General features: G+C 33.8%; 56 protein-coding genes and 1 other annotated feature (1 of these 57 only partly in view). Of the genes, 10 read left to right on the forward strand and 46 right to left on the reverse strand.

Annotated elements, in window-relative coordinates:
* Positions 1–215: 215 nt before the first annotated feature.
* Positions 216–447 (reverse strand) — a binding site (T-box leader).
* A gap of 235 nt (positions 448–682) precedes the next feature.
* Entirely contained in the window at positions 683–1,321 is a 639-nt protein-coding gene (locus AC3WVA_RS14005; protein WP_098345644.1) for a pyridoxamine 5'-phosphate oxidase family protein, read from the reverse strand.
* 81 nt (positions 1,322–1,402) lie between these two features.
* Between AC3WVA_RS14005 and AC3WVA_RS14010 the strand changes: the two genes are divergently transcribed.
* Entirely contained in the window at positions 1,403–2,011 is a 609-nt protein-coding gene (locus tag AC3WVA_RS14010; protein WP_098880763.1) for an NUDIX hydrolase, read from the forward strand.
* Between the two features lie 47 nt (positions 2,012–2,058).
* Here AC3WVA_RS14010 and AC3WVA_RS14015 read toward each other — a convergent pair whose 3' ends face one another.
* The 4 genes from AC3WVA_RS14015 to AC3WVA_RS14030 all read right to left on the reverse strand — a co-directional run bounded on the left by AC3WVA_RS14015 (position 2,059) and on the right by AC3WVA_RS14030 (position 5,329).
* Positions 2,059–2,397 (reverse strand): SdpI family protein, encoded by a 339-nt coding sequence (locus AC3WVA_RS14015; RefSeq protein WP_128974902.1) that lies wholly within the window; start codon positions 2,395–2,397, stop codon positions 2,059–2,061.
* 72 nt (positions 2,398–2,469) lie between these two features.
* Positions 2,470–3,297: a peptidoglycan-N-acetylglucosamine deacetylase gene (locus AC3WVA_RS14020; RefSeq protein ID WP_098345641.1), complete on the reverse strand. Its 828-nt coding sequence runs from the start codon at positions 3,295–3,297 to the stop codon at positions 2,470–2,472.
* Positions 3,298–3,414: 117 nt separating this feature from the next.
* The gene (locus AC3WVA_RS14025) at positions 3,415–4,287 is read right to left on the reverse strand and encodes an aminoglycoside 6-adenylyltransferase (protein WP_492322005.1); all 873 of its coding nucleotides are present in this window, start codon (positions 4,285–4,287) and stop codon (positions 3,415–3,417) included.
* Between the two features lie 322 nt (positions 4,288–4,609).
* Positions 4,610–5,329, reverse strand: coding sequence for a 3-ketoacyl-ACP reductase (locus tag AC3WVA_RS14030; protein WP_000818985.1), 720 nt, complete (start codon positions 5,327–5,329; stop codon positions 4,610–4,612).
* Positions 5,330–5,523: 194 nt separating this feature from the next.
* Here AC3WVA_RS14030 and AC3WVA_RS14035 point away from each other — a divergent pair, with 194 nt between their 5' ends.
* Positions 5,524–6,111 carry a DUF3139 domain-containing protein gene (locus AC3WVA_RS14035; protein WP_141539454.1) on the forward strand — a complete coding sequence of 196 codons (588 nt, stop codon included), beginning with the start codon at positions 5,524–5,526 and terminating at the stop codon, positions 6,109–6,111.
* A gap of 36 nt (positions 6,112–6,147) precedes the next feature.
* Here AC3WVA_RS14035 and hitS read toward each other — a convergent pair whose 3' ends face one another.
* From hitS to AC3WVA_RS14050, 3 genes are all read right to left on the reverse strand, one after another.
* The gene (gene hitS, locus AC3WVA_RS14040; protein ID WP_142341989.1) at positions 6,148–7,209 is read right to left on the reverse strand and encodes an envelope stress sensor histidine kinase HitS; all 1,062 of its coding nucleotides are present in this window, start codon (positions 7,207–7,209) and stop codon (positions 6,148–6,150) included.
* Positions 7,206–7,883: an envelope stress response regulator transcription factor HitR gene (gene hitR / locus AC3WVA_RS14045; protein WP_048527360.1), complete on the reverse strand. Its 678-nt coding sequence runs from the start codon at positions 7,881–7,883 to the stop codon at positions 7,206–7,208. The genes hitS and hitR overlap by 4 nt, the downstream gene beginning before the upstream one ends.
* An 88-nt stretch (positions 7,884–7,971) precedes the next feature.
* Complete coding sequence (locus AC3WVA_RS14050; RefSeq protein WP_048527359.1) at positions 7,972–9,732, reverse strand: ABC transporter ATP-binding protein; 1,761 nt, start codon at positions 9,730–9,732, stop codon at positions 7,972–7,974.
* A 240-nt stretch (positions 9,733–9,972) separates the two neighbouring features.
* On the opposite strand from AC3WVA_RS14050, the gene AC3WVA_RS14055 reads away from it, so the two are divergent.
* Positions 9,973–10,737, forward strand: coding sequence for an alpha/beta fold hydrolase (locus AC3WVA_RS14055; protein ID WP_001194308.1), 765 nt, complete (start codon positions 9,973–9,975; stop codon positions 10,735–10,737).
* 99 nt (positions 10,738–10,836) lie between these two features.
* On the opposite strand, the gene entFM is transcribed toward AC3WVA_RS14055, so the two are convergent.
* Complete coding sequence (entFM, locus tag AC3WVA_RS14060) at positions 10,837–12,108, reverse strand: enterotoxin EntFM (RefSeq protein WP_048527358.1); 1,272 nt, start codon at positions 12,106–12,108, stop codon at positions 10,837–10,839.
* Positions 12,109–12,818: 710 nt separating this feature from the next.
* Between entFM and AC3WVA_RS14065 the strand changes: the two genes are divergently transcribed.
* Complete coding sequence (locus AC3WVA_RS14065; RefSeq protein WP_098520180.1) at positions 12,819–12,989, forward strand: DNA mismatch repair protein MutT; 171 nt, start codon at positions 12,819–12,821, stop codon at positions 12,987–12,989.
* A gap of 44 nt (positions 12,990–13,033) precedes the next feature.
* Here the strand turns inward: AC3WVA_RS14065 and AC3WVA_RS14070 are convergent, their stop codons facing one another.
* Both AC3WVA_RS14070 and AC3WVA_RS14075 read right to left on the reverse strand, forming a co-directional pair.
* Entirely contained in the window at positions 13,034–13,636 is a 603-nt protein-coding gene (locus AC3WVA_RS14070) for a nitroreductase family protein (protein ID WP_180235627.1), read from the reverse strand.
* Between the two features lie 243 nt (positions 13,637–13,879).
* Entirely contained in the window at positions 13,880–14,833 is a 954-nt protein-coding gene (locus tag AC3WVA_RS14075; protein WP_048527355.1) for a D-alanyl-D-alanine carboxypeptidase family protein, read from the reverse strand.
* A 188-nt stretch (positions 14,834–15,021) separates the two neighbouring features.
* Here AC3WVA_RS14075 and AC3WVA_RS14080 point away from each other — a divergent pair, with 188 nt between their 5' ends.
* Positions 15,022–16,023 carry a S66 family peptidase gene (locus tag AC3WVA_RS14080; RefSeq protein WP_098345635.1) on the forward strand — a complete coding sequence of 334 codons (1,002 nt, stop codon included), beginning with the start codon at positions 15,022–15,024 and terminating at the stop codon, positions 16,021–16,023.
* A 241-nt stretch (positions 16,024–16,264) separates the two neighbouring features.
* Here AC3WVA_RS14080 and AC3WVA_RS14085 read toward each other — a convergent pair whose 3' ends face one another.
* The 15 genes from AC3WVA_RS14085 to AC3WVA_RS14155 all read right to left on the reverse strand — a co-directional run bounded on the left by AC3WVA_RS14085 (position 16,265) and on the right by AC3WVA_RS14155 (position 32,357).
* The gene (locus AC3WVA_RS14085) at positions 16,265–16,711 is read right to left on the reverse strand and encodes a DUF6376 family protein (protein WP_098345634.1); all 447 of its coding nucleotides are present in this window, start codon (positions 16,709–16,711) and stop codon (positions 16,265–16,267) included.
* An 88-nt stretch (positions 16,712–16,799) separates the two neighbouring features.
* Positions 16,800–17,021 (reverse strand): hypothetical protein, encoded by a 222-nt coding sequence (locus AC3WVA_RS14090; RefSeq protein WP_048527352.1) that lies wholly within the window; start codon positions 17,019–17,021, stop codon positions 16,800–16,802.
* A gap of 127 nt (positions 17,022–17,148) precedes the next feature.
* Positions 17,149–17,715: an acyltransferase gene (locus AC3WVA_RS14095; protein WP_098345633.1), complete on the reverse strand. Its 567-nt coding sequence runs from the start codon at positions 17,713–17,715 to the stop codon at positions 17,149–17,151.
* Positions 17,708–18,838: an aminotransferase class I/II-fold pyridoxal phosphate-dependent enzyme gene (locus AC3WVA_RS14100; protein WP_098345632.1), complete on the reverse strand. Its 1,131-nt coding sequence runs from the start codon at positions 18,836–18,838 to the stop codon at positions 17,708–17,710. Before AC3WVA_RS14100 ends, AC3WVA_RS14095 begins: the two co-directional genes overlap by 8 nt.
* Before the next feature lie 19 nt (positions 18,839–18,857).
* On the reverse strand, positions 18,858–21,419 hold the full coding sequence (locus tag AC3WVA_RS14105; RefSeq protein WP_492322006.1) for a glycosyltransferase: 2,562 nt from the start codon (positions 21,417–21,419) through the stop codon (positions 18,858–18,860).
* A 120-nt stretch (positions 21,420–21,539) separates the two neighbouring features.
* The gene (locus AC3WVA_RS14110) at positions 21,540–22,673 is read right to left on the reverse strand and encodes a hypothetical protein (protein WP_098345630.1); all 1,134 of its coding nucleotides are present in this window, start codon (positions 22,671–22,673) and stop codon (positions 21,540–21,542) included.
* Between the two features lie 160 nt (positions 22,674–22,833).
* Complete coding sequence (gene cydC, locus AC3WVA_RS14115) at positions 22,834–24,558, reverse strand: thiol reductant ABC exporter subunit CydC (RefSeq protein WP_098345629.1); 1,725 nt, start codon at positions 24,556–24,558, stop codon at positions 22,834–22,836.
* Positions 24,559–24,560: 2 nt separating this feature from the next.
* Positions 24,561–26,276, reverse strand: coding sequence for a thiol reductant ABC exporter subunit CydD (gene cydD, locus AC3WVA_RS14120; RefSeq protein WP_492322007.1), 1,716 nt, complete (start codon positions 26,274–26,276; stop codon positions 24,561–24,563).
* The gene (cydB, locus tag AC3WVA_RS14125) at positions 26,276–27,292 is read right to left on the reverse strand and encodes a cytochrome d ubiquinol oxidase subunit II (protein ID WP_071757894.1); all 1,017 of its coding nucleotides are present in this window, start codon (positions 27,290–27,292) and stop codon (positions 26,276–26,278) included. The genes cydD and cydB overlap by 1 nt, the downstream gene beginning before the upstream one ends.
* A complete protein-coding gene (gene cydA, locus AC3WVA_RS14130; RefSeq protein WP_071757893.1) occupies positions 27,279–28,682 on the reverse strand; it encodes a cytochrome ubiquinol oxidase subunit I in 1,404 nt (467 codons plus the stop codon). Before cydA ends, cydB begins: the two co-directional genes overlap by 14 nt.
* A gap of 616 nt (positions 28,683–29,298) precedes the next feature.
* Positions 29,299–30,354 (reverse strand): LLM class flavin-dependent oxidoreductase, encoded by a 1,056-nt coding sequence (locus tag AC3WVA_RS14135; protein ID WP_071757892.1) that lies wholly within the window; start codon positions 30,352–30,354, stop codon positions 29,299–29,301.
* Between the two features lie 83 nt (positions 30,355–30,437).
* Positions 30,438–30,881 carry a MarR family winged helix-turn-helix transcriptional regulator gene (locus AC3WVA_RS14140; RefSeq protein WP_076875033.1) on the reverse strand — a complete coding sequence of 148 codons (444 nt, stop codon included), beginning with the start codon at positions 30,879–30,881 and terminating at the stop codon, positions 30,438–30,440.
* 153 nt (positions 30,882–31,034) lie between these two features.
* Complete coding sequence (locus tag AC3WVA_RS14145; RefSeq protein WP_088316320.1) at positions 31,035–31,355, reverse strand: carboxymuconolactone decarboxylase family protein; 321 nt, start codon at positions 31,353–31,355, stop codon at positions 31,035–31,037.
* A gap of 4 nt (positions 31,356–31,359) precedes the next feature.
* Complete coding sequence (locus AC3WVA_RS14150) at positions 31,360–31,767, reverse strand: tautomerase family protein (RefSeq protein WP_098520185.1); 408 nt, start codon at positions 31,765–31,767, stop codon at positions 31,360–31,362.
* Positions 31,768–31,808: 41 nt separating this feature from the next.
* On the reverse strand, positions 31,809–32,357 hold the full coding sequence (locus AC3WVA_RS14155) for a DUF4865 family protein (RefSeq protein ID WP_098520186.1): 549 nt from the start codon (positions 32,355–32,357) through the stop codon (positions 31,809–31,811).
* Between the two features lie 120 nt (positions 32,358–32,477).
* Between AC3WVA_RS14155 and AC3WVA_RS14160 the strand changes: the two genes are divergently transcribed.
* Positions 32,478–33,266 (forward strand): LysR family transcriptional regulator, encoded by a 789-nt coding sequence (locus AC3WVA_RS14160; RefSeq protein ID WP_098520187.1) that lies wholly within the window; start codon positions 32,478–32,480, stop codon positions 33,264–33,266.
* A gap of 96 nt (positions 33,267–33,362) precedes the next feature.
* Here the strand turns inward: AC3WVA_RS14160 and AC3WVA_RS14165 are convergent, their stop codons facing one another.
* The 7 genes from AC3WVA_RS14165 to AC3WVA_RS14195 all read right to left on the reverse strand — a co-directional run bounded on the left by AC3WVA_RS14165 (position 33,363) and on the right by AC3WVA_RS14195 (position 40,750).
* Complete coding sequence (locus AC3WVA_RS14165; protein WP_071757916.1) at positions 33,363–34,316, reverse strand: branched-chain amino acid ABC transporter permease; 954 nt, start codon at positions 34,314–34,316, stop codon at positions 33,363–33,365.
* 49 nt (positions 34,317–34,365) lie between these two features.
* Positions 34,366–35,226, reverse strand: coding sequence for a branched-chain amino acid ABC transporter permease (locus tag AC3WVA_RS14170; protein WP_000382792.1), 861 nt, complete (start codon positions 35,224–35,226; stop codon positions 34,366–34,368).
* A gap of 21 nt (positions 35,227–35,247) precedes the next feature.
* Positions 35,248–35,949 (reverse strand): branched-chain amino acid ABC transporter ATP-binding protein, encoded by a 702-nt coding sequence (locus tag AC3WVA_RS14175; protein WP_098345622.1) that lies wholly within the window; start codon positions 35,947–35,949, stop codon positions 35,248–35,250.
* On the reverse strand, positions 35,927–36,700 hold the full coding sequence (locus AC3WVA_RS14180) for an ABC transporter ATP-binding protein (protein WP_098520188.1): 774 nt from the start codon (positions 36,698–36,700) through the stop codon (positions 35,927–35,929). The genes AC3WVA_RS14175 and AC3WVA_RS14180 overlap by 23 nt, the downstream gene beginning before the upstream one ends.
* An 89-nt stretch (positions 36,701–36,789) precedes the next feature.
* The gene (locus AC3WVA_RS14185; protein WP_098520189.1) at positions 36,790–38,007 is read right to left on the reverse strand and encodes a substrate-binding domain-containing protein; all 1,218 of its coding nucleotides are present in this window, start codon (positions 38,005–38,007) and stop codon (positions 36,790–36,792) included.
* A 285-nt stretch (positions 38,008–38,292) separates the two neighbouring features.
* A complete protein-coding gene (locus AC3WVA_RS14190; protein WP_098345619.1) occupies positions 38,293–39,210 on the reverse strand; it encodes a CobW family GTP-binding protein in 918 nt (305 codons plus the stop codon).
* Between the two features lie 103 nt (positions 39,211–39,313).
* Positions 39,314–40,750, reverse strand: coding sequence for a flavin monoamine oxidase family protein (locus AC3WVA_RS14195; RefSeq protein WP_098345618.1), 1,437 nt, complete (start codon positions 40,748–40,750; stop codon positions 39,314–39,316).
* 201 nt (positions 40,751–40,951) lie between these two features.
* Between AC3WVA_RS14195 and AC3WVA_RS14200 the strand changes: the two genes are divergently transcribed.
* Positions 40,952–41,896: an L-lactate dehydrogenase gene (locus tag AC3WVA_RS14200; protein ID WP_016088332.1), complete on the forward strand. Its 945-nt coding sequence runs from the start codon at positions 40,952–40,954 to the stop codon at positions 41,894–41,896.
* A 56-nt stretch (positions 41,897–41,952) separates the two neighbouring features.
* Here the strand turns inward: AC3WVA_RS14200 and AC3WVA_RS14205 are convergent, their stop codons facing one another.
* A complete protein-coding gene (locus AC3WVA_RS14205) occupies positions 41,953–42,966 on the reverse strand; it encodes an AI-2E family transporter (protein ID WP_098345617.1) in 1,014 nt (337 codons plus the stop codon).
* 296 nt (positions 42,967–43,262) lie between these two features.
* Positions 43,263–43,394, reverse strand: a complete 132-nt coding sequence (locus AC3WVA_RS14210; RefSeq protein WP_048527332.1) for a hypothetical protein — start codon at positions 43,392–43,394, stop codon at positions 43,263–43,265.
* A 178-nt stretch (positions 43,395–43,572) separates the two neighbouring features.
* On the opposite strand from AC3WVA_RS14210, the gene AC3WVA_RS14215 reads away from it, so the two are divergent.
* Positions 43,573–43,989 (forward strand): GNAT family N-acetyltransferase, encoded by a 417-nt coding sequence (locus AC3WVA_RS14215; RefSeq protein ID WP_098345616.1) that lies wholly within the window; start codon positions 43,573–43,575, stop codon positions 43,987–43,989.
* Positions 43,990–44,135: 146 nt separating this feature from the next.
* On the opposite strand, the gene AC3WVA_RS14220 is transcribed toward AC3WVA_RS14215, so the two are convergent.
* From AC3WVA_RS14220 to AC3WVA_RS14235, 4 genes are all read right to left on the reverse strand, one after another.
* Complete coding sequence (locus AC3WVA_RS14220) at positions 44,136–44,738, reverse strand: nitroreductase family protein (protein ID WP_492322008.1); 603 nt, start codon at positions 44,736–44,738, stop codon at positions 44,136–44,138.
* A gap of 57 nt (positions 44,739–44,795) precedes the next feature.
* Positions 44,796–45,446, reverse strand: coding sequence for a DsbA family oxidoreductase (locus AC3WVA_RS14225; protein WP_098345615.1), 651 nt, complete (start codon positions 45,444–45,446; stop codon positions 44,796–44,798).
* A 71-nt stretch (positions 45,447–45,517) separates the two neighbouring features.
* Complete coding sequence (locus AC3WVA_RS14230) at positions 45,518–45,949, reverse strand: Rrf2 family transcriptional regulator (RefSeq protein ID WP_098345614.1); 432 nt, start codon at positions 45,947–45,949, stop codon at positions 45,518–45,520.
* A 120-nt stretch (positions 45,950–46,069) separates the two neighbouring features.
* A complete protein-coding gene (locus AC3WVA_RS14235) occupies positions 46,070–46,939 on the reverse strand; it encodes a LysR family transcriptional regulator (protein WP_098345613.1) in 870 nt (289 codons plus the stop codon).
* 97 nt (positions 46,940–47,036) lie between these two features.
* Between AC3WVA_RS14235 and AC3WVA_RS14240 the strand changes: the two genes are divergently transcribed.
* Positions 47,037–47,942, forward strand: a complete 906-nt coding sequence (locus tag AC3WVA_RS14240; RefSeq protein WP_048527326.1) for a DMT family transporter — start codon at positions 47,037–47,039, stop codon at positions 47,940–47,942.
* A 42-nt stretch (positions 47,943–47,984) separates the two neighbouring features.
* Here AC3WVA_RS14240 and AC3WVA_RS14245 read toward each other — a convergent pair whose 3' ends face one another.
* The 5 genes from AC3WVA_RS14245 to AC3WVA_RS14265 all read right to left on the reverse strand — a co-directional run bounded on the left by AC3WVA_RS14245 (position 47,985) and on the right by AC3WVA_RS14265 (position 53,407).
* Positions 47,985–48,605 carry a YcnI family copper-binding membrane protein gene (locus tag AC3WVA_RS14245; protein ID WP_098345611.1) on the reverse strand — a complete coding sequence of 207 codons (621 nt, stop codon included), beginning with the start codon at positions 48,603–48,605 and terminating at the stop codon, positions 47,985–47,987.
* Between the two features lie 34 nt (positions 48,606–48,639).
* A complete protein-coding gene (locus AC3WVA_RS14250; RefSeq protein ID WP_141539457.1) occupies positions 48,640–50,289 on the reverse strand; it encodes a copper resistance CopC/CopD family protein in 1,650 nt (549 codons plus the stop codon).
* Between the two features lie 331 nt (positions 50,290–50,620).
* A complete protein-coding gene (locus AC3WVA_RS14255) occupies positions 50,621–51,040 on the reverse strand; it encodes a VOC family protein (RefSeq protein WP_000750833.1) in 420 nt (139 codons plus the stop codon).
* Between the two features lie 83 nt (positions 51,041–51,123).
* Positions 51,124–52,479 carry a branched-chain amino acid transport system II carrier protein gene (gene brnQ, locus AC3WVA_RS14260; RefSeq protein ID WP_048527322.1) on the reverse strand — a complete coding sequence of 452 codons (1,356 nt, stop codon included), beginning with the start codon at positions 52,477–52,479 and terminating at the stop codon, positions 51,124–51,126.
* Between the two features lie 235 nt (positions 52,480–52,714).
* Positions 52,715–53,407: an FMN-dependent NADH-azoreductase gene (locus AC3WVA_RS14265; RefSeq protein ID WP_048527321.1), complete on the reverse strand. Its 693-nt coding sequence runs from the start codon at positions 53,405–53,407 to the stop codon at positions 52,715–52,717.
* A 295-nt stretch (positions 53,408–53,702) separates the two neighbouring features.
* On the opposite strand from AC3WVA_RS14265, the gene AC3WVA_RS14270 reads away from it, so the two are divergent.
* On the forward strand, positions 53,703–54,668 hold the full coding sequence (locus tag AC3WVA_RS14270) for an arsenic resistance protein (protein WP_098520192.1): 966 nt from the start codon (positions 53,703–53,705) through the stop codon (positions 54,666–54,668).
* A gap of 125 nt (positions 54,669–54,793) precedes the next feature.
* Here AC3WVA_RS14270 and AC3WVA_RS14275 read toward each other — a convergent pair whose 3' ends face one another.
* Positions 54,794–56,041, reverse strand: a complete 1,248-nt coding sequence (locus AC3WVA_RS14275; protein ID WP_492322009.1) for a DUF4153 domain-containing protein — start codon at positions 56,039–56,041, stop codon at positions 54,794–54,796.
* A 269-nt stretch (positions 56,042–56,310) separates the two neighbouring features.
* A protein-coding gene (gene topB, locus AC3WVA_RS14280; protein ID WP_098520193.1) for a DNA topoisomerase III crosses the window boundary here: on the reverse strand, positions 56,311–57,671 show its 3' portion. Its footprint extends 784 nt past the window's final position; the window shows 1,361 of its 2,145 coding nt (coding positions 785–2,145); the start codon falls outside the window, past its right edge; it ends in the stop codon at positions 56,311–56,313.

The raw sequence follows: 57,671 nt of genomic DNA on the forward strand, positions 1-57,671 counted from the left end.
CAAAGGTGGTAAAATCATTTCTCGTGTTAGGAAGCTCACACCCTTGACTTCCCTCTCTGTAAACCGTAAAAATGATTCCATGTCCTTATCGTTACTTTTCGTTCATGTTTATTTGTTAACTCATTATACTCGCATAAAAAACAAAATCAATACTACTTTTTAATTATTTTTAATTTTCAATCTTGTAATTCATAAAAAAACACACTCATCCCTAGGAAAGGGACGAATGTGTTTTCGTGGTTCCACCCTTGTTCCAACCTAGACGTACTTCTTTCTAGATTGCTCAAGTTCAGATAACGGCTGATTCCGTCAATAATTACTAGATTACTCGTTCACTATTGAAGTTCAAAGGTGGTAAAATCATTTCTCGTGTTAGGAAGCTCACACCCTTGACTTCCCTCTCTGTAAACCGTAAAAATGATTTCGTGTCCTTATCGTTACTTTTTCGTTCATGTCTATTTGTTAACTTATTATAATTATCAACTTTTTAAAAAGCAAGCCTATTTTTACTAACTATTTTCAAAATCAATTTTTATTATATTTCACAATAACATTATGTAACGGCCGCTCGATTTACCTATTTTGTTATTTCTCCACTTTGTAAATCAACACTTCATATATAAATATTCTATTCTAAACCACGTATATACCCACCTTATAAAACTATATTAATAAAATTTCATTAATACAATCTTTTCGTATAACTTTCTTCTAAAGAACGTGCAACATCTTCTTCAGAAGTATTTACTTTCGCATGTTCCAGTAACATTTTTGCTGCTGAAGGTAACTCTTTTTTATGTAACCAAGATTCTGGATTCCACATATTAGAACGAATAAAAGCTTTTGCACAATGAATATAACACTCTTCTATTTCAACAACAATTCCAAGTAACGGATTGCGCCCATTCGCCTGCATTTCTTGCAAAATGGCTTCGTCGTTAGTAATATACGCTCGGCCGTTTATTCGGAGCGTCTCCCCAAGACCTGGAATAAAAAAGAGTAACCCTACACGTGGATTTGAAATAATATTCAAAATGGAGTCTATACGACGGTTGCCTGGTCTTTCCGGAATGATAATTTTATTATTATTTAATACGTATACAAATCCAGGTGCATCTCCTCTCGGCGAAGCATCACACTCTCCTACTTTATTTGCAGTAGATAATACTAGAAAAGGAGATTTGGACAAAAAATCTATGCAATGGTGGTCTAGTGATGAAATAACTTTCTTTAATGCTCTCTCACTTGGTTCCCCTAATATTTTCCGTAATTCTTCCTCTGTTGAAATAATCGATTTTATTTCCGCGCTCTCTATCCCCACTTATACCCTCTCCTTTTTCTTTATTTTCCCAAAATTCAATACAAATATTGTATAATAAAATTTGCAGAAAGGGGAATTTAAATGACAGAGTGGTTAACAATATTTGATGCTGATAGAAAGATACTTGGGAAGAAATTACGTGATGAAGTGCATCGTGACGGTGATTGGCACGAAACATTCCATTGTTGGTTTGTAGAAAAAGATGATGAAGATATGTTTTTATATTTCCAATTACGCTCTCAAAACAAAAAAGAAGCTCCGGGTATATGGGATATTACTTCAGCCGGACATATTATGCATGATGAAGATGTACAAAGTGGCGGTCTTCGTGAAATTGAAGAGGAATTAGGGCTTTCTTTCCAAACGACTGATTTAGCCTACAAGGGCATCTTTAAAATAGATTATGACATTTCAAATCTTACGGATCGCGAGTTCTGTCATATGTATTTCCACAATGTCATCAATCCACTTCCATTCGCACCAGGTGAAGAAGTAGACGATGTAATGAAAATACATGCAACTTCTTTTCTACAACTATTAAAAAGAGAGGTTTCATCTTTTACAGCTACTTCTGTTTTGAGCAATAAACCGATAACGATAACTTTTGATGATATTTATCCATATAATCTTGCATACTATGAATTTGTTGTTGAACAAGGAAAAGACTTACTAAAAAATAATGATTTGTAATTAGACTAGGACCCCCTATCTATATCGGCTGGGAGTCCTATTTTTCATTATTGCTCAAGTGCCTTCAATCTTTTCTCTACTCGTATGAATAAGCGTATGATTAGTACTAGCATAAAGATCATTATCGCTAACGTTGTATGGGGGTATCTAAACAGTATACTAATAACACTTCCAATTAACATTATGATGAATCCGTTTTGCCTCATCACTTCCGCGCTATACTTATTACCTGCATCCCATAATTCCTTATTTTTCATAGATCGTTTCGTACGATAACCATATGCCGCATTAATATCGGTCGGTGGATTTTTTTGAAGAATAATTGCCGCAAGTATAAATATAATCCCTATTAAAATACTCATTCCTATGTTTATTAGTGCATACATCAATTATATCCCCTCCTAACCTACAGCTTTATTATACGACACAATCCTGTTTTCCCCAATTTAACACCACATTCACTTCCGCTCTTTCGATGTTTGGAACATACTTGGCAACGTTACAAAGCGTGCCCCTTTCGTTTTTAACTGCGGAATAATTTTGTCTAGTGCCTCTACAGATCCTTGCAAATGCCCACCTGGAGTTGAATGCTGAAGTATAACACTGCCAGGAAATGAATTCCCTAACACATTATTTGTAATCGTATCAGCGCTTACGCCTTTCCAATCAACCGTATCAACACTCCACTGTACAATCATAAAATTTTGCTCTGTCGCCCACTTCAATTGATTTTCAAGTATTTCACCGTACGGCGGACGAATAAATTTTGGTGCATAACCAGCTAAACGATTTAATATTTCTTCGGTTTTTATAATTTGATTACGGTACTCAGCATTATTTACTTTCGCTAAATTTGGATGGCTATACGTATGATTGCCAATTACATGCCCTTCATTCGCAATACGTTTTACTACATTCGGAAACTTTTCTGCATTTTCACCAAGCAAGAAGAAAGTCGCCTTCACATTATGTTGTTTTAACTTATCTAAAATTTTCGGCGTAAATTCTAAATCTGGTCCATCATCAAATGTAAGAGCGACTTCCGCTTTATTGTACGGTCCGGAAAATGCGTATGCATATTTTTCGACCCACGAAAATGGTGTCCACGATCCACGCTCATATGCTTTCATTTGTACTGTATAGTTTTGAGGGATATATGTGTATGGCAATGAGCTCATATAGTCTCCATAATAAAATGAGTGATATGGCATATAGGCGTACGAAACATCTCGTTCTAGTCCCCATTCATATGGGGCAAGCATTTCTGATGAATAAAAATAATACATGATAAAAACCTCCCTAAAATTTCATATGTGATTCATCTGCACTTTGTTAGAGAAATTCCTATTCATGAACAAAAATAAGACTGTCCGTCATTTGGACAGTCTTACTGCTTACTATTATTAATAAATTGATGTACTATCTTTTGGCAAAGCTTTCACATGTTTTAAATAGCTTGTCACTCTGTCATCATCACCTTGCGGGTACTGATATCCATAAGCGTTAGCAATTTCATTCGCTACTTCCCTAAATAAATTACCCATGATAAAGAATGATTCCCATATGTTTTCATATTCTGCATTAGAAAATGTCCTTTTAAATTGCTCCCACATATCTTCTTCAAAATATTGCTCAAAATGCTTTCCAAATTTACCTGTATTAACTGTAAAATCTGTTTTCATACCAATATGCCATTCTAGCATTACGATGAACATATCTCGCACCGGACCATCAAGTATTCCTTTCGCATAAGAAAGCTCTTCTCTCCATAGTCCTTTTGCCACTTTCGTACTACACCACCAAAATTCATTACAGCAATCTAAAAACTCTTTTTCTGTAGGCTTTTTTATTAAGTAATCCCTATCGCTTGCTGGTGGAAATTCGTCAATACAATTATCTTTATTCAGAAGCAGTTCACTTAAACTATCTTGTCCAATGAACTTATTTATCAAATCAAAGGGAACGAGCGTTAAATCAATTCGGTTCCCATCCATAAACTGCATTAAATACGGAAATTTCCCGTCTTCATCTGCTGGAACTAATGACATTTCTTCCGGCATTTGTACAATCATTATTTCTCCAAATCTATGAATCCAATTATGATTAGACGTAAAAGAGCTTATATCTTTTACAACATAAATAATATCATAGTCTTGAAAACAGTCTCTTTTCACATTTGGATTCACACGTGATCCATTCATGATGACAGCTCGAATTCTTTCATCCTCTTTTGCTGTATTCATAATTGAGTCTAACATTTCTTTTTCAGTTTTCATCTATTCCTAACCTCCAATTTTTAATATAAACTTATATTTTCAAGTACGCTGGAGGTCCACGAGCTAACTGTGTTGCACACGATATATGTTATAATTTTTGAAATTTCTTTTTCATCCCTTTTACCTCCTCACATCACTCACATATTGATCAACAGCCGTCCATTTCTCAATCGTACTCATGTAAATACCATCCTTTTCAATACTTTTCTACTATCTATATTTGATTATACCGAAAATTCTGTCTCATAAACAGAAAAATAAAGAAGGGACATCTACTCCATTACAGAATAAATATCCCTTCTTTTGTTTATACATTTATCCCTTACGGATTAGTAGACCAAAGTCCCGCTGATTTAATAAATGTACGTTTATTTAATTTCAGCTGCGCTACGATAAACTCTGCAATATCTTCTGCTTGCATTACTTTATCAGGATTTCCATCAGTTAATCCTAAATCTACAGCCATGTCAGTTGCTACTGTACTTGGAGTTAAAGCTGTTACACGAATGTTATGTTTGCGAACTTCCATCGCTAACGATTCTGTTAAGCCAAGAACCCCAAATTTAGAAGCACTATATGCACTTGTTACAGGCGCACCCTTTTGTCCTGCTGTTGATGAAATGTTAATAATATCACCAGATTGTTGTTCAATCATGCTTGGTAAAGCTGCGCGAGTTGCATAGTATACACCCATTAAGTTTACTTGAATGATTTTTTCCCAATCAGCAACGTCTAATTCTAAAAACTTACCGAACTTAGAAATACCAGCGTTATTAATTAAAATATCGATAGATCCTAAACCATTTTTTAACGTCTCAATCGCAGTAGTCACTTCTTCGTATGAAGAAACATCAGCAGTCGCAATAACAGCTTTTACGCCTTCTGCTTCTACTTCTTTTGCTACAGCTTTTAAGTTTTCTTCTGAACGAGCTAAAAGACCGACATTTACGCCCTCTTTCGCTAATGCGATCGCTACAGCACGACCAATCCCTCTACCTGCTCCTGTAATTAAAGCATTTTTGCCTTGTAATAATTCTGCCAAGTATAACACTCCTTAATCATCTCAGTTATGTATTATATTAAAATTGTATCTATGTTTATGTAAAAAGGCAATGATGCACTTTCATGTGCGTAGGTTACTTGTAGGTAACTATAGGGATTTTTTATTTATAATTATCATTTTTTCCATAATTCGCGTAAAATAGAAATAAAACCCACATAGAAGGGTGTATGTATATGAAAAGAAAAAAGTGGTTCTTGTCACTAACTGCAGTCGGACTATGCATCATATTTTTGGCTATGTACTTTATATTTGGTAATCCACTACATTATAAAGTAGTAGAAAAAGATACTAACGAATATCTCCATACTATAAAAGGATATAAGCAAAAAGAAATACAAAGCATAACCGGAAAATATACTCCTCTTTATAATATCGGCTATTATGCAAAAGTCGTATATAAAGACGAACCTTATTTTACATACTCTTATACATACGATAATAATAAAAAAATAATACAAGACAACGGCATTCTAGGAAGACATACTGAATCATATGAAAATCTTAATTTAAACTGGTCATTGTTTGACGAGTTAGTAGACGGTATTCATACAAACTTGCAAGAAAGAGGTTTAAGTAAAAAGAAAGATTATTCTATACGCCATGTTCAATTCGTTGATATCAATGATGATAAAAACGGTGCAGAGGCATATGTTGACTTTAAGAAAGATATAGCATCAGACTACTCATACCGTATGAATAACGAAGGAAAAGCTTATCAATATAGTTGCAGTAACGGGAAATGTGTTTTTAAAGAGAAATAGTGTTAGAAGGGTTTCCTCCTAACACTATTTCTCTTCCTAATTCGGAATACAAACAATAAATTCCGTCCCATTCCCTTCCTCACTCTCGACTTTTATTTCTCCTTGATGCAGATCGACTACTTTTTTTACTATCGCTAATCCTAAACCGCTTCCTCCGTATGCTCGATTCCGTGAAGAATCAGCTTTAAAAAACCGCTCAAAAATATGTTGTTTCTGTTCTTCAGATATTCCAATTCCCGAATCACGAATACGCACTTCCACTAATGTCTCATATTCTTTTAACTTGATTGAAATCGTACCGCTACTTGGAGTAAATTTAATACTATTATGAATTAAATTAATCCAAACTTGACTCATACTTTCTTGGTCAGCAGTTATATGCACTTTTTCTAAATCAAGGTCTAATTCAATTTCTTTCTCAGCCCAAAGCGGTTCACTATTTAATACAACTTGTTTTAACTGTTGATCTAATTGATAAGTTACTCTTTCTGGTGTATACTCTTCCGACTCTAAAAGAGTTAATTTCAGTAAATTTTGACTTAATTTAGATAATCTTGTCGTTTCTGTTTCAATAATAGTAAGATAATGCTTTCTTTTTTCCTCGGAAAGATTATCATCTTGTAGTGCTCTAGCAAATCCTTTTATAGAAGTTAATGGTGACTGTATTTCATGAGAAACATTCGATACAAATTCCTGGCGCATTTTCTCCATTGCGTTTAGTTCATCTGTCATATCATTTATACTTTTTACGAGTACACCAATTTCCCCATCATACTTTTCTTCATTTCGTATTTTTACGGAGAAGTCCCCTTTTGCAATTTTTTGTATCGGTTCAATAATTGTCCAAATCATTGCCTGTCGCTTCGGTCTCATTAATACTGCAATTAATATCCAAAGAAGAATCATAAATACAAAACTGAGTATGTCACTAATGAGATACGTAACAAAAGGTGATAGATTTATTTCGAGCACATCTATTATACTGGATGATACATAAAATGCTGTAGACCAAATTATCGTGAGAAAAGAAAAGAGCGCTATGATCGCTCCCGTTACTTTCAACATCTTCAACTTACTCATGTGTTTTCTTTTTCTCATTTACTTACCTCTAAGCGATATCCTAAACCTCTTATTGTTTTAATACTAAATTTCGACTTCTCTTCTTGAAACTTCTCACGTAGCCGATTAATATGAACGTCTAGTGTACGTTCATTCCCTTCAAAATCATATCCCCATACATCTTCAATTAATTGCTCTCTCGAACAAGTTCTTCCTGCTTTAGAACCTAAAGTAAAGAGCAATTCGAATTCTTTCAGCGGTAACATAACCGTTTGTTCTCCAATTGTCACTTCAAATGTTTTCCGATTTAACAGTACATTTCCAACTTGAATCGATTGCGACACTGTAATTTGGTAACGTTTCAATAAAGCCTTAACTCTCACTACTAATTCTATCGGATCAAATGGTTTTACAAGATAATCATCCGTGCCAAGGTGAAATCCTTTTACTTTTTGAGACGTCTCTCCTTTAGCCGTTAGCATTAAAATTGGGATATCATAGTACTTCCTTAATTCAAAACATAAATTAAATCCATCCATATTTGGCATCATAATATCGAGAATAACCATATCGACTTTCACTTCGTCTATTTTCTGAAGTGCATCTAGTCCATCAATTGCCTCATATGTTTGAAAGCCTTCCCGCTCTAAAAAAACAGAAACAAGTTCTCTAATATGCGGATCATCGTCTACAATTAATATCTTAGGTATCAAAAGAACCATTTCCTTTCTATTCAGCATCTATTTTATTAATGTTAAAAACAAATAACCAGTGAAGCAAATTCTCCACTGATTATTCATTTTATAATGCCGCCTCTTTAATTTTCAATTGTTGCGTTGCAAATTCACGATACATGTCATGTGTGCGTAACAATTCATCATGTGTACCGCTTCCTGTAAGATTCCCTTTTTCTATAAAGATAATTTTATCTGCATCTACAACAGTAGAAAGTCTATGTGCAATAACTAACGTTGTTCTGCCTTTCATTAAGTTATTTAATGCCTTTTGAACGACAGACTCAGATTTACTATCTAGACTGGAAGTTGCTTCATCTAACATAAGAATTTGTGGATTTCGAAGTAACGCTCGGGCAATCGCAATTCGCTGTCTTTGTCCCCCAGAAAGCTTCACACCACGTTCTCCAACTTCTGTTGCATATCCATTTGGCAAATCATGAATAAATGCATCAACATATGCCATCGCTGCTACTTTTTCAATCTCTTCATCTGTCACTTCGCCCTCAACACCGTAACAAATGTTATCACGAATTGTTCCATCGATTAATGGACTATCTTGTGAAACGTAACCAATTTGACGTCGCCATGATTGTAGTGAATAACTCGTAATTGATTCTTTTCCTAATTTAATGGCACCACTAGTCGGCTCATAAAAACGCTCTAATAATGAGAATAACGTCGTTTTCCCGCTACCACTTGGTCCTACGATCGCTGTTACTTTGCCTGATTCAATTGTGAAATCAATATTCTTTAACACTTGCTCTTCTTCGTTATATTCGAAATGTACATTTTCAAGAACGATTGGCTGCTTAGCATTTGTAACTTTCACACCAGTTTCATGATCTTCTACTTCATATTCTAAAATTGTATTAATTCTTTCCGTTGCACCAATTGCCTTTTGGAATTGTGTAAAGAACATAGATAGTTGACTCATTGGCATTATAATTTGAACTAAATATAAAATAAACGCTACAAGTTCTCCTGTAGTTAATGCGCCACTAGAAACTCGCATTCCACCATACCCTACGATAATAACAAGCAATGCCATTAAAACAAACGACATAACTGGTGAAATTAACGCTTGCACTTTTCCTTCTTTCAAACCAAATTGCAATAACTTTTCAATACCTTTGTTTCCAGTTTCATATTCTCTTTTTTCTGTGTTCGAAGATTTCACTAAACGAATTTCTGATAACACTTGTGTTAATACACTAGTAAAAGAAGCCGTTTCATCTTGAAGTGCTTTTGAAATCTTATACATTTTTCGTCCAAGTGGAACTAAAATAAGTACTGATAATGGAATAACAGTTAAAAGTAAAAGTGTCATTTTCCAATCTAAAACAAATAATACAATTAAAGATCCGACAATTGAAATACCACCTGTTAATAAGTTTGACAAATGCTCAGAAATTAATGTTTTCACAACTCCTGTATCATTTGTCATACGGCTAATTGTATCGCCTGTTCTATTTTGATCATAATAAGTTACTGGTAAAATAAGCACCTTTTTCCACAAGCGTTCTCTCAGTCCAGCTACAATCTTCTGTCCTATATAATTTAATAAATATATAGATAATCCCGCTGCTATAGTTTGCATAATAAAGAATGCAACTAGCCCAACAATTTGCCCTGTACTAATTGACGAAAGTGAGAAATTATCTACTAGCCCCTTCGTTAACATCGGTATAAATAAACTTGCTCCTGTAGAAAGCAAACTCATTAATAACGCAAAAGCAAGAATCCCTTTTGGAGGATTTGTATCTTGAATAAGGCGTAAAAACTGCCTCCAGCTCCCTTTTTTCTTCATTTCATTTTTAACTTCCATTCCTGTTCATCTCCTCGTGTTAAACCAAACTGTTCTTTCTAAAAATAGAATACAATACAAATGTAAACTGAATGTAAACACGCTTTTTCTATTTTTACAAAATATACATAAAAACGCATCTTTACAACAGATATAAACATCTGATATTATTACCTGGTACTTAATATTATTCTATGTGAATTATAAATAACTAATTTACAATACTATATTAATCTCCCGTTATTGAAAGGAGTATCCTTTTTGCAAACAAATATACATTCTGAAAAGGAAACAATTATTTTTATTCATGGATTAGTTGGCAATCGTCGCGCCTTCAAAAAGGAGCAAAAACGATTTTCTGCCTCCTACAACATTATAACTTATGACTTATTAGGTCACGGTGATGATAAAGGAGAAGCAATCGACTTTTCATTACAGCGCCTCGTAGATCAATTATTAAACTTATATGAACAAGAAAATATTAAAAAAGCTCATATTTGTGCGCTAAGTTACGGCTGTTACATCTCTACAATTTTTGCACAAATGCATCCAGAAAAAGTATTAAGTATTTGTCATATTGGAGGACACTACAATAACCCTTCTCGTTTATATAACGTATTTCAAAATTTTTGGGAGAAGCGAGGAGATGAATACTCTAAATGGCTCTCTCAATACGCAAATACTATTTTTCCAAGTGGTATACTAAAAGCAAATCCGTTCGCAGTCATTTCAAGAAATATTTACTATCGTTTCGGATTACAATTACATTCATCCATAATTGCCCAATCATTACGACATCGGTTAGAATTCGATTTAAAATCTAAATTAAAATCACTTCCTCACCCTATACTATGGGTAATGGGTGAGCATGATCATCTCTATAAATCTTGTTTATTTGATTTGAAATCTATTTTGCCTAACGTTCTATATAAGGAAATACCGTTAGCGGGACATGCAGCGAACTTATTTCGTCCTAACTATTTCCATGACTTATATGATCGATTTTTAAATGGAAAGTTAAAATAAAAACTACTAAACTTCCAATTCATTCAACTATAAAAAGGCTTCCCAAGTTTCCCTGGAAAGCCTTTTCTCTATACGAAAAGTATAATAAACTACTTTTTCTTAGTATGCTTTTGTGTAACCTAATAGGTGCTTGCTCCAGTAAGAGTTGCTTACAGAACTAATACGTACACCAGTTGCATCAGTTTCTGCACTAATGAACTGACCGTTTCCTAAGTAAACGCCCATGTGAGAAGGACCTGATTTATAAGTATTTTGGAAGTATACTAAATCACCTGGTTGTGGATTGCTAGTTTTTGTTTTAGAGCTCCAGTATCCAGCAACTGTTTGACGAGCGCCTTTATGACCAGTTTGATTTAATACGTAGTGAATGAATCCACTGCAGTCAAAACCAGCAGGTGTTGTACCAGCAGTTCTGTATGGTGAACCATTTAAAGATCTAGCGAATCCAGCGATTGAAGATGTGTTTCCACCTGTTGTTGGTTTTTGAACATCTTTAACTGGTTGTTGAACGTTATTTGTAACATTGTTTACTCCGCCTTTTACAAACTTAACGAAGTCTGCACTTACGTAACCTGTACGGCCGTTATGGTTAATTTTGTACCAACCATTTTCAGCGCCAGTAACGTTTAATACTTTACCTTGTGTTACGCCACCGATTACAGCGTTGTATGTAGCTGGGCCTGTACGTACTTTTAAAGCTCCAGTGTTAACAACATAAGAACCACCAGTTTGAACTGTAGTAGTATTATTGTTGTTTGTAGTTGGTTTTTGTGTTTGGTTAGATACAGCAGAACCACCTTTTGTTACGAAGTCTTTGCTTACGTATCCAGTTCCACCATTGAAGTTGATTTTAAACCAATCTTGTACTTCACCAACAACTTGTACTGTTTTACCTTTATTTACAGAGCCTAATACTGTATGAGATGTACTTGGGCCTGTACGTACGTTTAGTGAAGAAACGTTTACTGTGTAAGTACCAGTTCCTTGTTGAACAGTAGTTCCTGTTTTACCACCAGTCGTTACGAAGTCACCACTTACATAACCAGTCTGACCGTTTACAGTTACTTTGAACCAACCATTTTCTTGTCCAATTACTTGTAGTACTTGACCTGATTTCACTTTAGAAATAACGCTATGTCCTGTACCAGCACCTGAACGAACATTTAATACATCAGCAGTTACTGTGTATTTTAAATCAGATTTTGTTTCTACAGTTTTTGTTTCAGTTACAGTCGTTTGATTTTGAGTTTGATTTTGTCCATTAATTTCTTTTAGCGCTTCGTTTGAAACTTGTGCTTGAGCAGAATCCATACCTGGAACTGCAACACCCACTACAGAAGCTGCTGCTAAACCTGCAATTACTTTTTTCATAAGTTGTCTTTACTTCCTTTCCCTACTATCCTCTTAAAAAAACGTATAAACTTAATACATTACAATATTATCAAAGTAAAATATTCATTAAGTTCCATTTTTTAACAAGAGTTTTATTTTTCACACAGAGTTCATTTTAAACGAATGAAGTGAATTCCGTGTGAACTTCATGTGAACTTTACCATTAAACTTACTGTTTTTGCAATGATTTTTTCAAATCCCTTATGTATTTCATTGAAAATTCGACATTTCATTCATTATTTTAATATATATTTTCCTATCCACTCGGAAAAACTCAATTAATCTAATACAAAGCAAAGAATGTATTTACTAGTAAATCCCCTCCCATGAAGTATACTCTTATCATGACAAAAAATGCTTTTTTTATCAATAGTATAATATTTTCAGAAAACTATTTTTGATACTATCTTTCACTCTCAAAAGATTTGACGATTTGTAAGATTTAACCTCAAAAATTCTGTTCTAATTTGACGAAAATAAACACTCCACTACCCATTTTTCATCATCTATGGAATTTGCAGAATATTTATATTATAATATTTATATTATCATATATAGTAGTATTTTAATTCATTCATTTTTTTTACCCTGTACTAAAACCTACGGAACTTTTAAAGGTCCGATACATTGAATTTTTAGATGGAACTCTTATTGGCCGCAAATAGCAGAATCAAAAAGGAGGTATATTTATGAAAAATATAATAGATGATCCTATAAATAAAAATATAGAACTGTACTATGCTTTTTTTCAATTCGTTTCCATTATCACCTTACAAAAAATATCAACTATTGAAACACGTAAAAAAGAATTAAAAAATCAGATGAAAAATTCCTATCAAAAAAATCCTTATTACTTATAAAAGGTGAACAGGTTGTATCCCTGTTCACCTTTTATATTTTCACATTATTTGTAAATTTTCACGCGGTTTTCTAAAGGTTGATATTCTTTTTCACCTGCAGGTACCATTGGTTTGCCAAACGGCATTTGCGCAGTAAGTTTCCAGTTTTCTGGAACTTCCCATTCTTTTCTCACTTCTTCATCAATTAATGGATTGTAATGCTGCAATGTAGCACCAAACCCTTCAATTTCTAAAGCTGTCCAAATTGCAAATTGTAACATTCCTGACGATTGTTGAGACCAAATTGGAAAATTATCTTTATATAACGCAAAGTTTTCTTGTAGTTGTTCCACTACTTGATTATCTTCGAAGTATAAAACCGTTCCATAACCACTTTTAAATGTATTCATTTTTTCTTCAGTAGATGCAAAATTATTTTCAGGTACAATTTTTCGTAACGTCTCTTTCGTAATATCCCATAACTTATCATGTTGTTCTCCTAGTAAGACGACAACGCGGGCGCTCTGAGAGTTAAAAGCTGAAGGTGTATGTTTTACAGCATGATAAATCACTTCTTGAATTTTCTCATCAGAAACTACTTGCTCTTTACTAATCGCATAAATAGATCTTCTGTCTTCAATTGCTGAGTAAAAATCTTTTGCCATCATAATTCCCTCCAATTTTCATTTGAGGCTTTTTCATATGTACACATCATATGCCCCTCAAAACTTATCATTAATAAGTTTCTAACTTTATAATATAAACAAACAATAATAAACTCAAATAATAACACTCATATTTTTTACCTCTTTACTTTCTTAGTGCTAAAAATTAAAAGGCAATTTATTGTTACCGATAGTAAGTAACAATAAATTGCCTTTCTTATATGATGATACAACTCAATATTTTACTTAATTAACTAAGCCAAACGCATAAGACATTAGCTTATTCGTCTCTGTAAAACGCTTCGTTTTACCTTTCGTTCCCATAACAACTGTAATAATACGAGTATCACCTTGTTTTGCTGTACCCGTGAAACAATACCCCGCGCTATCTGTAAATCCTGTTTTTAATCCGTCTATTCCTTCTATATATAAAGCTTTATTATTTTTATTTAACATATCATTTGTACTTATAACATTAATATTGTTAAATGCTAACTGACTTTGACGCAAGTGAGTCACTTCTAATATTTCTGGATAATTTTTTATAAGATTATACGCCAATTTTGCTACATCAGCAGCTGTCATCTTCGTCTCACTTCCATCAGGTTCTTGTAGTCCTGATGCATTTGCGAATTTAGCATACTCCGACATTTTTAACTGCTTTGCTTTTTCATTCATAAGCTGAACGAAATCTTTCTCTGTTTTTGCCATATGTTCTGCTAAAGCCACAGCCGAATTATTTGCTGATTCAATCATTAATGCATGGTACAAATCTTTAACAGTTAATATGTCATTAACTTGGACCGGGATTCTCGCACCCTCTGTTTGTGCCGCTTTCGCACTCATTTTCACCGGATCTTCCCAGCGAACTTTCCCATTGTGTACATTTTCTAATAGAAGATAAGCTGTCATCATCTTAGACATACTTGCTGGTGCAAAAGCTTCATTCTCATTATGTTGATAAATAACATCTCCATTACTCGCATCAATAATCATAGCTGCTTTTGCATCAATTTCCGGTGGTATGTACTTTGGTGGAACTACTTTTTCAGCTAATTCTGTTTTAGGTAGTTCTGCCACCTGTAAAGGTTGTCCCTCTATTTTTGTTGCACTCTTTTGAGTTCCTTGGAATAAGAACCAACATATCCCTAAAATAATGACTACTAGGATCGTCAGCCTTCCCCATTTTAACCGCTTCATTTCAAAACTCCTTTAGCAAACCTTTTATACACTCACGTTTAACCATAACAATAATTACTTTATACCGTCAAGGCAAAAAGCATATTTATTCATATAATACAGTTATGTTACAATGAAAATATCTAAATATAAGAATATTAAATGATGAATTATCGTAAATTAACTATATAATAGAAAGGATTCTTACAATGCTACTTCCAAAAACATTAAAATACGGGGACACAATCGGCATTTATTCACCCTCTTCACCAGCAACTTATACTTCTCCAAAAAGATTTGAACGAGCGAAATCTTACTTACAACAGAAAGGATTTCATATATTAGAAGGTTCACTAACAGGTCGATATGATGATTACCGTTCTGGCAGTATACAAGAGCGTGCTGAGGAACTGAATGCTTTAATAAGAAATCCTAATATAGCTTGTATTATGTCAACAATTGGCGGTATGAATTCTAATTCAATATTACCTTATATTGATTATGGCGCTTTTCAAAATAACCCTAAAATAATGATTGGTTATTCAGATGCAACAGCTTTATTATTAGGGATTTATGCAAAAACAGGAATCCCTACATTTTACGGTCCAGCACTCATTCCCTCCTTTGGAGAATTTGAGCCTTTTGTAGATTATACATACAACTATTTTGCAGAAACATTATTAAATGATCAATCACTTCCTTATAGCATAAAACAACCTTTATTTTGGTCAGATGAATTTATTAATTGGGAAGAGAAGACGAAAGAAAAAGAACGTAGACCAAACAATTGGATTTCTGTAACAAATGGACAAGCTACTGGACGTATTATTGGTGGGAACTTAAATACAATAGAAGGAATATGGGGTAGCCCTTATATGCCAAGCATTCAAGAAGGCGATATTTTATTTATTGAAGATAGCTCAAAAGATGCAGCTACTATCGAAAGAAGCTTTTCATTGCTTAAAATTAACGGTGTATTTGATAAAGTTTCAGGTATACTTCTTGGAAAACATGAGCAATTTGATGATTGTGGTACAAATCGCAAACCTTACGAAATATTATTAGAAGTACTGCAAAATCAAAGAATTCCTTTACTTGCTGACTTTGATTGTTGTCATACCCATCCGATGATTACTATGCCTATAGGTGTTCAAGTAAACATGGATGCAACTAATAAAACAATACATATTTTAGAAAAATGGAAGATATAGACGACGCTTATATTATAGGAAGAAAATATTATAAAGTGAAACTTTAATCAGTGGGGGTTTTCTTCATCCCCCACTGATTATTAGTTGAACCAATCGGACTTTTATCGGCAGTTGATCCCCCACCTAAATTCTTTGCTTTCACTGAATTTTGAGGTGGGGGTCTTACTGCCCATTAAAGCGGGATAAACTTTTCCATTAGGAAACATAAAAAAAGGCTCCGTTCTCACGGAACCTTTTTTTATTATTGCCCTAAATTTTGAACCTTGTCTTTCAATTCACGAACTTGATCTATCGTCTGCATAAGCTCAGAGTTTTTAAACTCTTCTACATTCATTTTTCCTTCTTCTATCTTCGTCATCGCCGTATCAATTAATGTATTTAACTTTTCATTATATCCGACGATTTGCTGATGAAGATCCTTTGCTACATCAGGTGGCGTTAATTCATTGAATGCAGGTATGTCTTGTTTAATTTCACTAAGCTTCGTTTCTAATTCTTTTCGAGCCTCGCTATCATTAACAGCCTTTTCTGCTAATGCTGGTGCTTCATTTGCAAATGCACTTATTTCATTTACATAGTCTGTCGCTTTTTGCGCATAATCTATGGAGTTCTTTCCTTCCTCTACTAGTGAACATCCCATTAAACCAATTGAAACTATACATACTAATAAAATTGATTTGATTTTCATTTTAGACTCCCTTCGCCTCATACTTGTTTGTAATCTTCTTTATCATAACTTCTAGCTAAATCACCCACAACCTTTTTCAAATAGCTATTTAACCTCTTACATGCCCTATTATCGTTACAACATCTATTTCTATATGTACGCTAATAATATCTTCAATTATATCCATATATCCTTGTCCTATAGCTGCCCCATATTGTAATATAAGCCCTTTTTTTTCATATACTGACTTCGGTACTGAAAAAATAAATCGCCTCAAGTTTCTTTCATCAGCAGGCTCCATAATTAAAACAATTCCATCCTCTTCAAACATATACACTCGCCCTCCAACTTTACATTCACTATGGCTCAGTATTGCCTTTGTCAGCAAAATTTAAAACATAATAAGTTAAGATACACCCTGCTCTTTCATAAAAATAAAAAACATTAATTCTTTTCTGTTAAGAATTAATGTTTTTAAAAAAATCAATTTCTAACTCTAGCATCTTTTTTTGTCGAGATTTTACTTTTCTTGCGGGAATTCCAGCATAAGTATACCAATCATCTAAACTTTTTTTTACCATACTCATCGCGCCGACTGCCGCGCCTTCGCCAACAGTTACATTTGGAAAAACAATAGAATTAGCACCAATAATCGCATGTTTTTTTAAAATAACTTTTCCTGTTTTCACATTCCTATATTGATTCGGGACAGTTGGCCCCATTAATGCATTTCCACTAAAATCATCCAGTACTGCATATACGATTGTTTTAGCTGAGATGTTTGCAAAGTCATGCATTTCAATCCCAACTTCTCCTCCATATAACGCTACATAAGCTGATATATGCGAATAACTTCCAATTGTGATTTTGCCACTTAAAATACAAAAATCGTCAATTCTTACATTATTACCAACTGACATAGTGCCCGGATTATATATACTCGCTTTTTTACTGATCAATACATTTTTCCCAACAGATAAAAATCCAATTTTCTTTAGTTCTTCTTGACTATAAAAACTATTCATCTGCCGATACCACCTTCTCCCCTAAACAGATTACAATTTGTTCTACTATTTCTTTCGTCATTCCTTCCCATAAGGGTAAACTTACTATTCTTTTAGCTATTTTATTTGTTTTTATTAAATCTGTAGACTTATAGTTTCTAAAAAGAACTTGTTGGTGGCAAGATGGTGAAAAGTATAATCTAGCTTCTATTTTCTGTTTTTTTAGTTCTTCTATTACTTGTATGTTACAAACTTCTTCTGGACAAAGAATAGGCATAAATTGTTGAATAACCGCTTCTGTCTTTTGGACTTGCCATCCTTTTTTCATTAATCCATTACTTTGTAACAATTGTTTATACCATTCAGAAATACGGTTGCGTTCTTGTAATTTTTGATCCCATTTTTTCATAGTCGCAATCCCAATAGCTGCTGCATATTCAGACATTTTACAATTAAACCCCATCATCGTACATTCACGATTTTTATCAAATCCGAAATTACTCATTCTTTTAATACGTTGTATATCATCTTCCTTTTTACTATATATGAGCCCTCCTTCACCAATTCCGAACGGCTTTGTTGCATGAAGGCTATATACGATTATACCACTAAAATCCTGACCATAATGCATACCTCCATTCATTAATCCAAACCCAGGTGCCGCATCTACGACAACCGGAACACCCTTTTTCTCCAATTCTTCATATTCTTCTAAGTCCATCCATGATCCAAAAGTTGCGTACGGGACGACAATCGCAACCTCTTCTTTTAATTCTTCAATCTTATCCAAAAGTATTGTTTTATCCATATACCAATCATCTATTGAAATATCAATAAAATAAGGTTCCAATCCACACCAAATAGCCGCTAATGGAGTCGCAGGAAATGTAAAACTAGGCATGAGGGCATATTTTCCTTTTCTTCTTTTCTTAAGTTGAATAGCCGCCATTAACCCTAACGTTGCGTTTGCTACTGTTGTAACAGCTCCTCTGTTCTGAAAAAATTCCGACATAATTGTTTCTTCAAAACGTTGATTTATAGGTCCATAATTCGTATATATGTGTGATGTATCAATTTCCTTCAATTCATCCAAATACTCAATTACTGGTACAGTTGAAGCACGCAAAAAAGGAATATTCTCCATATCTATCTATTCCTTCCTATCATTTTCGGACAATATAGAGCATATCTGTTTCGGATAATCCAAATTTCCTAGCATTTTTCATTCCTTGTCTTTCAGCTATGTTATATAATTCCACCTTAAATCCTGCATGCATTAATCGTTGAATGAATCCCGATTGATTATAAATTCTCACATGATCCTCTTGACCAAAAGCTAATTTCCTCAATTGTGGTGTTACAATTAATTCATTCTCTATAATAGAATCTACATTCATTACGATTGGTACTTGAATAATTCCCCATCCATTTGGCTTTAAAACTCTATATAACTCTCGCATTGCTTTGTCATCATCAAGAACGTGTTCTAATACATGGCTACATAAAATTACATCAAAAGTATTACTATCATATGTAATACTTGTAACATCAATTTCCTTCATTAATGGGTCCTTTGGTTCTAAATCACCACATACATAAGTAATATTTCTATACTCGTTAAACCAATCTCTTACCTTTGCTTCAGGTGCAATATGAAGCATTGTATATTTTTTACTTAACAAGTCCGTTTCCGCTTCAATGTACGCACGATACAACCTTTCACGATCCATTGAACTACAAACTGGACATATCCCTGTATCTTTATTCCACATTTCAAATTTATATTTTGGAAAATCGTAATGTGCTGGCCAAGGTGAAAATTTTTCAAATTGTTGATTGCAATATTGACAATAACAAGATTCTTTTTCAAACATATGAGCAATTAGCTTGTTTAACCCTTTTTTTATCTTTTCATTATAAATTTGATCTAATTCGCCATTTCTTACTGCATCCTTAACTATAAATCCCGCATTTTCTAAACAATAAGATAAGCTCTCTTTATAATCTCTTTCAGAACTTAAAAATCCACTATTATACGCATCTATAATTAATTCAATCCATTCTTCAATTGTCATTAAAATAAAATGCATTTGTTTTTGATTTTGTCCACTATGTTGTCTAAAATAACTAAGAGGTTCTTGTATATAAACTACTTTTCCTTTCCTCATCATATCTAGCCAAGTTGCAATGTCATTAATAGCAGAATAAGCCTTTCCTTTAAAATATCCAAACTTCCCTTCAAACAAATCTCGATTAAATAGAACAGTTGTCGGCTCACCAACTATATTTTTTAAATTTTTTAATATGTAATTCCCTAATTCTTTCCCTTCAAAAAGTGTAGTTTCTTTCGCAATTTTCATATTCAATGTTGAAGGTGGTAATATCTCTCCATTCTCATCAATTAGTTCACGATATGACGTCACAAATGAAATATTTTCTAACGTCAAAAAGTATTTCATCATTCTCTCGATCTTTTCATGATGAAATAAATCATCATCTAATAAAAAGTTTATATAGTCCCCGTTCGCAAGTTCTACACACTTATTAAAGTTTTCAGCAACTAACGGTGTTTCATTTTTAACATATGTAATACACTCATATTCACGTAAATACGGTTGAATCATAGCATTAACTTCATTATTTGTACTGTCATCAGAAATAACAATTTCAATATTTTCATATGTTTGATTTAGAGCGCTGTTGAGTGCCAATTCCAAGTAATAAGGTCTATTGTACGCAGGAATAAGTATGCTTACTTTCGGTAAAGGAGAATTATTATTTATATGTTGTTTTTTCTTTTCTATGTTTATTTTCTTTTCTTTAATTTTTTGATAATAGTCTAATGTATATAATATCGATGATGGAACTATCCTTCTTGCGTAATCTAGAAAATTAGTTATCGCTTTGTCTAACTCTTTTTCGGTGGATAAGAAACCATATTTTTCTCCTGCTAGAATACTATGTGAAAAATCTTCTAATCCATCCATCATTTTATTAGATTCATTTAACTGTTGATCTTGATGTAATCGAAAGTAACTAAGTGTCTCTGCTATATATACTGCTTTTCCTTTACTTAATAAAGATAACCATGAAGCTATATCTACGTTACATTGATACCTCCTCTTATCAAAAATTCCATACGGTTCTTGTAAATCATTTTTACGAAATAAAACTGTTGTCGGTTCTCCAATATAATTTTTTTGATCGACAATTACCCTATTCCCTAATTCTGTTCCCTCTATAATCTTATCCTCTTCAAATAAACGAACAGTTGAATAAATATGACGTAGTTCTTCTCCTTTATCATCAATTACTTGACGATGAGATGTTACAAGCTTAATTTCATTATCTAGATCATTGAAAAAATACTTCATCATTCTTTCAATTTTATTCACATGAAATAAATCATCATCCATTAAAAAATTTATATACTCACCGTTCGCTTCATGAAATAACATTAGAGCATTTTCAAACTGTCCGAGAGTTGACCTGTTTTTTATATAAATAATATTTGAATGATCACATAAGTATTTTTGTAACACCTTTTCTGTTTCGTCATTCGTGCTATCATCTCCAACTATAATTTCTATATTAGGGTACGTTTGTTCTAATACACTACATAATGCCTCTTCAAAGTAGTGAGGACGATTATATGTAGGAATTAAAACACTTACCAATGGAAGTTGATCTACCACCTCTTCAGTTCTTTCCATTCGAGTTCTCATTTTCTCTCTCACCTCTTCGCATATTATTTATATACACGACACAAAAATCACATTACTTTAACTGTATGGAGCCTATATACTTTTATGCAAACATGAAACAAAATATCATACCTTTCGTTCCTAAATAAACATATTTAATAACGCAGACATTTTATTAGCACCTTTTTTATTCATATGATCGCTATCATAAAAATCATCATCGCAAAATAATGGTGAATCAAATAGGTCAATAATCCGAAAAGAATAGTGAGTTTGAAAATCATTTATAACTTTATAAAAATCTTCTTTTAATTTCTTACTACTACAATTGAAATAATGTGAAGTAACAGGGAATACAACAATTAGTGGTTTTATATCATGTTTTAACAGTAGTTCTAAATATTTTTTGAAAATCGTTTTATATTCAACTAAAGTATGAGGATATGATAATTTAGCATGCGACGCTGCTCTTATTTTTCCGTGTTCTTCAAAAGAAATGTGAAGAGGCGAGGTATTCCATTCAGCATTTATCCAGGGCAATATCAATGATTCATCTTTTAGTTCGTCTAATAAAATATATTCAAAATGCAAATTAAAAATAGAAAAAAGTGGTTTCGGAGTATCTAGAAGTGAGAATCCATCAGTGGGTAGAGGAGAATGAACTACAGTATGATGACCGTCTTGAAACAATGGATAATATACTTTGTGAATTCTATATGCTTCGGATGATAACGACATGTCAAAGTAAAAAGAGAAATAGGCTACTCCTATCAAACAATATTGAAATGAATGATCGTTTGATAGCAGTTGTAACGCTATTAAATAATCATAGTATAGATCTTGCGATGGAAGTGTTAATTTAATTGATTTTTTTGAGAGGAGCTCCGTACTTATGCCACAATGCGGATAAGACAAACCGGTAGCAAACAATTCATACGTCGGATCACCCTTTGCTTTTTTCATAGAAATGTATAAAGACATAAGATCCGGATTTATTTGATAGATAGAAATTAATTTATGTTTCCATTCATACATGTATTTTGTTAAATTTATAATTTTTGTACTTTGCACGCCCCTATTTATCAATTCATTTGCAAGTTTTTCTGCGTCCACTCTCCAAATGATTATATATTGAAAAGCATTTTCTATACGAACAATATCTGAAACGTCTACAACATGAACTATTGTTTTACATTTATTTTTGTCTAATGCATTTCGAATCCTACCCACTGATAATTCATCACTTAAAACAATAATTTTATACTGCTCATTCATGTACATCCCCTCCATTATATGTATAATATGAAGTTCACTTTTCATTCGTAACGATCATATATATTTAATTCAATACAAAAAATAATATAATGTTTGTTTCAAAACAAAAAAATAGCTGCACCATTAGGCGTAGCTATTTTACAATTATTACTTATTCAAACTATATTCCTTTATCTAACTCATAAAGCTTTCGATACTTCTCATTTTCTTTCAGAAGTTGTTCATGACTCCCTTGCATCACAATTTTACCACGATCTAGGAATATAACTTCATCTACATGTTCAATTCCTACAAGATGGTGCGTAATCCAAATTACTGTCTTTTCTTCCGTTGCAGAAAACACTGTTTCTATTAAAGATAATTCTGTCTTTGGATCTAAGCCGATTGTAGGTTCATCCAGTACAATAATTGGTGCTTCTTGCATGAGCGTTCTAGCAAAAGCAACCCGTTGTCTTTCACCACCAGAAAACCTTTTTCCCATTTCATGCATTTTTGTTTGCAATCCCTCTGGAAGGGTAGCAATATGTGAAGCTAATTGTGCTTTCTCTAAAGCTGTCCATATCTCTTCATCCGTAGCCTCTGGTTTACCGATTCGTACATTATTTCCAATTGTCGTATCGAATAAATGCGGCTTTTGATTCAATACAGAAATATATTTTGATAAAAGATTCGTATGAGCATGTTCACTATTTAATAAAACTTCACCATGTAACGGGCTTAGCGCACCTGTTAACAATTTCAACAAAGTAGATTTCCCTGTTCCACTTCTTCCTAAAATGGCGATTTTCTTTCCTGCCTTTATTTGTAGTGATACTTCTTTCAATACGAATTCATTACTATCTGGGTAACTATACGATACATGATTTAATTCAATGTCTATATGTTTTGATGCAGCATAATCTTTATCTCCATGTAATTCCTTTTCATCGTGTAAAACATCATTACCTTCTATTTGATTTAGACGATGAGCAGATTCTACATATGATGGAATGCGATCGATAGCATCTGAAAGAGGAATAAGCGCGTTTGTGACAGATAACGTCATTAAGACGAAAGCCGCAATAACAGTAGGTGCAATTTGTTCACTTGCCGCCTCATTTCCAGTCCATATGATCATTGAAATAACTACAATACCCACTACTAATTGAATGATACTGTCCCGGATGTGATTCCAGCGTTTCATTCTTTTTTCCGTTTGTAACAACTGCGCATTTTGTTCTACATACTTATGAATGAATTCATCTTTTCTACCACTTGCTTGCCAATCAGATAATCCAAAAACTGCGTCTGTTAGCTGTTGATACAAACGGTTTCTTCCTTGTTTTAAAGTAACATGATGTCGCTTCATTAAAAGGAATGATACAAATGGAAGAAGAAAGACGATAATCGCTAATATACACCCTGCAATAAGTGCAAACACTACGTCAAATGCACCGATAACAAGTACGAATATGCTATATACAACTAATGCTAATATGCTAGGAAATATTGTACGTAAATATAGGTTTTGCAAATGCTCTATATCTTCGGATAACACCCCTAACATATCGCCCGTTTGAAAGCGCGAACGGAAAAATAACGCCTGCGGTTCTACTATTCTATATAGTTTCGTTCTCATTTTTTCTAAAATGCGTAATACGACATCGTGTCCAACTAAACGCTCTAAATAATGAAATACCGCTTGCCCTATACTAAACGCACGTGTTGCAACGATAGGAACATATACAGCCATTACATTTTCTGGCCGAAGAGCAGATTTAGAGATTAAATAACCTGAAATAAAAAGTAACATCGCACCTGAACTAACTCCAAGAAGACCAAGGAAAATAGTTACAGTCATTCTACCTTTATTTTGCTGTATATAAGGTTTAATCCAGTTACTCATCTCTATCCCCTCTCTTTCCTATGAAAATGTAATGCCTCATTCTTTAAAAGCTCTTCATACGTTCCACTTTCTATCATTTTCCCTTTATTTAAAATAAGAATATGATCCATCTGTTTCATCCAGTGAAGACGATGCGTTGCAAGAAATACTAACTTACCTTCAAACAGACGTAACATCGCTTGCTTTATTTCAAATTCAGTTTCTATATCAAGATGTGCCGTAGGCTCGTCTAATAAAATAATTGGCTTTTTACTTAAAAGTGCACGCGCCATAGCAACACGTTGTTCTTGCCCGCCACTAAGCATACGTCCACCTTCTCCAATTTTTTCGTACATCCCGTTCGGAAGCGATGTAACAAGTGAACGTAGACCAACTTCATTAATAACTCTTTCCACTTCTTCATCTGTTGTATTTGTTTCGTAAAAACAAATGTTATCTTTTAATGAAAGCGGGAAAATATAAGGTTGCTGCGGAATATAAGCAATATTCTTTTGCCACTCTTCACGAGTAGCCCCGTCAATTTCCACACCATGTACGATCATCTTTCCAGCTGAAGGAGTTAAAAATCCTGCTAATACGTCGATTAACGTTGATTTCCCTGCCCCACTTTCACCAATTACACCTATAGCGCCAGTGCCTTTCCAAGTAAAATCAATTCCCTCTAATATAGCTTTTTCAGATTCCTCACTCTTTACTTTTACATCTTGTAATTTCAAGTTACTAGTTGAATTCCATATTAAGTCTACTTTAGATTCTTTCTTTCCTATTTCTTTTTGTTGCTGTAAAATCTCTTCTATTTGCTCCATTGCAAGTTGTCCATCTAACGTAGCATGATAATTTGCTCCAACTTGTTTAATTGGCAGAAAATATTCCGGAGCTAAAATTAAAATTGTAAGGGCTGGCAGTAGTACAATTGTCCCATCTATTAAACGGATCCCTAATCCGACTGCCACAAATGCGATTGATAAACTCGTAAAGAAATCTAATGCAAAAGAAGAAAGAAAAGCAACTCGCAAAGTACGCATCGTTGCTTTTCTATATCTTTTACTTACTTTTTCAATCTTTCCTTCGTGCTGTTTACTTTTCCCTAAATACTTTAATGTTTCTAACCCTTTTAACGTATCTACAAAATGATTAGAAAGTACACGATATGTCTCATATTGACTATCCGCCATTTTCTGCGCTGCTAATCCGAGTAGAATCATAAATATAATTACGATAGGAATCGTTACAACTAAAATGATTCCAGACTCAATATCTAGCGTAAAAACATATAGTACAATTAGTCCTGGTACGATACTACTTCTTATCATTTTAGGAATTGTTAATTCAATATATGTTTTAAATTTCTCAATACCTTCTATCGATAAGGTAACCAGATGACCTGTTCCAGCAGTTTGAACATACCGTGGACCTAATGTGAAATACGCCTCTATTAATTGTTTTCGCAGTAGCGATCCTGTTTTTTCAGCGAAACGTTCCACCAATATTTGCGATACTCGAACTAGCATGTGACGTACTGCAAACGCGATTCCAAAATAAACCGTTTCATTTAACACAGATTGCACTGTTTCTCCTTGAAATAAAAACGTAATAGCCCTCGCTAAAAACACTGTTTGTGCAATAATACTAAAAGCTTCTAAAATGCTAATGATTGTTAACACTACATATAAAACTCGGCTACCAGGATACGACGGAAGTCCTCTTTTTCTTTTCATTAGTACTCCAAATCTTTATCTGACTTAACAGGTTGTCTAAACACATAGAAACTCCATATTTGACTTCCCAAAACAAATGGCAATATAGCAATCGAAAAATACGTCATCAGTTTTAGTGCATAATCTCCCGATGCTGCATTATAAATTGTTAAATCGTATATTGACCCTAATGAGCTAATTAAGACACGTGGGAACATGCCGGCAAACACACTCGCACTAAGTAAAACGATTGTTAAACTCGTCATAACGAAAGCCCAACCATCTCTTCTTCTTTTATTTAATAATGTTGACGCACATAATGCTACAAAAGCTCCGATCGGAACCATGATCCACTCTGTACCATGACCAGTGAATATATCTGTTTTCCATAACCCTACACCGGCAAAAATTAGAAGTGCTATAATTGCAAGCGGTGCAATTTTCAACGCAGCAATACGTGCACGTTCTCTTAACTTACCAGTTGTACGTATAGTAAGGAATTGCAATCCGTGAACAATACATAGCAGAAGGAACATAACTCCTCCAAGTAATGCAAATGGATGTAGTAATTGTAAGAATCCACCTACAGCATTTTTCGTCTCATCAATTGGAATACCTACCATAAAGTTAGCAATGGCAACTCCCCAAAGGATAGGCGGTAGTAAACTTCCTAAAAACATACCCCAATCCCAAAAACCTTTCCATTTATGATTATCTATTTTCGCACGGAATTTAAAGGAAACACCTCTAATAATTAAAGCGAGAAGCATAAATACAAACGGAATGTAAAACCCGCTAAATAAAGTTGCATACCAGTGCGGGAATGCTGCGAACATAGCCCCACCTGCACAAACAAGCCATACTTCATTCGCATGCCAAAATGGACCGATTGTATTTAAGTAAATTCTTTTCTCTAAATCGTTTTCCCCTAAAAACCTTGAAACTATACCTACACCGAAATCGAAACCTTCAAGTACAAAGAAGCCTACGAATAAAACTGCAATAATGATAAACCACAACTCATTAAGAGATAACATACTCATCCTCCTTATCAAATGGATCATGGCTTTGAGAATCCTGTTTCGCTTTCTTATTCTCATGTCCTTTAATAGTACGAACGAATAAGTAAATAGTAATTCCACCTATAATTAAATATAGTGATGTGAACGAAACTAAAGAGAATAATACTTCTCCGAATGTAACATTTGGAGATACAGCATCTTCCGTTTTCATAACACCGAAAACTACCCAAGGCTGACGTCCCATTTCAGTCATAATCCATCCTACTGTATTACCGATAAACGGTAATGCGATTGCATACACCATTAATTTTAAATACCAAGTTTTTTCAGCTAATCGATCTTTTCTTGATAAGAACCATCCGTACGCTCCTAGAAGAAGCATAAATGTTCCACTCATTACCATCGCTCTAAAACTCCAGAACATAGTGTGTACTGGTGGGATATAGTCTCCAGGCCCATATTTTTCTTCATATTGCTTTTGAATTTGATTCATCCCTTCTACTTGACCGCTAAATTTATCAAATGATAATAGACTTAGCATATAAGGGATTTGAATTTCAAACGAGTTTTCTTGCTTCTCAGCATCAATTTTCGCAAATACTGTAAATGGCGCTGGATCTTCACTCGTATTCCATAACGCTTCAGCTGCTGCCATTTTCATTGGATGTGTCTTAATTAATTGTTGCGCTTGCGCATGACCGAAGAATAATACTAGCGCAGTTGTAAGTGTTCCAACAATGATAGAAATGCGGAACGATTTTTTAAACACTTCAGTTTCTTGAGCTTTCGTTATTTTCCATGCACTCACACCTGCAATAAAGAATGCACCAGTTGCAATCGCCGCTGTAATTGTATGCGGGAATTGTACCCATAATTGTGGGTTTTGAATGATCGCTAAGAAATCATTCATTTGTGCACGTCCATCTGCTGCCATTTCATACCCTACCGGTGATTGCATAAATGCACTTGCAGTTAAAATCCAAAATGCTGATAACATTGTTCCAATTGAAAGGAGCCAAATACATAAAAGGTGAATGCGCTTCGGTAATTTATCCTCACCGAATACCCATAAACCTAAAAATGTAGACTCAATGAAAAACGCTAATAAACCTTCAATCGCAAGTGATGGACCAAACACATCACCTACAAAGCGTGAATAGGTTGACCAGTTCATACCAAACTGGAATTCTTGTAAAATACCAGTTACTACACCTACCGCAAAGTTAACAAGGAATATTTGTGTCCAAAACTTCGTCATCTTCTTATAAATTTCTTGTCCCTTTACTACATATAACGTTTGCATTAAAGCAATGATAAAAGCTAAACCAATAGACAGCGGAACAAAAAAGTAATGGAAAATCGTTGTTGATGCGAATTGTATTCGTGCCAATTCGAGCGTTTCCATACTACAATCACTTCCTTCATAATTTTTTATATCGTAATTTCAATTGAGTTGTATGAATAAAACAACTCAAATCTTAGAAATATAGAAAGATAAATTTGTTTATGTACTTTTAGAAAATATAAATTTTCAGTTTTCAAGATAATTACAAAAGAACTTTCTCATAAAATTTACCTTTTCACTATTTCAGTAGTGTTTTATCCGTTAATCGAATTGTATAATATACCTGCATAGTAAATTCAGCTGATTTTTGACGTATTATTGACATCATTTTGTCTGAAATATGTCTTTTGTCATTTTCTTGAATTAGATTTTTCTCATTAATAAAATGTGCTTTTTTAATATAAGACTTACTTTCATATCAATAAAATAATCATTTCCCTCTTCATACACTTGACTTTCACGCGAAAAAATGTCCTCTGAACCAACGGAGAAATCAGTGAGTTTTTTGTCAAGAGGAAAATGTATTTTTAAAATTCAAACACAAAATAATATTATTCAAAAATAGAAAGTCTACTCCCACTTTCTAGACTAAAAATTCATTTTATTGTCATTTTTTCAAACTAAATTCATACATAAAAAATACCGAGAATCGATTAGACTCTCGGTATTTTTTAAATTATTTTGCTGTATGTTTTCTAATAGCCGGTAAAATCTCAGTAGCAATTAGTTCGATATTTTTCTCAATTTTATTAAGTGGTACACCACCAAAATCAATTTGTGCCATAAAACGTTGTTGTCCAAATAATTCATATTGATAAAGCATTTTTTCAATAATTTGTTGCGGGCTACCAACCATTAATGCATCACGATAATCTACTGCATTTGTAAACTGTTGTTTTGGATATCCACCACCGCGTAGTGTAAGCATACCAGCATTAATATGAGGATAGTATTCATTAAATGCATCTTGTGAATTTTTTGCTGTATAAAATAAACTCGTCGTTGCAACTGGTAAGCTTGCTGGATTAAATCCACTTTGCTCAGCAGCCTCACGATAAGCATCTACTGATCCTTTAAAGTTAATAGCTGGACCACCTAGTGTTGTTATCATCATTGGCACACCCGCACGTCCTGCTTTAATCGCACTAGCTGGTGGGCCACCAACTGCACGCCAAATTGGTAAGTTATTATTTTTTGCTCTTGGAATAACCGATGCATGTGCAAGCGGTGCTCTGAACTGTCCGTTCCAAGTTACATGTTCCTCTTTATTAATTTTCAATAAAAGTTCCATCTTCTCTTCAAATAATTCTTCATAATCATTCACGTCATAACCAAGTAAACTATATCCCCCAATACGAGATCCACGACCAGCCACGATTTCTGCACGTCCATTAGAAATCAAGTCAATTGTAGCAAAATCCTCATATACTCGTACCGGATCAGATGTACTTATTATCGTTGCTGAACTTGCAATTTTTATATTTTTCGTAGCTTGTGCAATAGCCCCTAAAATGACTGTATGAGCTTGCGTTGTAAAATGCGTTTGATGACTTTCACCGACAGCAAATACATCAAGTCCAGCTTCATCTGCTAACTTAGCTGTTTCAATTAATTCATGAATTCTTTGTCCCGCACTAATCTTCTCTCCGTTATGTGGATTTAAAACATGATCCCCAATTGAATATAATCCAAACTCCATTCCTTTACTTGTATCCATACGGTATTTTTCCATAGTTGCTCTCTCCTTTAATTAAGTCGTATTAATTTTATTCAACTAACCATCACTTGATTAGTCAATTGATGTTGTAAAAAAAATTACTCTTGCGGTAATTCTTTTTTTTCACTGTGCTTATGCACTTTCGTCATTAGCTCGTATAATATTTTCTGCTCTTCTTCATTTAATACATCATCAAAAAACGAAGATTGAAATGCAAGCTGCTCTGGCAATGCTTTTTCTAAAACTGCTTCTCCTTGCTCTGTAAGACTAATTGTTTTCGTTTTCCAATCTTGTTTTCGTACTATATATCCTTCTTTTTCAAGACGAGTTAACATTCGAGAAATACCACCTTGTGTAACAGTTACCTTTTCAGCTAACTCCATTTGCGTTAGTGGTTGATACGTACGTATTTGTAAAAGCACATCAAATTGAGCAGTCGTTAAATCAAAACGTTTTAAAAACTCATTTGACATCTGATTACTTTGGTTCGTAAATCGTATTAAACGTAACCATATTAATGATCCTATCGTATTATCACGCATGTTTGATCACTTCCTATCGTGAATCTTACTATCACTTTACTACGCAAGTGATAAAAAAGCAAGAGAAAAAGTGAAAAATATCTCATTAGAGTATTGCATAAATAACGATAAGAAAGAATTCATATTTAAATGAATTCTTTCTTATCGTTATTCTTAACTTTCCATTTCATTCATTACTATATTTAAAACTGCTACCGCTTTTGGCCAGCCAACATAAAAAGCCATATGTGTTATTAATGCAATCATTTCATGTTCTGCAATTCCATTTTGTTTGGCCAACTGCAAATGAAATGGTAATTGTTCTGTATTACCAAGACTGATTAATACCGAAACTGTACATAAACTTCTTTCTCTTAATGTTAAAGTGTCATCCCGCCACACTTCCTCAAACAATATCTCTTCACTATAATGAGCAAATGCAGGTGCCTTTTCTCTCATTTTCTCTTGAATACAATATTCAATGGATTCATTCATCGTTTCACTCCCCCTTCACTTTTACCAATTGTGCCATTCCTTGACCAAATGACCAATTTTCTGCAGATGTCTCATTTAGCGTAATAAAAATATCTGTACTTTTTATACTAGAACATTCAGAAACCTTCGAGGATATCGACTGATACAGATCACTTTTCTGTTTTATCGTTCTTCCCGGTCCACATGTAATAGAAACATACATCATATTATTTGTTCTCTTTTCTCCTCTTTCCAACAAATAATATGGATTATATAAAAAGTGATTTTGTTGATAAGGTAAAAACATTTGAAAAAAATCATTTTCAGGGATGTTAAAATGTTCAATTAATGAAAGATGAATACATTCACCTATCTTTTTGACCTCTTCTTTATTTAATTTATTTTCATGATAATAAACGTTCACAAAAGGCATACAGTTTCATTCCTTTTCTTAATTTAACATTCAACAAATTTTCATCGTGAAATGTGCAAAATCTCATATACTGTAACATCTTTATTCGTTACCATATTAGGCTTATCATTATAAAATCTGAATTGGCTATATCCCCATTTATCTGGATTATAAATGATTACATTTCCTAAACTCTTTTCTATGTTTTGTACATTCTCATTCATAGTGTTTAATTGAGTCCCTCTCAGTGAATTACTTTGAGAAATACTCCCTGTATACTCAACAGCATATCTACTTTTTTTAAAATCATCACTTAAATTAACAACTAATGGAACACCTATATTTATTTGTTGCCATCCAAAAGATTGTAAAATATTATCATAATACCCTTCAAAGATAAATTTGTTCATTCCTTCATGGCCATTCCAAACATATAAAGGTGCATAACAGTTATAGAAATTCCCGTCCTTACCTTCCTCATTAATTAAATACGCTTTAAAATTTAGTTCTTGAAAACCATCAGTTTTATGCCCATTATCCTTTACTCTTTTTTTAATAATCTCCATGTCATAATCCTTTGGCAAAATGACTTTATATTGCATTCCAATCATATTTATCACTCACTTTCTAACTTATATACACAATGATAAACCGATGATTGACTACCGTAAAATAGGTATAAATTATGTTTGATATCATTTATAATGATACCGTATAAGGGGCTGTGATACATGGAAATAAATGATCTTATTATATTCAAAACTGTAGTTAGTGAAGGTTCTATTAGTAAAGCTGCTAAGGAGTTAGGATATGTTCAGCCGAACGTAACTGAGCGAATAAAAAAATTAGAACAAGAATTAGAAACTCCTTTACTACATAGAGATAACAAAGGCGTTTCCTTATTACCTTCTGGTGACATTTTATTAAACTATACGAATCAAATATTAACTTTAGTAGAAGAAGCGAAAGATAAAATTAAAACGAGTGGTTCTTCTTATGTAATAGCGACGTCACAATCTATTTTGACCAATTATGTAAGTAAGCGTATTAAAGAAAATTTCAGGAATTATCAAATATATGTAGAAAATAGTAGTCATTTGCATAAATTACTGCAACAACAAAAAGTTGATATGGTCATTACTTATGAGGATGATCCCAATGCTGCTTTTAAAAAAGTATTTACTACTTCCATTTCTGTAGGCTTATTACAAGCGAAAGGAACGCCTATCATTGACTATTCAAAGGAACTCTTCTTCGTTAGTAATGACAAAAAGTGTCCTTTTAGAAATAAGACGATACAATTTCTAACAGAAAATAATTTATCTCAACGTCAACTTCAACAATTAGATTCTTATTCGCTTATGGAAGAGTTCATTCAGGATGGTAAAGGAATAGCCTTTTTACCGATTAAAAATGATAACTTAGTGCCCGTTGAAGTTGTTCCAATTGAGAAATTAGCTATTCATTTTTTTACAAATCAAAACTCTTTAAAACAAATACCTAATGAATTATTTGAGTAGGATAATATCTTTAAACTAACTAATTACATACAACAATAAAAATCCCTCCTTTACGAATCTAAAAGAGGGATTTTTATATTTTATACAATTGATTTTTCACACATTTTGCTCCACTTTTGCACTTTTTTCCTTCTTATTCCGTTTCATATCCTTCAAACTTTTTACCGTTCCAACTAATCCTTTCGGGAAAACTAGCAATACGATAATGTATAATAACCCAAGAATAATCGTCCATCTTTCAAAAATTGGATACACTGTAGCTAATTCTGATAAATAGTATTTCAGTGATTCAATAATTCCTGCTCCAGCAATTGCTCCAATTAACGTTCCAACGCCTCCAATCATCGTCATCAATAATGCATTTAATGTCATTTCAATTGAAAATACAGTCGTATTTACAAAGCGTAGTGTGACAACAAATAAACCACCACTAATCGCAGCTACTACTCCTGCCACAATACTAGCAATAATTTTATAATGAAGAACTTTATATCCTAATGCTTCAACACGTTGTTCATTTTGTGAAATTGCCTTTAATACTTTTCCGATAGAAGATTTAGTAAAAAGACGTAACAGAATAAAAATAACGATTAAACATATAAGTGTTACATAATAAAAGGTAAAACGATCACGGAATAAGTCTGGTACACCAAATGTAAAACCATCCCCTCCGTGAGTAAGCCCACGCCATTTTTCAGCAAGTACGAAAAACAACTGTGAAATAGCAAGTGTTAACATTGCATAAAAATGGCTTTTCAGCCGTAAAGAAAGCAAACCAATTATATAACTAACAATTGCTGAAATGATAATTGCAGCTACTAGCCCTATTAAAAAGTTCGTTATAGATACTCCTTGCCGATCAAATAAAAGCGCTACGCCATATGCTCCTATTCCAAAGAACATACAATGACCGAACGATACAATTCCTGTATATCCAAGCAATACATCAAAACTCATTGCAAAAATAGCAAAGATGAAGATTTGAGTGAACAAAATTAACAAGCTCCGTGAGTCATTTACGAATGGAAATACACTTAAACAAATGAGCATACATACTCCGAAGTATACTTTAATTCGATTTGATGTGCTGTTCACCATTTCACCCCTTTTCACCAACAAGTCCATTTGGCTTCACGATTAAGAAAAATAGTAACATTAACATATTGATTGCAAGTGATAAATCTGGTATAAAATACGCTGTAAAAGCACCAGCTAATCCGACAATTAATGAAGCGATTGCTGAACCTTGTACGCTTCCTAACCCTCCAATGATTACTACTATGAAAGCTAAAATTGCATATTGCATACCCATTTCAGCGAAAATAACTCCTGAATACGGTGCTAATAAGAATCCTCCCAACGCTGCCATCCCTGCTCCTAATAAAAAGACGAAAGAAAATATCGCTTTTACGTTAATACCTAGCGCTTGAACCATCTCTTTATCCATTACACCTGCACGTATCATAAGACCTATCTTTGTTTTTTTGAGCAATAATAGTAAAGCAATGTAAATGATGATCCCAATTAAAATAACGAATAAACGATATTTAATTAATATAACGCCTCCAAATGTAAAACTTCCTTGTAGCCATAACGGTAATTTTGCACCAATTGGATTAGGTCCCCAAAATACTTTAATACATTCACTAAGTACAAGCATCCCTCCAAGCGTCACAAGAAGCTGGCGAACATGATTTCCATATACCGGTCTAATAAGGAATCTTTCTAAAATGAATCCAAGGAACATCCCCATAGCTATTGCCCCAATTAAAGCTAATACATAACTACCTGTCATATTAAATAGCCATACACCTGTAAACGCTCCCCACGCAAATAATCCACCATGTGCAAAGTTTAGAACGCTCATTAAACCGAAAATAAGTGAAAGACCTGACGCTAATAAAAAAATGAGCATCCCTGTTGAAATCCCATTTACAAATAAATTAATTAACACATCCATCCTTCTCACCTCGGATTCATGTTAAGAGATTCCTAAATATTTATGACACATTTCCTTATCCTCTTTTAATTCATGCATAAAACCGTTATGAACAATTTTTCCGTTATCCATAATATAAAAGTAATCACCAATTTGGCTAGCCATCATAAAGTTTTGTTCAACGAGTAAAACTGTTGTTTTCTCCTTCATTTTCAAAATGGCTATCATTAACTTTTCTATCATAATAGGGGACAACCCTTTACTCGGTTCATCAATAAGTAATAAACCATCACTATTAATAAATGCTCTTGAAATTGCTAGCATTTGCTTTTGTCCTCCACTTAAGAGCCCACTTTTTTTGTGCCAAAACTGCTTTAGATCCGGAAATAATTCAAGCATCCATTCGACTTTCTCTTCCGCTTCTTCTCCCTTCTCTCTAGCAAGAGCGAATGTTTCTTCTACTGTCAGATCGTGAAAAATACCTTGATTTTCTGGTACATACCCTATTCCTTTTCTAGAAATTAAATGTGTAGATAGTCCATTTACTTGTGTATGATCATAATAAATTTCGCCATGTGCGATATGGTGAAATCCCATAACCGAACGTAATGTCGTAGTCTTTCCTGCACCATTTCTCCCAAACAGTACAGTAATCGTCCCTTTCTCAACAGCAAAAGATACCCCTTGTAAAATATGAAACTGATCTAAATACGTCTCTATATTATTCACTTGTAATAGTGCCACTATATAATCCCCCTAAATAAGCACTTTGTACACGCTCATCTTTCATTATTTCTTCAGGCAAACCTTCAGCCAATAGCTCTCCATGAAATAAAACGATAAGATGGTCTGACAAATCTAGTACCATATCCATTTTGTGTTCAATCAGTACAATTGTACTCTCTGGATGTTTTTTTATATTTTCAATCACTTGCAAAATAGCCGGTACCTCTTCAACTGATATACCTGCCGTTGGCTCATCAAGTAGCAACACATCTGTTTTTAAAGCTAATAACATCGCAAGCTCTAATTTTCGTTTTTCCCCATGTGCTAAATCTTTCGCTAATACATGTTCTTTCTCCTGAAGTAATACTGTTTTTAAGAAACGTCTCGCCTCTCCAACTTGTTGCTTAAATTTTGCTGAACTCGGAAAAAAACTATAGTAATCTTGCACGAATGATTGAACACTTAATCGAACATTTTCAAGTACCGTTAACTCTGGGAATATATTTGTAAGTTGAAAAGAACGACCAATTCCTAATCGAGTTCGATCCGCAATTGATAACTTTGTAATCTCTTGTCCTTTAAAATATACTTCACCCTTTGTTGGAGAAATTTGCCCACTTAGTAAATTAAATAACGTTGTCTTTCCTGCACCGTTTGGTCCAATAATGGAAATGAGCTTCCCTTTTTGTACTGTTACATTCACATCCTTAATAACATGATGTTCACCAAAAGATACGCTTAGATTTTTCGTTTCAAGCAAATGTGTCACGAAATCCCTCCCTTTAAAGCTTTAAGTATGAAAGAAATACGTATAAAGAGGGTTTCCCCTCTTTATACAAAAACAACAGAAAATTCAGTCTATTTATTTTGAACTGGTGGTTCTGTCTCTTTCATCGTTAATTCACGCTCTAATACTGGCACCGGATAGTCTACACCATCTTGCTTTTTCAATGTGATAGAATACAATGTCTGCATCGCTTGATGATCCTTTTCTCTAAAATTCATCTTTCCTTTCGGTGTATCAAATTCCATTCCTTCCATTTTCTTAATTAATGTATCTACATCTGTATCACCTTTTGTTTTCTTTAAAGCTTCTACAATTGAAATTGCCGCTGACATTCCTCCTGCTGTAAATAAATCTGGCACCGCACCATTAAATCGTTTTTTATGTTCTTCCACTAACCAATCATTCACCTTATTTTTCGGGAGTGTATGATAATAAACAGAAAAACCTTGCATTCCTACTAACGCATCCATCGTTTTTAATGCCGGTATATCTGGTGCACCGGTAGAAATTTTAATACCTTGTGCTTCCACATTCATATCTTTTAACTGTTTCCAAGGTGAGTTTGCCCCTGCCCAAACGATAAATAAATAATCTGGTTTTGAGCTAATGATATTTTGAATATTTGCAGTGAAGTCAGTCGAATTTGTATCTGCGTATTGCTCGTTTACAATATTTGCCCCTAATTTCTTCGCTCCAGCTTTAAATGCCGCAATTCCTTCACGGCCAAATGCATTATCCGGGGCAAACGTCGCAATCTTTACATCTTTTTTTGCAATTGCAGCTGCTCCTGCAATCGCATCTTGCGAAGAGCTTCTTCCTGTTCTAAAAACATACTTATTCCAATTCTTTCCGGTAATACTATCAGCAACTGCCGGTTCTACGACCATTATTTTTTCATATTCTTCAGCTAATGGTAAAACTGCTAATGTATCACTTGAACTAGACGATCCGACTAAAAAATCGACTTTCTCTTCTTCTAATAACTTCGTAGCTTTTTTAACCGCTACCTCTGCTTTCGTTTCCGTATCTTCTACAACAAACTTAATCTTCTTCCCTTCCACTTTCCCAGTGCCGCCCGTGGCATAGTCTAACCCTAATTCAAATCCGTTCACTGTTTGTTTTCCATATGATTCTAATGGACCTGTTAATGAAGCAAGAACTCCTACCTTAATCGTCTTTTCATCCTCTGTACTTGTTTTCTTTCCTGAACAAGCTGCCGTTATTAATAACGAGCCTAAAACACAGCCAGTAGCCATCATTCTTAGCCATTTACGTTTTTTCATCGACATTGTGATCCTCCCCATACTTTTCTTTCTGATAGAATCAAACACGCCAAAGTCCCCTGCCCGTAATCATGACTAACTATAAGGTAGGTAATGGAAAACTCTTGTAGTATCCTCTACATTCGGCACAAATCTATAATCACCTTCCTATTTAATGGAAACGGACATACAATCAATATATATTCTACTTTCTAATTTAAAATACTGTTTCGTTGTAGTATTAATCATGAAAAAACTACAATAATTAACTTAGGTTATTAAGTCAATTATTGTAGCCTATGTAAAAAACACTTAATTATTTTCTACTTTCTCTAACCCTTCAGCCAATTGTTTCTTATCTAGCCCTTCCCCTATTACTACTAAGTTCGTCGGGAAACCGAAGTCTTGTTCCAGTAAAGTTGGTACCCCAAATGAATATTGGAATAGGTGTGGGTATTTATCTCCATGGAATTTCACAAATCCTTTTACACGATAAATACTGTCTGGTAAATTTGAAAGCCATTCATATAAATTGTCTTGATCAATCGATTTCGTAAATTGATACGTCATCGTTTGTATATGTAAATGCTGTTTTACATGTAGTTTCTCATGTTCCACGTCATTCGTAAATTCAGCTTCTTCTATGTCTTCTAAAGATATATTACAATATTTTGTTTCAAACAATTTCGCATGATTATTTATCACTTTCACTTCTTCAATTACTTTGTTCTTATCCTCATCTGTTAGTAAATCTGATTTATTAATTAAAATGTGGCTACCAAACTTCAGTTGCTCATGCAATAATTGCTGAACGTTTGCACTTAATACACTTCGGTTTAACCACCTTACTGCATCTAATACAACGACAATTGATTTCACTTCTAAGAAAGGTGCTAAAATTGGTGATACACATGCATCTAGCACTTCAATTGGATGTGCAACACCTGTCGTTTCAATATAAATGACATCTGGTCTTTCTTGCTGATATAACGAATGCAGCTGTATTTCAAGCTCTTCTTTTAGCGTACAACAAATACATCCTTTCAGAAGTTCTCTTAAAACATTCTCTTTTCCAATAATATCTGTATCTACCGAGTATTCACCAATTTCATTCATTAATACTGCAACTTTTCTATTCTTCTTTTTCTCCGCTAACAATAAATTTTGTAATAATGTTGATTTTCCACTACCTAAAAAGCCACCTAATATATGAATTTCTACTTTATTCATGTGATCGACCATCCATTTCTTTATTTCAAACGTATTCAAAGCGTAATAATTACGATTTATATTTATTATTTTATTAAAAGAATAGTCATTTGTAAATATATCTTCACCGTTCGTTTACTTCATACGCAACTCTAATTCCAGACTCTATTGCTCCTTGCATCCACCCATGTGTTAATGTCGTATGCTCTCCTGCAAAGTGTACTTTTCCAGACGGTGGTGTAATATATGGAAATAACTCGAGCTCTTGACCTGGTTCAAAAGCTGTAAATGCGCCGCAAGAATACGGATTTTTACTCCAGCTAAAAGATGTTCCAGTAACAAACTCACTATAGACGATGTCACCATATATTTCCGCTAAATTTTTTAATGCGTAACGAATACGATCTCTTTGCGAGAGACTATCCCATGTTAATGCCTCATCTGCCCACGTATAACTCGCTAAAACAATGGCTGCACCTGGTGTATGAATGCCATAACTCGGATAATATGTAAATCGTATAGGTAAATCTGTAATCGATTTACCTCCACATTGTCCCGCTTTCTCCCAAAATCTACTTTTAAACTCTATCGCAATTTTAGTTGCAGCAATATAATTTAACTCACGAATTGCTCGTCTTTTAAAATAAGAGAATAAATGATATGGCTGAATTTCTACAAATCGTAACGTTGAAAACGGAATTGTAATAATAGCACTATCACTTGTTATTGTAAATTGTTCTAACGTTTGCTCATGATTTCCTTGTAGCATTACTTTATTATCTTCTTGTATGATTTTCTCTACTTTATACGACATAAAAAGATTATCTTTTAACTCCGGTAAAAATGAATTTGGTAATGCATCCATCCCGCCCGTTATCTCGTAATATTTTGTCGTTGAGGTAAAAAAGATCATTTCACGTAGTACTTCAATTAAAGACATTCCCATATATGCTTCCATATCAAGAAGTACACCCATCATATCGATTGCTCCGTCTGAATAATACTCAATTAAAAATGAGCCGAGCGAATATGCTTTATACTTTTTTTCAACGATAATCCAGTTTTTATGAGGATCTTTTTTTATAAAGTTTAGTATTGGTTCTAATACTAGTAACATTAACTCTTCTGCCGTTTTTCCTTTTTCGTTCTCTAAAATGGGATATCCAAGTATAGTTGGATTATTTTCGAATATGCTCAATCTCGTTTTAATATTATTCGTATAAATAATATCTGAAGTGGTTTTATTTATAAACAGATTTAACGGTAATTTAAATTTACGAATGTAAGCTAAAGTTAACTCGTGTGTTCCAGGAATTCGCATCGGCCCTGCATTAAAATATAAACCTCTGCTAAACGGTTCACGCATCGTATATATTCTTCCGCCTATTCGGCTATTCGCTTCTAAAATTGTTATGTTATGACCTGCTTCTTTCAATAACGATGCTGCAACTAATCCCGAAATCCCTGCACCAGCAATAACAACCTGCTTTGGGTTATTCGTTTTAACGAGCCCCACATTAATAATATGAAGCATTCTTTCCATCGTTAATGGCTGCATCATGCCTTTTTCCCCTTCAATAAAGGATTTTATTGCATTATATTCAGTTAACTTACTTCCTATGTTTCATGCAAAGAATTGCACGGATACATTTTCAATTACTTGAATATCTTTTATAAAATGTAATAAACTAGATATGACTCTATAGAAGTAAGACGTATTATCTTACATAATAAAATCAATGAAATTGCGAGGAATTTTGAAATGAAAAAAGGTATTAACCGAGTTGTATTAGTAGGAACAGGAGCGGTTGGATGTAGTTATGCTTACTGCATGATTAACCAAGCTGTAGCTGAAGAGTTTGTTTTAGTTGATGTAAACGAGGCAAAAGCTGAAGGAGAAGCGATGGATTTAAGTCATGCTGTTCCTTTTGCACCAGCTCCAACTAGAGTATGGAAAGGTAGCTACGAAGATTGTAAAGATGCGGATCTTGTAGTCATTACGGCTGGATTACCACAAAAGCCAGGTGAAACACGTTTAGATTTAGTTGAGAAAAACGCAAAAATCTTTAAACAAATCGTTCGCAGTATTATGGATAGCGGGTTTGATGGCATCTTCTTAATCGCAACTAACCCTGTCGATATTTTAACTTACGTAACTTGGAAAGAATCTGGTTTACCGAAAGAACGTGTAATCGGTTCTGGTACAACACTTGATTCTGCTCGTTTCCGCTATATGTTAGGTGAGTACTTCAATATTGGTCCACACAACATTCATGCTTATATTATCGGAGAACATGGTGATACAGAACTTCCTGTTTGGAGTCACGTATCAGTCGGTATTCAAAAACTACAAACGCTTCTTGATAAAGACAACACATACACACAAGAAGATTTAGACAAAATCTTCATAAACGTTCGTGATGCAGCTTACCATATTATTGAGCGAAAAGGTGCAACTTACTACGGTATCGGTATGTCACTTCTACGTGTTACTAAGGCCATTTTAAACGATGAAAATAGTGTATTAACTGTTTCGGCATATCTAGAAGGTCAATACGGTCAAAAAGATGTTTATATCGGTGTCCCTGCTGTTTTAAATCGCGGCGGTGTTCGTGAAATTTTAGAAGTAGAATTAAGTGAAGAAGAAGAATTAAAATTCGATCACTCTGTTCAAGTATTGAAAGAAACAATGGCCCCAGTTCTTTAATATGTATAATAAAAAAGCAATCCAATTTATTTTGGATTGCTTTTTTTATTTATTTTCTATTTTTTAATCGTTTCCTCATTATTTACATTCAGTACATCTAGTAAGAAGATGAAGATTGGTATCCCGATTATAAGCCCCCATATTCCAAGGAAATGCTCTGAAAAGATGAGAATCATAAATGTATAAAAGATTGGTAAATTCGTTTTCGCAGACATAAACTTCGGGTTTAAAAAATAACTTTCAAGAGCATGGATTACTGTAATGAACACAAGTATGTATACGACGTATATAACTCCGCCTACGTTATAAGCAATAATACAAAGCGGGAACAAGGAAATGATTACACCTGCAACAGGAATCAATCCTAGTAAGAAAATCATGACAGCCAATACGAGTAGCTGTGGAAATCCTAAAACCATTAATGCAATGACAGTAAGAATACAATTGACAACTGCAATTAAAAACTGTGCTTCAATTACTTTACCGAACGATCTTGCAAACCTTTCGCCAAAATATGCAATCTCCTCATAAAAAACCTTCAGACTACTATCTTTAAATTTTGAAGTAAATGATATTATGCGTTCTTTTTCTAACAAGAAAAATAAACTTAAAATAAGAGAGAGTAGTATTTGCAAACTGACTTTTCCTATATTTGCAATGGATTGATAGATGACATCTACACCTTGTTCTATATATTTTGATACTTCCATCCCATTAATTGTTGAAAGCGCATATTTAATGATCTCATTATCCGGTGGATTTTGAAAAAATAACCTAAACTGATAAATCAATTGGGAAATTTGTATCGTTAGCACAGGTAAGTATTTATATAATGTTGTGCCGATAAAAGTAACTAATATGATATACAAACATGCGATAACAATTTTCCGATTCACTTTCAATTTCTTTGAAATAAAACGTTGAAACCGATCCATTAAAAATGTCAGTATGAACGTAATTAATATTAAATTGATCATACTTTTTAAGCCATATAATACAAGCGCTACTATTATTAAAACGAGAAAACGTTGGAACCCTCTACTTCGAAAGAAATTTTTCACTTCATTCATTAAGATTTAACCTCCTCCTTCAATGGATGGAAATTGAATATATTACATTTTATGAACTTCTATAGACAATCTTTCTTACTAATTAAGAAGAATCCTTTTTTTCTTTTTATATTGTTAGATTCTTTTTGTATTAGCCCATTAACAAATCAATACCTCCCGCAATAGACAACGTTACCTTTACCCACTTCTTCATGTTGTTTCCTCCACTCTAAAAGTTGCTCAATTGTATTGAAAAAGAGAGTTATCCTTATAACTCTCTTTAATTAAAATGCTAAATGAAAAAAGGAAAAATTTCATTACTTCTTTTTTTGCATTTGCTTCACTAATAATTCCTTCACTTGATTATACGTTAATCCTGAATCCTTATTTAAACGTTTTACTTCCTCAACGTCAGTACCTACTACTGTATATTTTTTCTCATCATTCATTTTTCCACTTCCTTTTCTATTGCATTATTTCTAATATTTTTTCCCTAAACCCTTATAAATTAATACAAATGAGGAAACTGTCCGAAATTCGACACCAAAGGGCAATTACGTAAGAGGAAACGATAAAAAAATGTCGAATGTATATACTTGTTGAATATAAAGGCTTGGAGGGTATATTTTGAAAACATATGATTTTAAACATAACAGTCCAACATTAGAAGAGTACAAATATTTGTGTGATTCTGTTGGATGGACTGATTATATGAATTTTGAGGTAGCAAATCTTTCACTGAAGAATTCTATTCACTGCATCACAGTGAAAGATAATGAACAAATAATCGGCATGGGGAGAATTGTTGGTGATGGATCTATCTATTTCTATATTCAAGATATAGTAGTTCATCCAAACTACCAGAAACATGGTATTGGAAAAGAAATCATGCATCATTTAGTTTCATACTTACATGAGAATGCCCCTGATAAGGCGTTTGTCGGTTTGTTTGCATCAGAAGGTAAAGAATCGTTCTATGAGAAATTTGATTTTAAGGATTACTCACCAAACATGACGGGGATGTTTACTGTCATTTCAAAATAATAAACATAATAGATTTTTAATTGTAAGGGAAGAATTATATTTATATGAATGTAATCGCTCTTGCAGTAAGCGTTTATTACATACGAAAGGAGAGTACATATATGGCTGTACTCTCCTTTTATTTCACTCTTTATATATTAAATTTCTTAATAAAATTTCACTACATCTTCAGTAGGTAAAAATGTTCTTTCTCCTGGTTGTTCATTTGGCTCACCAAATGGCATTTGTCCTACTAAGTTCCACTCTGCTGGAATGTTCCAAGTTTCTTTCACTTCAGCATCTACGATTGGATTGTAGTGTTGCAGAGATGCGCCAATTCCTTCAGCTGATAATAACATCCATACTGTATGTTGTAACATTGCATTTCCTTGATGAGACCAGAATGGGAACTGATCTTTATATAATGGTGCATTTTCTTGCATTTTTTCTACTGTTGCTTGATCTTCAAAGAATAACACAGTCCCAACACCTGCATGGAAACCTTTTAATCTTTCTACAGTCGCTTCAAAGTTTTCTGCTGGTACGCGGGCTCTTAATGTTTCTTTAACAATATTCCAAAACTTTTCATGCTCTCCATCCATTAATACAACCATTCGGCCACTTTGCATATTGAAAGATGTTGGTGCGTGTAAAGCTGTTTTTAAAACTTCTTCAATTCTTTCTTTCGTAATTGCATCGTTTTTTGTTACTTTACGAATGGAACGACGGTTCACGATTGCTTCTTTTAAGTTTGTTGTAGTTGCTGACATGTTAATTCCTCCAAATATTTGTTTTATAATTTATTTTGTTATTTCATAACAAGTGAATTAGCAATATCCATCTGTATTACATTGCATGCCTTCAAATGAATTTGTTTTATCCTTTTCAATTTCTTTATCAATTACTCTTTGTAGCGTTTCTTTACTAGCAAGTCCTTGAATGACTTCATCTCCAATCATGACAGTTGGAACAGCCATAATATTCGCTTCATCATATGCGTGCTGAATTGCTTCTTGATGCTTTTCTTTATATTTACGAGTTACTAAAGCTTCTTTAAATTCAGCTTCAGGAAGGCCTACTTCTACCGCTAATTTTGTTAAAACATCAATATCTTCAATGTTTTGCTCTTCTTGGAAAAATGCTGTGAATACGCGGTGATGATACTCATTTCCAAGTCCACGTTCTTTCGCAAATTGACATCCTTCGAAAGCTAAATGTGTATATGGATGTGGAGAAACACGCGGCAAACGCATATCAATTCCTAACTTCTTCGCAGTTGGAAGAATGAAAGCATCCCATGAGCCTAATTTTTCCGGCTCATTCCATGGATCTATTTTTGAATATGGGCTTGGACGTAATTCAAATGGCATCCATTCAATCTCCACATCATTCTCTTTCGCTACTTCATCTAATGGACCTTTTGCTAAAAAACAAAATGGACATATAAAATCTGAGTATACTTTCATTTTTACAGTCATAACTTTTACACCTTACCTTTATCGTTGTAATCATTTAAGTTACATTAATAATAAAAAAATATAAATATGATTTAAGCATTCATTTTTTCTTGCAAAGTTTCAAACAACTGCCCCATCGTAATATTTCTCAAAACTTCTTCCATCGCAGATTGTGCTTGTATTAATATAACTTCTAATACAGCTTGAATATTTGCTCCAATTGGACAATCTGGATTCGGTTGCTCGTGAATATGAAATAGCTTGTCTTCTTCCACTACATTCACTGCATGATACACATCTAACAATGTGATTTCATGTAAATTCTTTAATAACCCCGCACCACCTGGACCGCGATTTACATATACAAAACCCGCTTGTTTCAAGTGCGACATGATTTTGCGAATGACTACTGGATTTGTGTTTACACTTTCAGCCATATAGTCTGAAGTACAAAGTGAAGATGGATTGTTTTTCAAAATAGATAAAATATGAACAGCTATAGAAAAGCGGCTACTAATTTTCATCGTGATCATCACCTCGATGTAATCATTATAGTTACAACAAATGGATAAGTCAATCCTTTTCATAGATTTTTTATAAGCAAATTAAAAAGTGTCCCATTAATATACATGAGACACCTCTTTTTACTCTGCAAATAGCGATTGAAATTCCTCTATAAATAGCTGCACAGCGATTGAAGAATCCTTTAATGAAGGAACAGCTAAAGCAATTTCTCTCCATACTTGTGGTTCCAATTCTCTCGTTTGCACATTCTGTGGTAAATTCGTTAAAGATAATTCAGCTAATATTGCAATACCTAGCCCTTCTTGAATCATGTTTAAAGCTGTAGTAACGGTTGATATTACATACTCAGCCCGAAGTGGTACGTTGGCTTGTTTAAACATATCAATAATGGGTGGCTCATATCCGCCCTTACATAGTATGATCGGTTCATTCTCTAAATCACTAATTGTAATAGCGTCCTTCTTACAAAGAGGATGATCATCTCTTAAGATAGCAACCATTTTCCCTTTCGTTAACGGAACAATCTCCATCTCTTTATTAGGCAAAATAACAATTCCTATATCAACAACCCTCGATACTAACCAATCTTCAACTTCTTGAATCGTTCCTTCACAAAGAACGACCTCTAAGTTCGGATACTTCTCCTTAAAATGGTTTATCATTTTCGGTAAGAAATGTGCAGAAGCACTCGGAAAACTCCCAATTCGAATCGTCCCCACTTCGTGCCCTTTCTCCATCGCAACTTCTTGTTCAATCTTCTCTACACCGTTCAAAATCTCTCTAATATGTACAAGAATTCTGTTTCCTACATCCGTAACGATTAGCCCTTTTCGTTTATCACGTATAAGAATAGTAACTCCTAACTCAGACTCAATACTTGAAATGGCATGACTGACTGCTGGCTGCGTCATATTTAACACCCGAGCCGCCTTCGTAAAACTACTTAACTCAACAGTTTTTATTAATACTTGCAGTTGTGTAATGGTCATAACTAATCACTTATACTCCTTATAAAAAAGATTCATTTTATTTATTACAGTCGATATCATATCATAGTGAAATGAATAACAACAAGGAGGTCTTACCGTGACACAGCTTTCTCGAACTAAGACGGCCATCATCCTTACCTTTCTCGTTTTCATGTGGGGAATCAATTGGCCTTTATCTAAGTTTGCCCTGCATTATACACCACCCGTTTTATTTGCAGGTGTTCGAACTTTAATTGGAGGATTCATTTTACTCCTGTTCGCATTACCGAAATACAAAGAGTTACACTTAAAAGAAACTTGGCATTTATACGTTATTTCTTCTTTACTTAACATCATTATATTTTACGGATTACAAACTGTAGGTCTTCAATATATGCCTGCTGGGTTATTTTCCGCCATCGTATTTCTACAACCTGTTTTACTCGGCATTTTCTCATGGATTTGGCTTGAAGAATCTATGTACGGGTTAAAAATTTTCGGGCTTGTTCTCGGATTTATTGGCGTAGGTGTTATTAGCTCTAGTAGTTTAACGGGACATATTTCTATTATCGGAATCCTTCTCGCATTAGGATGCGCGATTGGCTGGGCACTTGGCACAGTATTTATTAAGAAAACTGGGCACCGTGTTAATGCTATTTGGATGGTAACACTGCAGCTTATTATTGGCGGATTCTGCTTAATTGGATTTGGATCAGAGTTTGAAAGCTGGTCTAGTATCGCTTGGAGTATACCATTTGTTAGCGTACTACTCTTTATTTCATTCTTTGTTATTGCAATGGGATGGCTTGCATACTTTACTCTTGTTGGAGCTGGTGAAGCAAGTAAAGTTGGGGCTTATACATTTCTTATTCCACTAATCGCTATTATTGTAAGCTCAATTTTCTTACATGAAGCCATTACGATTAGCTTATTCATCGGACTATTATTTATTGTGGTGAGTATTTGTTTCGTAAATATAAAGCCGAAAACACTTGCTGTAAGGCAACAGGTTGAAGTGAAATAAATATGGGAAAGAGCCTACTGTTTGTAGGCTCTTTCCCATATTTTACTTTTTACGGCGCACTACAAAAACACACGCCCCTACCGACGATACAATCGCCAAAATAGATAGGGCAATTGCAATCAATTGCATATTACTAGTACCTTCATTCTTTTCTACATTAGACACTTCACCATGTTCTCCTGTTACTGACGTACCTTTTGCAATTGTAGTAAGTGAATGTGGTTTTTCAGCTTTTTCATCGCCTGTCCATTCAACAATTTCTCCGTCTTTATATTGTTGATATGCATCCCAAGCTATTTTTTGTTCTTTATCCGGGTTTTTAGCGACGAAAGTAAATCGCTGGAACTGACCAGGTAAAATCCCTTCTCCCGTTGCTTCCCATAATACAGTTTTCACTTTTCCAGTGTTATCTTTTTGCTCTTCCACTTTCCATCCTGGCACTGGTTCATACTGTTGGAACTCCACTCCAGACGGTATTTTCAGTGTAACCTTTGTCGTTGCTATATTCTTTTCAACTGGTACTTTTATCGTGTAAGTCTCCCAAGAACCAACGTCAGAAGTTGCTGGCTTTACAGTAACGTGCGCACTAACAGGTAACGAAAAAATTCCCATTGCAATAATTATTGCGATTATTGTTGTGCCAATTTTTTTTATACGTTTCATTTTCTATTAGCTCCTTTTTATTTATACCTTCTCTTTATCTGCCGCCTACTATAAATTTATAATCCGTATCAAAGCTATCAAGAGATTTGGTTAATCCGTGCACTTGTATATTCCAGTTTCCTATCATGTTAATATACATACCTTCCGCTTCATATTCTCCTGGTGAAACAGCGGAAACTTTAAATGAACCTTTTCCCATATTCATATCTAATGATTGGGTAGTTAAAATAATTTGCTCCATATCGGTAACAGGTTGTCCGTTCTCATCCTTTAAAGTAATATGGAATGTATTTTGTCCTACTTTATTAGGACTTACATGTAAAGTAAGTTCATATCCATTATCTAATTGTTTACTCTCTGTAAAAGGTCCAGTTGGAGGCATCGGCGGTGTTTGTACGTTTGTCATAAAAGCTACGATTATGAAAATGATGATTCCAATGATAAACTCTATTTTCACTGTAGCACCTAATCCTTGCTGCGCTCTCATTTTCCCTTTTACATAATGAACAATTCCCAATATCCCCATGAAAATGAATAAAAGTATCTTTGCTAATAAAGCTAATCCATACTTCGTATCAAATAACGAGTGGATTGTTGGAATAAAGAATGTACTGTTAAAAAGACCAGTTATTAAAATCACAATAACAGCACCTGTTGCCCACGGTGAAAAACGCTTAATCATATCCCAATACTTACTCCACTTGTCATCCTCTTTACGTAAAAGAAGAATAATGGATGATATACCACCAATCCATAATGAAGCTGCGAATAAATGCAGAAAATCCATAACGACAGCAATGTCTTTAAACTTTAAACCATATGCATGACTATTAAATGCTTTCATAACAAGTATCCCAATAAATAATACTATCGGAATGCTCCATACTTTAAACGACGACAACTTCTCACACTTCATCGCAAAATACGTAACAATTATAAGCAAACTAATAAGAACCATTTGAGTAATCCATACATATCCAAAAACAGAAAGCTGTAACGTTTCTTTTAATAGTAACGGATCGAATGCTTCTAGCCATGAAACATCTGCATTTATTTTCGCTTGCAATGGTAGATTGAATAGTAAACTAATGAATATACCAATTAATGAGATCCATATTATTTTTTTACTTCTTGATTGAACCGAGATTGCATTCCCTTTATACATAATAAGATTAAAGAACAGTACTCCTATAAATAGTGAGAAACTTGTATATAGAACTCCACGTTCCATAATCATGTCTATTTGCGGGACATACCCCATCTCTTCTACTTGTATATCGTCTGCTCCCGCTTCTGCTTCCCCAATTCGGAACGGAATAACCCCTTGAATAGGATGCCCATCAGCAGAAATCACTTTCCACTGAATAGAGTAGAGTCCGTCTTTCAAATTTTCTTTTAATCCTGCTTCTAATAACTTTTTCTTTTTCTTATCGATATGAGCATCTTTTAAATCTACTCTTGTACCTGATGTATCTCTTACAAACAATGTATTAAAATGTGAAACTTGTATATCCTCATCGAATTCAATTTTCACAACAGATGGTGCTTTCTTCAGTGTTTCATTTTCAGCAGGGTTTGATTTCACAATGTACGCATGAGCAGATGCACTTTTTGGTATCAATATAATAAGCACACATGCAATTAATAGCCATGCCCCTAACCTTCTCATTACTTTCACTCTCATTTCACTTCTTTCTTCTAAATCACTATATTCATTCCTTTAACTTTCCCAAGTTCAAATTCCAGGCTAAATATTAACCTGATTAAATATAAATTTCTATACAATATAACTCTTTATTTCTCCCTCACCTCTAAACTTCCAATACAATAGTAACTACTTTCACAGATACAACTTACATTTTTAAAGCCGATTGTTATTATATCATAAAATATATTTATGTAAGTTTCTGAAGAAGAAAAGTTATCGTGAATCATTTGTGAAGAAAGTGTGAAATACATAAATAAAAAAGGTATTACGTTATTACGCAATACCCTTCTTACATCATAAAATTTCTTTATTTCTCTTCCGGATAATCACAATACTCAATGATTGTTCCCTCTGTATCCGCTGGATTAAGATAAATTAATCTTCTACCGTGCTTATTAATTCGAAGTGTATGCTCTAACGTTCGAATACCTTGTTCTTTTAACTCTTCTAGGGCTACATCTAAATCATCGACACGATATGCAACGTGATGAACACCTTTACCTTTTTGTTTAATAAAGCGTGCTATTGGAGATGTCGTATTATTCGTAGGCGCCAGTAATTCAATTCTATCTCCATCCACTTCAAGAATGGCTACTTCACTTTCAACACCAGGAGCTTCACTTACGTAACGATCTATTAAAGTTCCTAACAACACCTTTTCATAAAAACGTATCGTACTATCTATATCTCGAACTGCGATGCCGATATGATCAATTGTTTTTTTCATTTTATTTCCCCTACTACTTTATTTTCTTTCATTATTAATAGTAACAAAAAAAGTTATAGAAACAAGTTCTATAACTTTTTTATTTAACCTATTTTCTTATTCGCACTAGCTGGTTGAACTTGATTTTTTGCTTTTAAAACGCTAATGCCATATCCAATAAATCCACCGATAATCGCCGGGAAGATCCATCCTAATCCTACTTCTTGCATCGGAAGGAATTTAGTGAACACTCGGCTTACTACTTCAATGTTAACTCCAGCTGCACTTAATCCATCGAATAAGCTGATGATAAATGTTACGATTAAGCTCACTTGATAAACTTCAGCTCTTCCTTTGAATAATGAATGGAAGAATGTTAAGAAAATCAATACGATTGCTAGTGGATAAATTGCTGTTAATACTGGAACAGAAACTGCGATTAATTGTGTTAATCCTACGTTTGCAACAATTGCACTAAATACACATAGTGTGATGGCAATCGCTTTGTAAGGGACATTTGGGAATAACTTATGGAAGAATGAAGAACATGCTGATACAAGTCCCACACTAGTTGTTAAACATGCTACTGTAATCATTAATCCTAATAATACTCCACCATATGATCCAAAATAGTAGTTAGAAACTTTCGCTAATACTTCTCCACCATTCTCTAAATGTCCAAGCTTTGCAACACTTGAAGCACCCATATAAGAAAGAGCTGTATAGATAATTGCTAAAATAGATGCTGCAATGATTGTCGCTTTTGCACAAACAATCATAATCTGTGTTTTCGTTTTCGCACCTTTTTCTTTAATTGCATTAATGATAATGATTCCAAATACGAATGATGCAAGCGTGTCCATTGTTAAGTATCCTTCTTGGAACCCTTTAAAGAATGCATGTGATGTATAAGCTTCCACTGGTGCTTGCATATCTCCAATCGGATTTATAAAAGCAACGATTACTAAAATACCAATGAAAGTTAACTTAATTGGCGTTAAGATTTTCCCAACAATATCGACAATTTTCGCAGGATTTAGCGAAAAAAAACAAGTGATGCTAAAGAATACAATTGTGAAAAGAATTAAAGGTGTAGAACCTAATCCTTCTGGCATAAACGGTTTAAGACCAATTTCATAAGAAACATTTCCTGTTCTTGGTATTGCAAATAACGGGCCAATCGCTAAGTATAAAACTGTTGTAAACACAATCCCGAACACTGGGTGAGCACGACTTGCTAATGACTGTAAATCATCTTTACCCGAAAAACCAAATGCTAGTACACCTAGTAATGGTAATCCGACACCCGTTACTAAAAATCCAGCATTAGCAATCCATACATTCTCTCCTGCCGATTGACCGAGCATTGCCGGGAATATTAAATTTCCTGCTCCAAAAAATAGTGCAAATAACATTAATCCAATAACTACTATGAACGAAAACGGTACTTTATTCGCCATAATATAACCCCCATTCAAATTTCCTTATCTCATTTTCCATTTTTAACTAATTGAATTTTCTGAATTTTTAATTCAACTATTAACTATTCTTGAACTCATTATAGTTTGCTATATAATATTTTGCAATACTATTTTCAAACTTTTCATTTATTTTATAAATATACATTTTTTAACATGGAAATAGACTAAAAAACCAACATAGTCATCCATGTTGGTTTTTTACATTTATTATCAATTAAAATTTCGCCGCTACTTTTTTAACGTTCTCTAAACCTTCTTCAACAATTTGTTGTGAACGATCTGGATATTGATTGTGCCCCTCAATTACAACAGTCTCTGGATTTGTAATTCCCCAGAACCCAAGTACATTCGTTACATAATTAACGGCCATTTCCATAGGAGCCATTTGTTCTGAGGAGTAATCTGAACCACGCGCACCTAATACAACAACTTTCTTATCGCCAGCTAAACCTTCTGGACCATTTGCTGTATATTTAAATGTTTTTCCAGCTTGAGATAAGTATGAAATATATGTGATTAATGGAGCTGGTACTGTGAAGTTCCATAGTGGGAACGCAAATACAACTTTATCAGCTTCTAAAAACTGGTTTAAATATTGATCTACCGTTGCTACAGCCTTCTCTTCTTCTCCTGTTAACTCCATTCCTTGGCTACGTTTATATCCACCTGAAATAGCGATATTTCCGTAATACGGAAGATCTAATGCGAATAAATCTAACTCCGTAATTTCTGTATTTGGGTTCGCTTCTTTATAAGCACTTACAAATGTTTCATACATTCTTGAACTAACTGCTTGCTCCGCTGGACGATCGTTTGCTTTTACAAATAATACTTTTGACATTGTTTTATTCCCCTCTAATTTTGTATTTTCTTCTTTTTTACCAAATAATGAGCTAAATAACCCCATTTTCTTCACCTAGACTTTCTTATCATATTCATTATTCATCATCATAAAAATTCTTATTCTAGTAAAAAGTTCCAATAGATACCTTAAGTACAAACACAAAAAACTTTTTGTTATTTAATTACCTTATGTAAGTGATTGTAATACAGTAACTTACTTTAGTCAAGTAACTTTAAATAAAAAATAATATCTCGAATCAAAAACAAAAAAAGCCCAATACAATTAAAATACCCATTGTAACTTTATTGTTTGTATAATGGATGTAGAGAGGCAATTCATATTTAGAAAGGATTTACTCATGAGCACTTTAGAAAAGATTCAAACTTTTATTATTCTTTTTGCTGTTACATGCGGCATCGTACTCGGACAATTTCATTTGATACATATGTATGCAGAGCAATTTATTGTCCCCTTCTTATTTTTCATGCTGTATGGATTATTCCTCAGCATCCCATTGAAAGAAATAAAAAATGGGTTCCGCAATTTAAAATTTGCAGGAACGAGCCTTACTATTAATTTTGTATGGACACCTTTACTCGCTTGGGGGTTAGGAGCACTATTTCTTTCTGATCATCCAGCACTTTGGGTTGGATTTATTATGTTAATGGTTACCCCTTGCACAGATTGGTACTTAATCTTTACTGAAATAGCAAAAGGAAATGTAGCACTTTCTACTGCAATTTTGCCTGTAAATTTAATATTGCAAGTACTACTCCTTCCCATTTATTTATTTTTATTTGCTGGTGTCATGAAGACTGTAGCGCTTTCTGTTTTAGTTGAAAGTATTGTTATCGTAATCGTTTTACCATTTGTACTTGCACACGCTACAAAATTCATTATGCATAAAATGAAAAAAGCTGAAACACTCGAAAATAAACTCATTCCTTTTTTCAGCTCTGCGCAAATTGTATTTTTAAGCTTAGCAATCGTAGCGATGTTTGCATCACAAGGTAAATATTTACTACAAAATATGAATGTCGTTTTCCTATTACTCATTCCTGTTATATTGTTCTTCATCATAAATTTTGCACTCGGACAATTTATCGGACGCATGATGAGTTTATCTTATAAAGATACAGTAAGTCTAAACTTAACAACTTTAGCAAGAAACTCGCCTGTTGCACTCGCTATTGCTGTAACAGCTTTTCCTGACGAACCTCTTATTGCACTTGCACTCGTTATTGGACCGTTGATTGAACTACCAGTACTTGCTTGTGTTTCACAGGTGTTGTTGTTTATTAAGAGAAAACAGCAGTATACATAATAAAAAACGTCCTAATTTGGGACGTTTTTTATTTTCGAGAAATTATAGAAGTAACGATAATTATCGGCTCTAAGGATTTTATGCGCTATAGAAAATTAACTTGTCGTTACATTAACAAAGTCTTTCTAATTAAACATTATAGGAAAAGTAAATATTACAAATGCTGCCCAAAGTCCGTATATTGGCAAATACTTCGTAACGGCATCTTGGATAGCTGTCGGTCCTGATTTGTTTTGTAGGAAACGCATATAGGAAAACATAATCCAAATGAGATTTGCCCAGATCAGTATGTTTACACCTAAAACAGCAAGTCTATTAGGTGTAATCCCGTAAGAAGAAAGTCTGAATACGATGGCTGACAATGCGACAGTGTCAATAATAAGTGCGAGAACAATTAAGGAAAAATTTATATAATCTGAAATGCTCTTTTTCTCGTCTGAATCACTCTCAACGATAGAAAATATAGTAACAGCCAATACACCAAGGAGTATTCCGTTGAAGGCCATTAGGAAATTACGGTCCAAGAATGGATTTTTCGCGACCCAAATTACCGTTATAAGGTAGATAAACAATGTGATCAGGACAAGCGGACTAAAAATTTTAGATATGTATGGTGTAATATTTTTAGCAAGTTTAAGATTCAATGATACTAAGTATGCAGCCACTACAGCGAGAGAGGCAGCTCCAAATAAAACAACATTACTAAAATAGAACTCTCCTATATCTAAGTCAACAAAGCTAAATAATCGCATGGTGAATACTGCTAGTACCATTCCGCTCACTGCCATGCTCGCGTAGAGAAGACCATATTCTAAATTAAATTTAATATACGCTAATCTTGTACTACCTTTTGAATATTCATTTCCCGTAAACGCAAGTCCCAATAAGACCCATAACAATATAGGAAGATGTAAATATGCAAGGATACTGCTGTCTTTATAATTTAATGGCAACATATTAAGATACAACCCAGCAATTAGGAACAACGCTGCAAGGAAATAAATAATACTTTTTTTCGGAGTATTATTGTAAATAAAATAAGCAGCGATAAAGGGAATTACACCAAAAGCCAAGTTAATTGGAGCAATTGCTTCCTGTTCGACAAAGTGGAAAATTATTCTTGTGCTTAGGCCAGCTAGAATTGCTAACATGCCCATGAATAAGAAACCTTTTTGAAACAACGATACTTTTTCTTTCTTTGCCGCCTCCTTGAAATGCAATCTTTCATACCAAGCAGCTAGAACCTGAGAATCAGGTTTTTCATCCCATGCTTGTGAGAATGACTTTTTAAAAGCTTTCGGGTCTTTTCTATACATTCTCTCCAACTCATGAGGGTTATCCATATTTTCAATAATCAAATTGTGATTGTTCATAGTTTTACCTCCTCTAATAAAAAACAGCGGTGTTATCTTTCTATAAAAAGCACCTCACTGATTTATTATGATATTGATTTTAATACACATTTTATTGTTTTACAATAAATAATTATCAATTATAAAGATTTTTTTATTGTATATTTTATTTTAAATAAAAATATATAGTACTACTTATTCAAAAAAATATCCTATAGAATAGACTTTTTTTAAGTGTCTATTCTATAGGATACAGTTTAATTATCATATTTTTTATTTGCTGAAACAACTTAATTCTCAAACACAAAATTAATCTTATTATCTTTCCACTCTAACTTCGCATCAAATGTTTTCTCGCCTTTTTTAAAGCCTTTAATTAAATCGGTCTTTTCACCTTTTAAGAGCTTTGTCATATTCTTTTGCGAAATTGTTTTACTTAAAATCTTCTTCGAGATAGTAAAATCACATTGCGTTGTATTGTAGTTAGAACAACCGTAAAACGTTGACTTATCAATCACATCGCCATCGCATTTTTTACAACTACCAACCTTTTTACCAGTTGTAAATTTCGATCCTTTTCGCTCAATCGATTCAACATGTAATCCAGTGAAATCCCATTTCTCTGACATTTCCACTGCATCTTCAATAATTTTAGCTGATAACTTTTTCGTTTGTTCCATAAATGTAGCTGGTGATGCTGTGCCTTCGCCGATTTCCGCAAGACGCTGCTCCCATTTCGCTGTCATTTCTGGTGAAGCTAATATTTTGTCTCCGATTGCGGTAATTAATACTTTCCCTTTATCGGTTGCATACACTTGGTTCTTCTTCACATCTATATATTTACGGTCTTTTAGCATCGTAATAATTCCAGCGCGCGTTGCCTCAGTACCTAAACCTTCTGTTTTCTTTAATACTTTCTCCAGCTCTTCATTCTCTAAATACTTACCAGCTGTTTTCATTAACGTAATAAGCTGTCCTTCTGTATAACGCTTCGGTGGTTGTGTTTTTCCTTCTTTCACTTTCACCTTTACAACTTTTCCTACTTCACCTTCAGCTACAATTGGAAGAATGGTTTCGTCATCTTTATCGTCTTGGAAAATAACTTTACGCCATCCTTCTTGAATTTGCTGTTTTCCTTTTGAAATGAATTCAGCACGTTCATCTACAAGCGTTACAATCGTTGTATAGTCAAAGATTGCAACTTCATAGTGAGCTGCAATGAGTCTTCTTACGACCATATCGTAAATTTTCTTTTCATCACCTGATAATCTGCTTGGATTTGTAACTTGCTCTGTCGGAATAATGGCGTAGTGATCTGTTACTTTCTTTTCATTCACATAACGCTTATTGTTCATAATCGATTCAACCGGAGCTGGTAATAAACCTTTATATTCATCAAATTGACTTAACTTCTGTAAAATATCAGGGAATGTCGCTGCTTCACCTTGTGTCACATAGTTGGAATCTGAACGAGGATAAGAAACAATCCCTTTTTGGTACAATGCTTGCGTTATATCCAGCGTCTTTTTCGGTGAAAATTTGAGTGCTTTATTTGCCGTTGCTTGTAGTGATGATAAGTTAAATAAAAGCGGCGGCTGAAACTCTTTACGCTCCGTTTTCATCTCTTTTACTACAGCCGGTTTCCCTTGAC

The sequence above is a fragment of the Bacillus sp. EB106-04-02-XG92 genome (assembly GCF_058791995.1).

Bases quoted from the DNA above. Each gene is read 5' to 3' on its own strand.
- AC3WVA_RS14010 (WP_098880763.1), top strand. From the start codon at position 1,403: ATGACAGAGTGGTTAACAATATTTGATGCTGATAGAAAGATACTTGGG.
- AC3WVA_RS14015 (WP_128974902.1), bottom strand. From the start codon at position 2,397: ATGTATGCACTAATAAACATAGGAATGAGTATTTTAATAGGGATTATA.
- AC3WVA_RS14020 (WP_098345641.1), bottom strand. From the start codon at position 3,297: ATGTATTATTTTTATTCATCAGAAATGCTTGCCCCATATGAATGGGGA.
- AC3WVA_RS14025 (WP_492322005.1), bottom strand. From the start codon at position 4,287: ATGAAAACTGAAAAAGAAATGTTAGACTCAATTATGAATACAGCAAAA.
- AC3WVA_RS14035 (WP_141539454.1), top strand. From the start codon at position 5,524: ATGAAAAGAAAAAAGTGGTTCTTGTCACTAACTGCAGTCGGACTATGC.
- hitS (WP_142341989.1), bottom strand. From the start codon at position 7,209: ATGAGAAAAAGAAAACACATGAGTAAGTTGAAGATGTTGAAAGTAACG.
- AC3WVA_RS14050 (WP_048527359.1), bottom strand. From the start codon at position 9,732: ATGGAAGTTAAAAATGAAATGAAGAAAAAAGGGAGCTGGAGGCAGTTT.
- entFM (WP_048527358.1), bottom strand. From the start codon at position 12,108: ATGAAAAAAGTAATTGCAGGTTTAGCAGCAGCTTCTGTAGTGGGTGTT.
- AC3WVA_RS14065 (WP_098520180.1), top strand. From the start codon at position 12,819: ATGAAAAATATAATAGATGATCCTATAAATAAAAATATAGAACTGTAC.
- AC3WVA_RS14070 (WP_180235627.1), bottom strand. From the start codon at position 13,636: ATGATGGCAAAAGATTTTTACTCAGCAATTGAAGACAGAAGATCTATT.
- AC3WVA_RS14075 (WP_048527355.1), bottom strand. From the start codon at position 14,833: ATGAAGCGGTTAAAATGGGGAAGGCTGACGATCCTAGTAGTCATTATT.
- AC3WVA_RS14080 (WP_098345635.1), top strand. From the start codon at position 15,022: ATGCTACTTCCAAAAACATTAAAATACGGGGACACAATCGGCATTTAT.
- AC3WVA_RS14085 (WP_098345634.1), bottom strand. From the start codon at position 16,711: ATGAAAATCAAATCAATTTTATTAGTATGTATAGTTTCAATTGGTTTA.
- AC3WVA_RS14090 (WP_048527352.1), bottom strand. From the start codon at position 17,021: ATGTTTGAAGAGGATGGAATTGTTTTAATTATGGAGCCTGCTGATGAA.
- AC3WVA_RS14095 (WP_098345633.1), bottom strand. From the start codon at position 17,715: ATGAATAGTTTTTATAGTCAAGAAGAACTAAAGAAAATTGGATTTTTA.
- AC3WVA_RS14100 (WP_098345632.1), bottom strand. From the start codon at position 18,838: ATGGAGAATATTCCTTTTTTGCGTGCTTCAACTGTACCAGTAATTGAG.
- AC3WVA_RS14105 (WP_492322006.1), bottom strand. From the start codon at position 21,419: ATGAGAACTCGAATGGAAAGAACTGAAGAGGTGGTAGATCAACTTCCA.
- AC3WVA_RS14110 (WP_098345630.1), bottom strand. From the start codon at position 22,673: ATGAATGAGCAGTATAAAATTATTGTTTTAAGTGATGAATTATCAGTG.
- cydC (WP_098345629.1), bottom strand. From the start codon at position 24,558: ATGAGTAACTGGATTAAACCTTATATACAGCAAAATAAAGGTAGAATG.
- cydD (WP_492322007.1), bottom strand. From the start codon at position 26,276: ATGAAAAGAAAAAGAGGACTTCCGTCGTATCCTGGTAGCCGAGTTTTA.
- cydB (WP_071757894.1), bottom strand. From the start codon at position 27,292: ATGTTATCTCTTAATGAGTTGTGGTTTATCATTATTGCAGTTTTATTC.
- cydA (WP_071757893.1), bottom strand. From the start codon at position 28,682: ATGGAAACGCTCGAATTGGCACGAATACAATTCGCATCAACAACGATT.
- AC3WVA_RS14135 (WP_071757892.1), bottom strand. From the start codon at position 30,354: ATGGAAAAATACCGTATGGATACAAGTAAAGGAATGGAGTTTGGATTA.
- AC3WVA_RS14140 (WP_076875033.1), bottom strand. From the start codon at position 30,881: ATGCGTGATAATACGATAGGATCATTAATATGGTTACGTTTAATACGA.
- AC3WVA_RS14145 (WP_088316320.1), bottom strand. From the start codon at position 31,355: ATGAATGAATCCATTGAATATTGTATTCAAGAGAAAATGAGAGAAAAG.
- AC3WVA_RS14150 (WP_098520185.1), bottom strand. From the start codon at position 31,767: ATGCCTTTTGTGAACGTTTATTATCATGAAAATAAATTAAATAAAGAA.
- AC3WVA_RS14155 (WP_098520186.1), bottom strand. From the start codon at position 32,357: ATGATTGGAATGCAATATAAAGTCATTTTGCCAAAGGATTATGACATG.
- AC3WVA_RS14160 (WP_098520187.1), top strand. From the start codon at position 32,478: ATGGAAATAAATGATCTTATTATATTCAAAACTGTAGTTAGTGAAGGT.
- AC3WVA_RS14165 (WP_071757916.1), bottom strand. From the start codon at position 34,316: ATGCTCATTTGTTTAAGTGTATTTCCATTCGTAAATGACTCACGGAGC.
- AC3WVA_RS14170 (WP_000382792.1), bottom strand. From the start codon at position 35,226: ATGGATGTGTTAATTAATTTATTTGTAAATGGGATTTCAACAGGGATG.
- AC3WVA_RS14185 (WP_098520189.1), bottom strand. From the start codon at position 38,007: ATGTCGATGAAAAAACGTAAATGGCTAAGAATGATGGCTACTGGCTGT.
- AC3WVA_RS14190 (WP_098345619.1), bottom strand. From the start codon at position 39,210: ATGAATAAAGTAGAAATTCATATATTAGGTGGCTTTTTAGGTAGTGGA.
- AC3WVA_RS14195 (WP_098345618.1), bottom strand. From the start codon at position 40,750: ATGATGCAGCCATTAACGATGGAAAGAATGCTTCATATTATTAATGTG.
- AC3WVA_RS14200 (WP_016088332.1), top strand. From the start codon at position 40,952: ATGAAAAAAGGTATTAACCGAGTTGTATTAGTAGGAACAGGAGCGGTT.
- AC3WVA_RS14205 (WP_098345617.1), bottom strand. From the start codon at position 42,966: ATGAATGAAGTGAAAAATTTCTTTCGAAGTAGAGGGTTCCAACGTTTT.
- AC3WVA_RS14210 (WP_048527332.1), bottom strand. From the start codon at position 43,394: ATGAATGATGAGAAAAAATATACAGTAGTAGGTACTGACGTTGAGGAA.
- AC3WVA_RS14220 (WP_492322008.1), bottom strand. From the start codon at position 44,738: ATGTCAGCAACTACAACAAACTTAAAAGAAGCAATCGTGAACCGTCGT.
- AC3WVA_RS14225 (WP_098345615.1), bottom strand. From the start codon at position 45,446: ATGACTGTAAAAATGAAAGTATACTCAGATTTTATATGTCCATTTTGT.
- AC3WVA_RS14230 (WP_098345614.1), bottom strand. From the start codon at position 45,949: ATGAAAATTAGTAGCCGCTTTTCTATAGCTGTTCATATTTTATCTATT.
- AC3WVA_RS14235 (WP_098345613.1), bottom strand. From the start codon at position 46,939: ATGACCATTACACAACTGCAAGTATTAATAAAAACTGTTGAGTTAAGT.
- AC3WVA_RS14245 (WP_098345611.1), bottom strand. From the start codon at position 48,605: ATGAAACGTATAAAAAAAATTGGCACAACAATAATCGCAATAATTATT.
- AC3WVA_RS14250 (WP_141539457.1), bottom strand. From the start codon at position 50,289: ATGAGAGTGAAAGTAATGAGAAGGTTAGGGGCATGGCTATTAATTGCA.
- AC3WVA_RS14255 (WP_000750833.1), bottom strand. From the start codon at position 51,040: ATGAAAAAAACAATTGATCATATCGGCATCGCAGTTCGAGATATAGAT.
- brnQ (WP_048527322.1), bottom strand. From the start codon at position 52,479: ATGGCGAATAAAGTACCGTTTTCGTTCATAGTAGTTATTGGATTAATG.
- AC3WVA_RS14265 (WP_048527321.1), bottom strand. From the start codon at position 53,407: ATGGGGTTATTTAGCTCATTATTTGGTAAAAAAGAAGAAAATACAAAA.
- AC3WVA_RS14270 (WP_098520192.1), top strand. From the start codon at position 53,703: ATGAGCACTTTAGAAAAGATTCAAACTTTTATTATTCTTTTTGCTGTT.
- AC3WVA_RS14275 (WP_492322009.1), bottom strand. From the start codon at position 56,041: ATGAACAATCACAATTTGATTATTGAAAATATGGATAACCCTCATGAG.